A 57545-nucleotide genomic window follows, 5' to 3' on the forward strand; every position below is an offset into this window, starting at 1 on the left:
GTGGATGCGCACAGCGGGACTCGTTTCTCGGATGATTCTGGACCTTCGGAGGAAGGGACGGCCATGCGGTCGAATGAAACGGGGCATGCTCCAAATCGCCCGGTCGTCGGACGCAAGGAGTTGAAAGTTCACGAGGAGAAGCGCGTCGCTCATGTACGTGAACTTCGACGGGCTGCCGCGCGTCGTCGTGCCATCATCGCGACCGGTCTGCTTATCGTCTCGATTGCAGTGCTTGCCATTGCGTTTCCGTTGCATTTCAGCCCTTTGTTTGCCTTGATACCTGCCGCTCTGCTCGCCGTGGTGCTGGTTGCTGGTGCACGTGCCTCGAAGCACGCGCGTGAATGGGAACGTAATCTCAAAGCTCGCAATGCTGCAAAAAGCCAGCAGGTTAAGCCTGCCTCACGGACTCATCGGGTGGATCGACGCCCCGGTCACGTCGTAGCGGATGCCGACGCGAACAGGCAAGTTGATCGTGCGCGTGGCGGACATGGAAAGACCGTTGTTTCGACTGCGGACGACCAGCCTACGGGTGTGCTGGAAACCTCTGAGATTCGTTCCATCGTCGAGCAATCCAAACGTAAAGATGCTGGTGACAGGGCTCGCACAGCCCAAGAGATTGAGGCTCCCAAGGCAAATGCGGCAGATGAATCCGAAGCTAGGATTTCGGGTTCGGCCAATCGTGTCCGGACCAAAGCCGGTGCCGTTTCGGAGATTCGGGTCGAAGCCGAGGATGCAGCTGGGTCTTCCAAGCCGGCGTCAGCCGGAAACGCCTCTTCTGACAAGCCCCGTCCTGGTGAAGAAAGCAAGACTGCTGTCAGTAAGACGGATAAGCCAAACGCTTCTCGCTCCGTGGTCACCATGACCGCGGCCGCCAAAGCCGCGTTGCATGCGGAAAGCTCGCAGATTGACGCAGTTCCGGACGCCACCAACGAGCTTCAGCGCGTACACCCGGCTGGTGCGTTGAACGTCGTTGACATGGCACCGACCAATCAGGATTTGATTTCCTTCTCTCTGGGGGCCCCCCGTAACCCACAGACCGCCACTCAGGAGCCGCAGAGCCTTGAGATCAAGTCCACTCGGCAGGTCGCCAAGGCCGTGCCGTCAAGGGTCGAAGAGGCGGCTGCCGATGCAAACGCAACCAAGGCTTCGGCGACGGACAAGGGAAAGAATCCGGTCGGCAAATCCTTGTCTGAGGATAAAAGCGGTGCGAGGGTGGACGAGTCCTCCCGTGCACGGGGTGGTCGTGCCGCTGAAAGTGGCGAACCGGCAAACGCCTGCACTTTCCACGATGCCGAACTTGCGGCTAAGGTTGAAGCTCCCGCCGTCTCCTCGGATTCTCTGGGCACTGGTCTCGAATCCATCCTTGCGCGCCGTGGTGCCTGATTCTACGGCAGGGTGACTAGCCGTAGATAAGATGTGTTTCTTGTTTCTTCTCGCGAGCGTAAATACGCTGATTGTCGGTATTTTCACTCTCAGCGTTAGCACTCAGGTTGGCAGAGTGCTAATTTTCGCGCTATGATGGAGCCGTAAGCGCAAAGGGACGTGCCTAAAGTGTCGTCAGCCCTTGAAAGCGGTGTCCTCGCGCCCGAAGTATTGATGATACTCACAGAAGGAGGTTCCACAGTGTCGATTGCACTTACACCGTTGGAAGACAAGATCATTGTGAAGCAGGCTGAAGCTGAGACCCAAACGGCTTCCGGGCTCATTATCCCGGATACCGCCAAGGAGAAGCCGCAGCAGGGTGAAGTTCTCGCCATCGGCCCCGGTCGTCGCGACGACAACGGCAATCGCGTCCCGATGGATGTCAAGGTCGGCGACAAGGTGCTGTACTCCAAGTACGGCGGCACCGAGATTCACTACAAGGGTGAGGATTACCTGATTGTCGGCGCGCGTGACGTGCTGGCCATCCTGAACTGATCTTCGTTCGTAAGCTTTGTAGCGCCCTGCACCGATGGTGTGGGGCGCTTTTCTATGCGTATCGGACGAACGATTCCGGTGAATAGGTATTTACCCGCCCGATTCTCCCGCGACATGCCCAAGCGGATGGTGACGGCTCCGCGGACGAGCAGTTTTATCCTCTGATCCGCCCTGATCGCCATTGCCCGGGCGTCTTCGCTATATGAATGGGGAATTGATTTTCAAAACGGCGACGTTTCGCGCTTTTATCAGCGCCGGTTTCGAAATCGGCGCAAAAGTGCCGACGGAACAACAATCCGGGCAGAATGAATCGCGTAGCGGCCTGATGCCGTTTTTGCCTGTGGCGTAGCTTACAATGTGCGGTATGACTTGCAGACATCGTGCGATTATCGACACCATCCCCTCCTATAAGCAAGGCAAGACCGCCCCTGTTGCGCCGGGACTTACTTCCTACAAGATTTCAAGCAATGAAAACCCGTATCCGCCATTGCCCAGCGTACAGAAGGCCATTGCCGACAACGCCTTGGGGTCGATCAACCGGTACCCGGACATGCGAGGGTGGGCCGTTGTGGAACGCCTCGCCCAAGAGTATGGCGTTAAGCCGGAAAACGTGATTCTCGGATGCGGCTCGACCGAGGTCATCACTCAGCTGGTGAGCTTCGTTTCCGGTCCCGGCGATGAGGTCGTCTACCCGTGGCGCAGCTTTGAGGCATATCCCATCATTGTTGCGGGCGCCGGGGCTACCAGCGTGCAGGTCGCCAACCGTTCGGATGGCGGTCACGACATCGACGGTGTGATTGCGGCGTTGAACGACAGAACACGTCTGGTGATTGTCAACAACCCCAACAACCCGACCTCCGCTTCGTTGCGGGACGACGAGGCCAGACGGTTGATGCGCGCGGTTCCCGATGACGTGACCGTGCTGTTCGATGAGGCCTACTTCCAATTCAACGACGACCCTGACGCCAGCGTCGCTATGAGACTGTTCGACGAATACCCGAACATCGTGGTGGCCCACACCTTCTCGAAGGCCTACGGCCTGGCGGGTTTGCGTATAGGCTACGCCATCGCGCAGCCGGAGGTCATCGAAGGCATGATCAAGGTGGCTTTGCCTTTCGGCGTGACCCATGCGGCGCAGACGGCCGCGTTGGCCTCGCTTGACGCCAAGGACGAGCTTATGGGACGTGTTGGCGCCATCAAGGCCGAGCGTGAGCGTGTGGTTGCGGCGCTCACTGAGCAGGGTTGGAATCTGGGCAAACCGTACGCCAATTTCTTCTGGCTGCCGCTCGGTGAACGCACGGACGGGGCCGCGGACCGCTTTGCGTCTCAAGGCCTTTCCGTACGGGCGTTCGGTGGTGATGGCATACGTGTTTCGATAGGGGAGCCTGAGGCGAATGACCGAGTGATTGAGGTGTGCGCGGAGCTTATGCATGACGGCTTCGCCAAGTGACGTTGGTACTGTAAAGGCTTGAATGTAGGGGGCGGATCTAATGACGGTTCTGCCGTCGGTGCGACCCGCCGATTTTTATTTGCCTAATCATTGATAATTAGCCTTTTTAAGCACTTCGCTGAACGCGCAAGGCGTGTCGTGACTTGCGCAGGTCCGTGGTTCATGGCATTATAGTCAAGTTGCTTAGCGGAGGTTCACTTAGTGAGCCTGCGTTATGTAATGGCGGATTTCCCAAGCGGTCAAAGGGAGCTGACTGTAAATCAGCCGCTTATAGCTTCAGTGGTTCGAATCCACTATCCGCCACGCCTCGATAGCTCAGTGGTAGAGCACTTCCTTGGTAAGGAAGAGGTCGTGAGTCCGATTCTCACCCGAGGCTCTCTGGCGGGATAGCTCAGCTGGCTAGAGCGTACGACTCATAATCGTAAGGTCAAGAGTTCGAGTCTCTTTCCCGCTACAAATTACCGGCACCAGCCGGTAAAGTAACGCAAACGCAGAAGGTGAACTATGGCAAGCAAAAGCGCCGCGGTCCGTCCGGGCATCACGCTGGCATGCACGGAGTGCAAGGAGCGTAACTACATCACGACCAAGAATCGTCGTAACACCCCGGATCGTCTTGAGCTCAAGAAGTTCTGCCCCCGTTGCGGCAAGCAGACCGTGCATCGTGAGACTCGTTGATATTCAATTCTTTGAAGGAAGCCTGACTTCGGTCGGGCTTTTTTCGTATCTGTCGGATTTTCCGATTCGGAAATGAACTTTGAGCGAAAGGCAGCCATGAACGATTTGAATGCTGGGCGTGGTCGTATCGGATCATCGGACCGCCTTGCCGAACCATTGCGTCTGGCGGATCTGACGACGGTCGGCGTGGGTGGGGCCATGAAGCGTTTTGTCGAACCGCGCACCAGGCAGGAGTTCATCGACGCGGTGCGTGACGCCGATGATGCGGGTCTGCCGCTGTTGGTCATCGGTGGCGGGTCGAATTTGCTGGTTGCCGACGAGCCCTTCGACGGAGTGGTGGTGCGCGACGCGCGGCGTGAGGTCCATAGGCTCGGTGAAGGTGCCGATGCCGCCGATGGCGCGAATACCCAGACGGCGCAGGAAGTGTTGCTCCGTGCGGATGCAGGGGTGAACTGGGACGATTTCGTAACTTCCTGCGTCAACGGTGGATTTTCCGGAATAGAAGGGCTTTCGGGCGTTCCCGGCACGGTTGGCGCGTCGGTGGTGCAGAACATCGGTGCCTACGGGCAGGAGGTGGCGCAGTGCGTGCACAGTGTCGAGGCTTGGGATCGACAGACATCGCGGATGGTGACGTTGACGCATGACGATATGCATTTCGGATACCGCACCTCCGCCCTCAAGTCCAGCATGTATGAGGCTGCCGGGGTACCGGCGAAGCGTTTCTTCCCGACTCCTCGATACGTTGTTGTTTCGGTCACTTTCGTCCTGTGTCGCAGTGTCAATGGGGTTGTGGCGATGGGGCAACTGGCCAAGGCGCTGGGCGTCGAAGTGGGATGCACGATGCCGCTTGACGCCATCCGCGAGGCGGTTCTGCAGGTAAGGGCCGGTAAAGGCATGCTCGAAGATCCGTTGCGGTACGGCACTCCCGCGATGCGGGGTGTCAGGCGGCCACAGAACGTGGCCGAGGCCATGAAGCAACGTGCGGTGCAGGCCTCGCGAAGCGTTGCGCTCAATCAGGGAGCCGGGACTCGTATCAATGAGCGGACCGAGGCGGCTCATGTCGCTCGGGCTCGGGCCGATGGCGGTAACGCGAACCGTGCCGAAATGGATCAGCCTGACATGAACCGTCATAGTTGCGGCAGCTTCTTCATGAACCCCGTGCTTTCAACGACCACGGCGGCAGCTCTTCCGGCCGACGCGCCACGGTTCGACGTCACGTTGCCGGACGGTACGGCGGGCGTCAAGACCTCGGCCGCGTGGCTCATCGACCATGCCGGTTTCCATAAAGGCTTTGCCGTCCGCCCCGGCGCCGCCGCCGGATTGTCTACGCTGCATACCCTCGCATTGACCAATCGCGGCGGGGCGAAGGCGAGCGATATCGCGGAACTCGCACGCACGATCGCGGACGGTGTCGCTGCGGCTTTCGGCGTCAGACTGGTGCCGGAACCGGTGGTTGTCGGTATGGACCTGATGACGCCGGACCGCGCCCAATAGGAGGATCCAACCGGAATGCGCGCGGCGCCGGTGCCGGAATCGCGCGGCAGGCACCTTCCGTCTCTTGGACACGGTCTGTACGGTTTAGATGGTCTGCATGGTCCGCATGGTCTGTACGGTCTGTATGCGCGACAATGGACGTGTCGGCGTGAAGGCCTTCCGTTCGTAGTGTTTCGTCGCCTGAACGCCCGGTTCCGTCGTTGCGTTCACGTAACCTGAATGCGGATATATGGTTGTAAGGAGGCCGTGATGGCGTACGTGATTGCTCAACCCTGCGTGGATGTCAAGGACAAGGCATGCGTGGATGAGTGCCCCGTCGATTGCATTTACGAGGGCGACCGCACGCTCTACATCAATCCGAACGAGTGCGTGGACTGCGGCGCATGCGAGCCCGTGTGCCCCACCGAGGCGATTTTCTACGAAGACGATGTTCCTGATGAGTGGGCATGGTACAAGGATGCCGCGGTCACGTATTTCAATGATCTTGGCGATTTGGGCGGAGCCCAGGCCGCTGGGCCTTCCGGTAAGGACGAGGAGCGAATCGCCGCTCTGCCGCCGCAGAATCAGGACTAGCCATCGTCGCTGGCCGATTATTTCCTTAAGGGTCTCGGCAGAAGATTGATCGGTTCAAACCCGCACCGCTCCGGTATAGGCGGTGCGGGTTTACTTCAGGGATCATCGGGGTGATGCGGCCCTGCCGGCCGTTTTGGAGCCGTTGCATTTGAAACTGTGGGTGTCAAACCGTTTTATGGCAGTGCCGACATTATGGTTCTCCGTCGGAACGCGACGTCTCATCGCGGCTCCGGCCGTGAAACCATGCACTGTGATTTCATTATCATAATGAGGCCGTCCGGTCTGCTTCGAGCCCGGTTGCGGGTAGTGTATAGGGTTATTGGCAGAAAAAGGCCGGCGAGGTCCGGCGCGAGTCAATCAAACGAAGGCGGTACCATGGGCTTCCACACATTCGCGAACACCTACGATTGGGGACGCGTCGCGCCGTATAGAAAAACCGCGCAGGCCGCGCCTGGCGGAATGATCGACCTCTCCGTCGGTTCTCCGGTGGATGCCACGCCCGCGACGGTGCGGCGGGCGCTCGCCGACTCCGCGGACGCTCCGGATGCCCACGGCTACCCGAAGGCTGAGGGGTCGGCGCGGTTGCGTCGGGCCATTGTCGACTGGTTCCGCAATGTGCGCGGCGTCGACTGTGAACGCATGGGGGCCGATTTCGTGCCCACGGTCGGTTCGAAGGAAGCCGTCGCGCTCATGGCCTCGCTGCTGCATCTGGAACCGGGCGACGTGGTGGTGCAGCCGCGGATCTCCTATCCGACCTACGAAATCGGCACGCAACTGGCCGGTGCCGCAGTGTGCAAGGTCGCGAACGTGGCCGACGTCGATTCATGGCGGAGCATTCCGGGCGTCAAGGCGATTTGGGTCAATTCGCCAAGCAATCCGACTGGGCAGGTGCTGTCCGCCGGGCAGTTGCGCGGGATCGTCGAGGCCGCCCGGTCGATAGGCGCCGTGGTGCTTTCCGATGAATGCTATGCCCTGTTGACGTGGTCTGAAGACGCCGAAGGCGGCGATGGTGCTGTGCCGGCCAGCTGCATACTTGAGCCGGCGGTCTGTGGGGGTACCGCCCGAGGCGTTCTGGCGCTCTACTCGCTGAGCAAGCAATCGAATATGGCCGGGTATCGCACCGCATTCATCGCTGGCGATCCGGAGCTTATCGGGCCGATGAAGCTCTACCGTAAGCAGATCGGACAGATTATTCCGGGCCCGGTGCAGGCCGCGATGGCCGTCGCGTTGGAAGACGGGCGGTCGGTTGGGATTCAGCGTGGGCTTTACCGTCGCCGCTTCGAAACGTTGGTGAACGGTTTGCGCGCGGCCGGTTATGACGCCCGCGTGCCGCAGGGTGCCCTGTATGTGTGGGTGCGTGCGAAGTCCGGCGACTGCTGGCAGGACATGGCCGAGCTTGCCCGCATCGGCATCGTGTCCAGTCCGGGCGAGTTCTACGGGGACCCCACTCGCCTGCGGTTCTCGGTCACCGCCGATGATGCCACGCTTGCAGAAGCGGCCCGACGTCTGGAGGCCTAGTCGCCCGCAGACAACGGTTGGTGGTTTCCGGGCGATGCTTCACGAGCGTGCAATAGGCGTCATCGATTGTCTTGAACTTTCGGCCTGAACCTTCGGCACCTGATCCGATCGGACAGTGATGGAAGCTCCGTCGGCCGCGCATCGCGTTTATCGCGTGTGCCTGTTTTATAATGCTCATATGGAGCAATCAACACGTACGCGTTTCTCCGATGACCTGCTGACCGAAGACCACCCGCTACGGCGTTTGGTGCGGGCCGATGGCGGGCGCGAGCCGGCAAGGCTGAACATCGTCTTGCGTGGCTTGGTCTTTTTCGGGACGTTTTTCGGTGTGCTTGTCGTGTTGGGAATCATCGGGGGCATCGTTTATGGGATGGCTGCAATTGATGCCGGCTCGACGGCTCCCGGCATGGGTTTCGATGTCGATGATCCGCAGGTAATGCTTGGAGCCATGCTTTTGGAGACCGTCGCCGCCGTTACGGGGTACGTCGTGGTCGTTTTCTGCATGGAGCGGCGGCGCCACCCCCTGGAGTTTCGTTTCTCACGTTGCGGCGGCCTGCTCGTCGGTTTTGTCATCGGGTTTGGCGCCATTGCGTCGAGTCTGGGCGTGCTGGCATTGACCGGCGGTTATCGAATTGCCGGTTTCAATGTGCATTACAACCCGTTGGTGGATTTGGTGGCGTTGGGCATGTGCGCCGGGGTGTCCGAGGAGATCATGATGCGCGGCATGCTGTTGCGCCTGATTGAGGAATGGCTCGGCTCCTGGGGCGGGGTGGCGGTTTCCGCGCTGGTGTTCGGACTGCTTCATGTGAGCAATCCCGACGGCACGTTGTGGGGTGGGCTCGCCATCGCGATTGAGGACGGCATTCTCGCCGCGGCGCTTTACGTCATCACGCGTTCGTTGTGGGTTGTGATAGGCGAACATATGATGTGGAATTTTGCCGAAGGACCGATTTTCGGTTCGATCGTGTCCGGTACGGGCAAGCAGGACTCATGGCTGGTGGCGCAGTGGCGTGGACCGGATTGGCTCACCGGTGGCTCGTTCGGCCTTGAGGCGAGTGTCGTGCCGGTGATTCTGATGGGAGTCGCGGGGGTCGCCCTGCTGGTCTACGCGCAGCGCAAGGGCATGATGGTCAAGCCGTCCTGGCTGCGGCGCCGCGCCATCGCCTCCCGCGCTGATGACTCTCCCTCGGTGGATGAGTGACCCTATGCGTCGGTGTGAGCATGTCCGCTTCGGGATGTGCTTGTGTCGAGGGTCGAGGGTGAAGGCGCTCAATCGTGCGCAGCGTCGTGAGGTGGCATGGTTATCGGCGAGGGTCCAGGTGGGAGTTGCCGGCGACCTGGCGCGCCTTCCATTGGTCGTGTTCGATGCCCAGTCCGGCCGCGTGCTTGCCGAACTTGCCGTGCACCGCGTCGAGGGCGGATTCGGCCTTGCGCAAGGCGTCCTGCGGTGACCTTGCTGCATCCGGTTGCGAAACGTCTGGTGCGGAATCGCGTTTTTGCCGTTGAGGCTGGCGCTCGCTTTGGCCGATCGGTGTCGAAAAGACGGACTTCCTCTGGCTGTCGCTGATTCGCTTGCTCGGGTGGTTGCCGGATTGACTGCCGGTGTTAGTGCCAGCGCCGGTGTCGGCGTGGTCGTCATGTCGAGTGCCGGCTCCGGTGCTGTCGGTGTGGTTGCCGGACTGTTGGCGGGCGTCGCTGCGATTGCCAGGATGACCGTCGGGCTGGCCCCGCCGGCTGTTGCCCGATTTGTGTTTATCGACTCCGTCGCCGCCTGTGAACATGTCGTCAAACGACAGTTGCACCGGTGTTGCCGCGCGATCGCTTAAGGAACTGGCGCTGACTCCGGCCAGCCTGATTTCGCGCGGCAAGGGCGTGCTGTCAGAAGCGTTTGCCGGTATTTTGAGCATCGACCTGAGCAGTGAAACAGATTCGGGGTACATTACCGTCGTCGTGTCCATGGGCTGTTCAAGCGTATGTGATTTGGTCGAGTAGCTCAGATCCGCGAACCGTAGTTTCACCGTCACCGTGCGTGCCACGAGGCTTTTGGCCCGAAGCGTGCTGCTCACCTCGTTGCAGCAGTGGTGCAGTAGCTCGCGAACCTGCGTCATGTCGCGTGTGTCCTGTTCGAACGTCACCTCGGCGCCAATCGACTTTTCGGGCGCATGCGGCTCTACTGGCCGTGGATCAAGCCCGCGAGAGGCAAGAAACAGATGGTGAGCCGTAATGTGCGAGCGGGTGGCCTGAAACAGCGCCGTTTCGTCCATCTGCGCCAGATCGGCCACGGTCTTGATGCCCCACGCGTCGAGTCGCTTGCCCAGTGACGGTCCGATGCCCGGAATCGCCCGTAAGGGCATCATCTGCACGAATTGCGCCTGCCGGGCTTCGGGAATCATCAACATGCCATCCGGTTTGGCGTTGGTGGAGGCCAGTTTCGCCACCAGCTTGTTGGAGGCCACGCCCACCGAGCAGGTGATGCCGTAGCGCCGCGCGACCTGTTGTCGCACCCAAGCGCCGATCGCCCGTGGTGATTTCCATAGCAGTAGCGCGCCGGACACGTCCATATAGCCCTCGTCCACGGAGACCTGTTCGATCTGGTCCGTGACCTGTTGGAACACTTCGGTGAAAATGCGCTTGGACATGGTTCGGTAATAGGTCATGTCCACCGGCACAAAGGCGCCTCCGGGGCACAGCTGCTTCGCACGTGCCATCGGCATCGCGGAGTTGACCCCGTATTTTCGAGCCTCGTAGTTGGCGGCCGAGACAACGCTGCGTGATCCGAGCCATCCGATGATGACCGGCCGTCCCCGAAGTTCGGGGTGCCGCGCGGTTTCGAGCGAGGCGTAGAAAGCGTCCATGTCGATATGAAGCACGGTGCAGTTGGTTTCGTCATCTCCCCAGTCGCGTTTCGCGGCTTCAAGTCTCGGCGCTGTGCTCATATCTCGATTGTACTTGCTCGGCGCCACTTAACGTCGTGGGTTAGGTGTGTGGGTTGAGGACGCGGTTTAGACTGGAATCAGGCAAGTTGGTGGCGGCATGGCTTCGATGGGGTATGAATGGTGAACGATAACGTGAAAAGGTTACGAGAGGACGATTTGGTGACGGCGGGTGCATCCGCGGCTTCGGACGGGCGAATCGAGGATGACGGTCGGGCCGACGCGGTCCTGCGCAGGGTGGACGAACTTCTTGCCCGTGCCGACGACGGAAGCGGGACCGGCTTCGACGATCGCGGCGCGGCCGACGACCTGCGCCCGTTCCGTGCACTGTTGGTTGCCGGGGTTCCTGCCGGAGGCAAGACGGAGTTCGCGCTGGCGGCCACGCTCAAGGGCATTGGGAGATTCGGCGACGAGGCCGTGGCGATGGCCGTGGGCAATCGCCAGACGGCGGATGCGCTGGGTGACCGTGCGATTCGCGCGGTTGGCGCGGTTTCCGTGGCGCGTCCGGTCACCACGCTGGCGGCCATCGCGTTCCGACTGCTCACTGATTGGCGTCGGTCGCAGGGGGCGCCGTTGCCAAAACTCATCAATGGCGCCGAGCAGGATGCCTTGTTGCGGCGGGTGGTCGAAGTGCACGTACGTCATGCCCGGGCCGGTGAATTGTGCGGCACGTGCGAGCTGATGCGGCGGTACTTCGCTGCGCAGGACTGGGTGGAATCCATCTATAGCGATCCGGCTGACGACACGCTCGCCGCGCAAGGGCGTCCGGAAACCGTCGTGCGCTTGGGGCGGGGCGCGAACGGTGCGTCAGCCTCCGGTGCAGCGGCGCCTGAGGGGAATGCCCGCCAGACCTCTCGCGGAATCGGCTCGAGCGATGTACTGTTTGAGCGTGGTGTCAACGACGCATTTGTGATGCAGTTGCGGGACATGATCGCGCGCATGGACGAGCTGGGGCTTTCGGATGACCGGGAGGGCGAGGTCCTGGAGGCGCTCGGGCCTGCAGAGGGTCGGGACGACCTGGGGCAACGCCTTGCGGTTCAGTGGCGTCTGGCGTTCACCTTGCGTCGGGAATACGTGCAGACGGTGCAGGAGGTTTATCCGGAGCAGTTCCGCATCGATTCCTCGAAACTGCTGGTCGAGGGGGCGGCTGCGGTGAGACGGTTGTCTGCCGACGTGCTGCCCCGCATGGTGGTCGTGGACGATTTTCAGGATCTGACGCTCGCCGGCCTGGCTTTTCTTGAGGAGCTGGCCGGGCGCGGCGTGCTGCTGGTCCTCGTCGGCAACCCCGATGAGGCGGTGCAGACCTTCCGCGGCTCGTACCCCGAATATCTGTTCGACCGTGCTCGCCTTGGGCCGATCGGGGCGGAGCCGGTGAGCATCGGGGAGGATGTGGCCCGTTCGGATCGTCATGCCGATTCGGAACCATCCGTTTCGACCAAGGCCGATGCCCTCCATGCGGTGGATGGTTCCGACGGGTTCGATGCCTCCGAGGGGCGTGAAGCCCCGATCTACCGCGACCTTGTCGCCTCGCGAGTCTCCCTGTCCATAACCAGTGACGAACCTACCGACGTGGCCCTGCCCTCCCGCCCCGGCAAACTGGAATGGTTCAAAGGGGCGCTGCCCATCAAGCCCCTTCCGCACGGCAATGTCCTGCCTGCCGACGGCACGGTGTCTTCGGCGCTTTACCGCAGCTCCCGCGAGCAGTTGGACGATGTCGTCTGGCGCATCAAACAAGAGCACCTGGCAAAAGGCCGGCAATGGAACGACATGGCCCTGATAGCCCACGACAACGATACGGTGCGTGCGTTCGGCGAGCGTCTCCGGCGAGACGGCGTGCCGGTGCGCTACTCCGCGGTCACCGCACCGTTCAAGGACGACCCCAGCGTGCAGGGACTGTTCGCGCTCATCGAGCTTGCGCAGCTCAGGCGCGAGGGTATTCAAGGCACGTCGATGGATGTGGCCGGTGCAGCCCGGTTCGTGCGCTCGCGGGTCCGCACCTTGTTGGAAAGCCCGTTGATGGAGGGTGCCGATGGCGCGTCGGGGCGCGGCGACGCCGAACGGCGTGGTGCGCGGCGTTCGTTACGGTCGATGTCCGTTGTCGGCCCTTCCGCGGCTCCGGCGAGTCTGGCCTCGGTCGAATCCGTGATGCGGGCCGTCGATGAGCTCGACAAGGTCTGCCGTCAGGACAACGCCGGAGCGGTGGGACCTTCGCCCGGTTCGGCGCGGAATGACGTGTCGGTGCCATGCGAGGCGAATGGTCTCAAGGCGTTGCGTCGGCGTTGGGACGGGTTGAGACAACAGTTCGCGAGGCGCGGGGGATCCGGCGGCGTCGTGGTTGATGACAGCCTTCTTGACGGTCCGATGGGTGAGCAGGACGCGGCGCAGGCCTCGGCCGGTTCCGAGGCCGGGGCGGATGTCGCCTTCGGAGTGGACGCGATGTATGTCATGCTTGCATTCGGTGATTCCGCAAGTGATGGTGCGCCAGGAACCACGAACGAATCCGACGGTCCGGTGAATGGAATTGCGGTTCCTGCCGAAGGACGGGCTGCTGATGGCTCCGATGTCGTCAATGGCCCTGATTCAAGGGGAGCCAAAAGCGCGGAGGATGGGCGCAAGGATGTCCGGCCCGATTTGCCTGACGATGATGGCGATTCCTGCGACGTCGTCGCTGACGGCGTCGTGGCCGAGGTCCTGTCCTTGCTCACGGCCGTCGGCGGCGGACGCGACCGGCATATCCGCGCGTTCGTGCGGTTGTGGGATGTGGTCGATCGCGTCGCATCGGGAATGGGTTCCTTGCAGGTTCCGGAGCCGCAATATGTGTTGGGGCTGGCTTGGGACTGCTGTGGCGTCGCGCTTGACTGGCAGCGACAGGCCCTTGTCGCAGACGCGGACGGGCGGGCGGCCAACGACCGGCTCGACGTGATGATGCGACTGTTCTCCTACGCGGCCGGTTCCGGCGCGCGGCAGAGCATGGAGGACTTCATCTCTTCGGTGCGTTCGATGCGCGTGGCGGCGGATTCGTTGGCCAAGGTGGCTCCCATCGACCAGGCCGTGACGCTGACCACCCCTGCGGGCGCGGCGGGTCGCCACTGGCCGCTGGTGTGGATCGTGCAGGTCACCGAGGGCACATGGCCCAATCTGGCGGCACGCAACACGATGTTCGGCGGTGAGGATCTGGCCGACGTCGTGCTGCATGGGGGCCTGCACGTCGAAACCGGCTCCGAGCCGGGGGCGGAACTGATGCGGGTGCTCGGCGCCGAGCAGCGTGGGTTCCTCGTCGCGCTGACTCGCGCGGAGTCGAAGGTTTTCGTTGGATCGGTGCTCAGTGATGCCGACGTGCCTTCGGATTTTCTTTACGTGTATCTTCCGGAGCTGTTCGACCGCGACCGCGATGCCGATCCACCTGCCCGCGAGTACGCCAAAGTGGCCGGGGCAAGCCGTTTCGCAGGTCTCGATACCGACCCACGCGGGCTACTTACGGCCGCACGCGTGGAGCTTGCGCGGCAATCGGCCGAAGGTTTGAACGATGGCGGGTTCGACGCGCAGGACGACGGGGCGGCCGGGCCCCGCCCCGGCAATGATGTGTTGCGTGAAGCGCGGGTGGATGACGCCGTCGAGACGTTGAGCGCGCTCGCCGGCGCGGGTCTTGAGGCGGCGGACCCGCGCAACTGGTCGTTCGTCGACTGGAATGAGCCGGGTGAGGATAATAATATGTCCGCAAACGGGCCTAAGGGCGGCCGGCAGAAAGCGTCGGGTGATGCTTCCCGTGTTGTTGCGGACGGCGTTTCCGATGTCGCTTCCATTGATGGAACTGGTGGCGCCTCCGAAGGCCTTGTCGTACGCCTGTCGCCTTCGCAGGTCGATGCCATCTGGGGCTGCCCCGTCTGTTGGATGCTGGAAAACCAGTTCGCCGGTCCGCGTCCCTCGTCCGCAGCCACCAATTTCGGCTCGCTGATTCACCAAGTGGCCGACGAAGCCTGCAAGGCCGGACTCGATGACCCCGAATATCTCGCGGATTTGCCGGAATCCGAACGTGTCGCGCAGATAACTGATCGCATGATGGGCATCTATCGGGGCATCGCTGGCGACTATTCCATGATCGCCGACCCGGCGGAGCGTTACCGGGCGGAGCGCAAGGACGACGGCGCGCGGCAGGCGCTGCAAAACATCGCCACGTATTTCGTCGTTTCGAACGCCTCTTCGTACCTGAACGGCAACATCGGCTACTTTGAGGTCGGTCGCCTTGTCCGGGCCGAAAGCGAGCAGCCGTTCGCCGGCCTGTTCGGACTTGACGACATCCTGACCGCCTATAATGCGATCGACGGAGTCAATCCCATCGGGCGCCGGGAGCTGGCCGCGATCATGGGTTCGCTGGTCGGCGGCTGGCCCGACGGGATGCAGGAGGATATGCGCGTGCGGCTGACCGGCCGCATCGATCGCGTGGAATGGCGTGACCCCGGGGACGGGACGCGATATATGCGCGTGATCGATTGGAAGACAGGCCGGAGCAGGCACACGGCACGGCAGATGTTCAACGACCTGCAACTGGTCTGTTATCAGCTTGGGTTCGCCTTCCCCCAGCCGCAGACGCAATCGGATTCGCAGGACCGCATCGGTCGGGCCGTCGTGGCGGCCTCCGACGTGTCCGATGCATCCACCTTCCGTCGCGCATCCGGGCCCGTGCCGGATATGCCCGACATCCGCCAAAGCGAGTTGTTCGATGTGGAATTGGACGATGCCCCCGCCAAGGCGCGGAGATCCCCGGAGACGAACTTCCAGCCGCCGCTGTTCCGCGTCGGGGCGCTCAACGCGGAACCGTTCACGCCCCGTTACTATGTAAAAAAGCCCGACGGTCTTTTCGATCTGCCCGATCTGCCTGCCGGGCCGCCGCAGGGTGTCGGCGACCGGGCATGGGCTGACTTCACCGGCTTACGCGGCACGCAGGCGGCGTGGGCGCTGACCATGATCTCGCGTGTTTTCTACGCGGCCGCCGCCTCGCGTTCGAATGTGCTGACGGCGCATCCGCAGTCGGACCATGTGGTTTGGTGCCAAAAACACCATGCTTCGTACGTGGTGTGTCCGGCGTGCGCCGGTCAGGTGGACACCGTTTTCGAGACGAGGAGGGCCGGAAATTGACTGACGAGCTGAAACGCATGGCCGTGTTCGGCGCCCATGATGAGGCGGAAGCCGACGGCGTTCCCGATTCCGGAGCCGCTCCGGTCCGGCTTGACAGTGATGAACAGGCCGCGGTGATCGACGCTCCGACCAATGACGATGTCCTGGTGGTGGCGGGCGCGGGGTCCGGCAAGACATACACTATGACCCGACGCATCGTCACGCTGATCCGCCGGGGCGTGCCCGCCGAGAAGATACTGGGCCTCACCTTCACCAACAAGGCCGCCTCCGAGCTTTCGGGCCGGGTGTCCGCGGCCGTGGCCGATTCCGGGAACGGTTCGCGCAATCCGTTCCTCAAGCCGCAGGTGCTCACCTATGACGCCTTCTTCCAGTCCATCGTGCGCCAATACGGCCTGCTTGTCGGCTTCGACCAGAACACGCAGCCCTTGAGCGAGGCCGGTTCGAGGCAACTGGCCGTAAGCGTGATCGATGAGAACATGGATCTGGTGCGCGGGCAGGGCCTGGGCGACTTCGACACGGTGGTCGACGACGTGCTTGCTCTCGCCGGAGCAATCGGGGGCTCGGTGATCGGCGCCGGCTGCCTGTCCGTCAAGGACGGAATCGAACGTGTGCGTCGCTGGGATGCCGCATTCCTGGAACGTCTCGATGCGCTCATCGGTGACGAACAGATACCGGTCGAAGAGTCGGACATGCCCAAATGTCCCAAGCGTCGTAAAAAGGACAGCGACAAGGTCTTTGAACAACGGCTCGAAGATTATCGGGCCGAGTCCGACAGGGCCGCACACGACGTCGCCTTGTTCCGGAGCGATGCGCTGCGCACCGTGGTTCGGCGGCGCGAGGTGCTTCTTGATCTGGTCGAAGCATATGACGAGCGCAAAAAAAGCCTCGACATGGCCGAATTCAACGACTTCACCATCGCCGCGCACGCGTTGGTGACCCGTTTCCCCTCCATCGGGGAACGCTTCCGGCGGCGTTACACGCACGTCCTGCTTGACGAATACCAGGATACCTCCACCACGCAGGCCGCACTGATCGCCGCCCTGTTCCATCCGAAGGAAGGCAGGGGCAGCGCGGTTACGGCCGTGGGCGACCCCTTCCAGTCCATCTATGCATGGCGCGGCGCCAGCCCCGGGGCATTCCGCATGTTCCAGCGCGATTTCGGTGCGGAGGGCCGTCCGCCGTATGCGTTGCGCACCACCCGACGCAACAGCCGCCTCGTGCTTGAGGCCGCGAACGACCTGACCGAGCCGTTGCGCCGGGCGTCCATGCCGCGTTCCAGTTCGTTGATGACGGAGGTTGACGTGCCCAAGCTCGACGCTCTGCCCGAGGCCAGCGAGGGAACGCTCGGCGTGCTCGGCTTCGACACTCGCGGCCAGGAGATCGATGCCGTGATCCGCTTCGCCAAGGCCGTGATCGCCCGGCACACGCCTTCCGACCCCGACGCCAAGGACTCCCGCCCGCATGTGGCCGTGCTGTTCCGTGGCAAGGCGCAGATGGAACAGTTTGCACAGGGGCTGCGCGATGCCGGCCTGAGCACCGTGGTCGTGGGCTATTCCGCATTGCTGGATCGCCCTGAGATCCGGGACGTGATGGCCGTGTTGCATGTGGCGGCGGATCACACCGATGCCGCCAGCCTCATGCGATTGCTGGCGACGCCGCGTTTCGGGCTGGGTCGTTCGGACCTGGCTGCGTTGGCGGGGCTTGCGAGCCGCCGTAACGACGAATACCGTTATCGTGCATTGGCCGCCGCCGGGGTGGTGTCGCCCGATGCCAAGCCCGACGCCCGTGCGGCACTGGTGGCCAAACACCGTGACCAAGTGCCCAATATGGTCTTTCTGCCGGACCTTGTCGTGGATGGGGAGCTGGACCTTTTGCTCAATGCCCCGGGCACGAAAAGGCGTTTCACGGCCAAGGGGCTTACGGCGATCGAACAGGTCTCGGACGTGTTGCGCCAGGTCAACCGTGTGCTCAACCGACCGTTGTCGCAGATCGTCGCCACCGCCGTCGAGGCTCTTGGCCTCGACATCGACACCGTGGTGGCGCAGGCCTTGAACGACCACACGGGGGCCGCCGGCCTCGACCCGACCCAGGCGCGTTCGCCCATGGAGGCGCTCGCTGACCTCGTCGACACGTTCACGCGCGAGATCGCCCAGGATCAGGCCCCCACATTGCGGGGATTCGTCAGTTGGGTCGATTCGCTCGATACGGTCAACGACACGGCCGCACCGGGGGTGGATGAGCCGGCGGATGTGGTGCTGATGACCGTTCACCAGTCCAAGGGGCTCGAATGGGATGCCGTTGCGATGGTGGGATTGGCCAGATCCCGGTTTCCCAGCAATCAGGGCGACCATCTGGCCATAGAGGAGGATCCGGATCATCCGGGCAAGGTGCGGGAAGACGGTTCGTGGCAACCGCCGCTTTACACCGAGACCGCGCGGACCTGGCTCGACGCCCCGGCCGCGGTGCCGGTTCCGGTGCGTGCCGATGCCGGCATCCTGCCGCGCTTCCCTCACGATCTGGCGCCGGGCGGGGACCCGATCGACGCGTTGGGCGCATTCGATTCGGTCGAGGCCGTGGTGCGTGAAGCCGAAGGTCTTGGGAGCGTGACGACCGGTGTCGCGAACGAATCGACGGACGAGCCGGGTGCGCAAGGCTCGGGCGACGCCTCGCAGTGGCTTGACCAGCGTGCTGAATTCGGCCGCCGTCTGCATGCCGATGAGCGTCGTCTGGCCTATGTGGCCTTGACGCGGGCCCGCTATGAGGCGTTGCTGACCTACAGCCGTTCGACGGACGAGGGACGTATGCCTGATGAGTCAGGCAAAGTCGTCAAAGCCAAGCCGTCGAACTTCTGGCAGGAAGTGGATGACGCCTTGTGCACGCATGTCGGCGTCGTGGCGGCCGATGCGGATCCTGCTCCTCCGGCTGCCGATTCCCGGCAGGAGGGTCCACAGACGCTTGACGCTCTGGGAATGGAGCGTCCCGACGGCTTCTTCGTGGGGGATGACGCCGCCGCGTTCAAGCGGGCCGTGGTCGATTGCGCCTGGACCGAACCCTTGGAGCACAAGGCGCAGTCGGGCCCTCTGCCTTGGCCCGTCAAGCTCAGCTCCGGGTTGGCCAGCCAGTTGGACTGGTCGGCCCGGGTGGCGTCCCAAGGGGCCGAGTCTGTTCGGAAACCTTCGAATCAGAAGTGTCGTACGGCTGCCGATGGCGGGGAACGCGTTCCAAACGGAGTCGGGAGGGAACCTGCGGCGGTGCTTCCTGAGGGGGAATCGCTGCTCGCCCGCACCCGGATGCTCCTTGACGATGAGTATCTGTGCCCGACCGATCCGCTCAACGGTTCTGTCTTGTCCGTCGCTTCCGGTTCCGCCGGTGAACCCGATGCGTCCGACCGTCACCTGCCTGTGGCGGCCCATCGGACGCCCGAAGGCGGGGCGGAAGCGGCTTTTGATGCGGAGATTCGACGTCGCGGTGAGCACGTGCTCGCGGCTCGTCGTCGGAACGTCACTTCGCTGCAGGCCGGCGTTTCCCGGACCGGGGGCGTGCGGGACCGTGCATATTGGCGTGGCATCGTGCGTCCGATTCCGCAGGTGTCGTCCCCTACGGCCGAGGCCGGCACGCGCTTCCATGCCTGGGCCGAGCTTTTCGTCAACGCGTTCGATGATGCCGATATCGTAGGTGCCGAGGAATCGGATTCCGGTCAGTTGACTGCGGGTGACGCTCGCCGGACGAGGGCCGCGCTTGTGGCTGATCTTGCACAAGATTTGTCTGGTGCAGGCGGCGGTTCGGCCTTGCCGTCCAAAGCGGACCACACGATGATTGAATGGTGTCGCCGCCTGGCCGACAGCCGGTGGGCGCGGCGTAGGCCGTATGCGGCCGAAATGCAGATTGTCGTCGCCGTTCCTGAGTTGGGCGATGCGATCGTCAACGGCAAGTTGGACGCCGTGTTCTACGGTGGTCTTGACGAAAACGACAAGACGACACGGTTCACCATCGTCGATTGGAAGACCGGTAAAAAGCCCGTCGGATCTCAGGAAATCAACGAAAAGCTGCTTCAGCTCGACCTGTATCGTCTCCTGTTTTCGCAGATCGCCGGGTGCCCTATGGAGTTCATAGACGCAACACTCTATTACATTGATCGCGCCAATGAGTCGGACCGTGAGATTCATGCCCAACCGAAAAGTCGGGAGGAGATCATCGAGGAGTTCAAAAATGGCATACCCGAAACGTCCGATAACGATTGACGTTCGCTTTCAGCGTTGGTTCGCCGGTTCAAGACTGTTGATGACACCGAGTTTCGACGGTTTGTGAGGCGTGATGATTTGTGCCCCTCGTTCGACGGGTGCTATTGTGGCTTGTTGGTGCCTTTGATTGGCCGGATGGGGACTGTACGTGACCGCGAATGTGGAATGACGTTGTGTCATTTTGGGGATGGGAGTTGGCATGCCAAGCAAGGCATGGACGCGATATGAGCGAAAGTTGGGGATATGATGAAGCATGCATTGGTTCAAAGGCATGAGATGGGAGTGCTCTACGCTCCGATGATCCAGGCTGATTTGGACGATATCGTTCGTCAGTTCGATGTGCAATGGGGGTATGGCAAGGATCATGACATGTCCATGCTTGTTTCCCGACGTTGCGTGTTGCGGTATCTCAAGGCGACCACTTCGGCGACGGTGGCGCGTCTGAATGGCCGGTTCCTCGGTGTCACGTTCATTCGGGTTCCCGGCCAGCCCGTGATTTTCCCGGAGGCTTCCAAGGAACTCGCCGAAGTGGATGAACTGTTGAACTCGACAACCGTCGGCCGAGACGTACTTGCCGAAGCGGTTCGTGATCGTGACATAGAGACCGACATGGAACGTCGCTGTCGCATCGATGAGCAGTCCGATCCGGAACTTGAGCTTTTCCTGGTTTCATCGGATGCGCGCGGCAAAGGTGTCGGCGGGCAGTTGTGGAGTCGCGCCATGGCTTTGTTCCGGCGTTTCGGGGCGCATGAGTTCTTCCTGCATACCGACACCGATTGCGACATGGGCTTCTACGAGGGCCATGGTCTGGAGCGCGTGGCTCAATGGTTGCGCGCCGAGCATCCTGACACTGGCAGTTCGTTTGGTTTCGGAACGGCCGACATGTACATATTCGCGGGCGATCCGGCGAAGGTGATCGATACGGTCAAGCGCTAGGGACGTTTTCGCGATGCACCGTACGTCGCTGTCTTCGGTGCTTCGGGGGATCGGATTCTGTTTGTCGTGGTGATTCGGGTCGCCGTGGATGCGGGTTTCCCGTGTGTTCCGATGGAGGGCATTGGTTCTCGATGAGAATTATGCCGTTGGCTATGTCGGTCTGAGATCGGCGGATAGACTGGTTGCAGATGCCAGGAATCTGCAACCTGTGCCGAAAAGCGCGTTTTGATTCCGGGGGCTCTGTTCACGCGTCGATTGTTGTTGCGTTCAATCGACGCCGAATCGTCGGGGAAGGATTGATGGTGGTGCGCAGGACGGAACGTTCTATGGAAAGCAGGTCTCATCGTTCGCCTTACGCGCGGCTTTTTGCGATACCGGGCGCCAAGGCTTTCTGCGTTTCGGGCGCGGTGGCGCGACTTCCGATTTCCATGATGAGCCTGGGGATCGTCCTCGCGCTGAACCACATGTACGACAACTGGACGATCGCCGGTACGATGAGCGCGGCCTACATCCTCGCCGTTGCCGCCGTCACGCCCTTCTATGCCAGGCTTTTCGATCGGTTCGGGCAGCATAAGGTCGGTTGGGTGGCGTTGACGATGTCCGTGGCGTCGATGCTTGTCTTCGCTTTTGCCGCGTGGGCCCGCGTTTCGATTCCGGTTCTGTTCATACTGGTGATAGTGACGGGATGCACCCAGTTTTCATTCGGGGCTCTCGTCCGCACCCGCTGGGCGTATGCGTTGCGCAAGTCGGAGGATGCCGATCTGCTCGACGCCGCCTACGCTCTGGAGGCCGGCATCGACGAAATGGTCTTCATTCTCGGCCCCATCCTTGCCGCCTTCCTCGCCACCTCGGTCAGTCCCGTCTCCCAGCTGTTCGTGCCGACGTTCGCCTGCGCCATCGGGGGAGCGGCGTTCTTTGCCTTGAAGGACACCCAGCCGCTGGTGATCGAGAACGTGCCGGTTGCCCCTGCGTCGTCGGCCGATCGGGATGTGCGCGCCGCCTCGGACAATCTTGCCGGTGCCGGGGCTGCGGACGGTGACGGGGAAGGGGACGGCCTGAGCCTGCGCCAGTTGCATACCCGCGCGTCAAAGCCAAGAAGTGTTCTGCTGTGTGCGGGTGTCATCCCGCTGCTGGTCGTGTTCGTCGTGTTCAACATGAGCTTCAACGAGTTCGATGTCTCCGTCACGGCGATGATGAAGGCCATCGGGCGTGAACAACTGCTCGGCTTGCAGCTCGCGATGTTCGCCCTCGGTTCGTGCGTGGGCGCATTTATCTTCGGATCCAAGAAGCCGAAGGGCTCGAACTGGCAGCATATGGTCGTCTACCTGATCCTGATGGGCTGCGGGTATGTCTGCTGCAGGCTGGCGATGGACAACCTCATACTGCTCGGCATATTCTCTGTGATCTCCGGACTGTTCTGCTCCCCGCTCTTCGCCACGGGCAACCTCATCATCAAGGACATCGTCCCGGCCGGCCGCCTGACTGAAGGACTTTCCTGGGTGACCACGGCCGGCACGGTCGGCACGTCGTTCGGTTCGTCCTTGGCGGGCATGGTGCTTGACGTCTCCAATCCCCACGTCGGCCTCCTGATGCCAATCGCCACGACCTTTGCGGCCGTGCCTTTGGCCGTCTTGGGCTGGCTGCTCGCCCGGAAGCACGGTGAATAGTCCACACCTTGTCAATTGTGCTGGATCTTCCTGCTCCGATGAGTGTTTTTGCGCTATTGTGTGCTGATGGGCGATGTGGACGAATATCAAAAGTCATGAAAGCGAGGTCATTATGATTCGAGTTTCAGTGGTCGGTGCGCAAGGGCGCATGGGGGCCAGCGTGGTCGAGGCGGTCGAGGCCGCCGACGATATGGAGTTATCGGCCAAGGTCGGCGAACAGGACGATATCGCGTCGATCACACCCGAGAACACCGACGTGGCCGTCGAATTCACCGTGCCTTCGGCAAGCCTGAACAATGTGCTCGCGCTCGTGGCCCAAGGTGTCGACGTGGTGGTGGGAACCACCGGCTGGACCGACGCGAAACTCGCTCAGGTCACGCAGGCGCTCGACAACGGGCCGCGGGCCGGTCAGGCGGTCTTCATCGCGCCGAATTTCGCGATCTCCGCCGTACTGGCCGATTATTTCGCCGCTAAGGCGGCACCGTACTTCACTTCCGCGGAGGTCATCGAGCTTCATCATCCCGACAAGGTGGACGCGCCCTCCGGCACCGCCATCCACACGGCGCAGGCCATAGCTGCCGCCCGTGCAGCGGCGGGCGGGGAGCCCATGCCGGATGGCACGCAAGGCGAAGCCGCGTCCCGAGGGCAGGTGATCGACGGGGTGCATGTGCACGCGGTTCGGCTCCAGGGGCTGAACGCCCACGAGGAGGTCCTTCTTGGCAACACCGGCGAGCAGCTGGTCATCCGTGCCGACAGTTTCGAACGGTCGTCATTCATGCCGGGCGTCCTTCTGGCCGTGCGTACGCTGGCCGGCGGCGGGCATGCCGGCCTGACCGTCGGCCTCGACGCCTTCCTCGACCTCTGATCGTCTCCGAAAACTTCAAGGGTCATCCCGCAGGATGGCGTTGCCGCTTGGCGGTGCTACGGGGGCGGTCATGCCGGTCATGAAGCGATTCTTGCAAATCCGGCCTCATATCCACAGAACGCTTACCGTTCGGTCGAACCTGCCGTTGGAGGCGAGACTGGCCTCATGCCGGAGGTCTTCGACCGATTGCCTCATTGCCCGGTCCTGCCCGCGTCCCACCCGCGAAGTAGCCTTATGACTATGAGTGACTCCTCCATGCACCTTCTCGATCCCGCGCCGTTCGGTCGTGTGCTGCCTGCAATGGTCACCCCCATGCGTCGGGATGGCTCCGTTGATTTCAAGGCGGCGCAGGCCTTGGCCGTACATCTGGTCGAGTCCGGCGCAGACGGACTGGTGGTCAACGGCACCACCGGTGAATCGCCGGTGACGCATATCGAGGAGAAAGTGGAGCTTGTCAAAGCCGTCAAACAGGTCGTCAGCGTGCCTGTCGTCTCCGGAGCCGGTTCCAACGACACGGCCCATACGGTCCGTATGGTCGAGCAGACGCAGGATGCAGGCGCCGACGCAGTACTGGTCGTCGCGCCTTACTACTCCCGGCCTTCGCAGGAGGGCATCTTCCGTCATTATCAGGCTGTGGACGAGTCCGCCGAAAAACCGATCATCATCTATGACGTACCGGGGCGTACCGGGGTTCATCTTGAATTGGAGACGTATCGTAGACTGGCCGGACTGAACCATATCACAGCCGTCAAAGACGCCACAGGAGACATCGCCGGCGCGGTGCGCAAGCGCATGGAGACTGGTCTTACTTGGTATTCCGGCGATGACGGCCTGTTTCTCCCGTTCCTTTCGGTCGGTGCGGTCGGCATTATTTCGGTGGTCGCACATGTGGCCAGTGGTCCGATGATCGAACTCGCGCAGGCGTTTGACCGGGGCGACATCCATCGTGCACAGGAGTTGGCCGTGCGTTTGGCACCACTGGTCACGGCCCTTAACGGCAACGGATACCAGGCCGTCATGGCCAAGGCGGCGTTGCATGAGCGCGGTTGGCTTGAAGAGACGTTCATGCGGTTGCCGAACGTGGGTCCCGGCCCTGCGGAGTTTGAGCGTGCACGCGAAGGCATGCAAGTGGCTCAGGTTTAATTTATCTCGCGTCCGCGATACGAATACGGACGCCAATATCAAAGAAATACAGTAAATATGACAGATCAAGAAGCATCATCTAAAGCCACGGTCCATCGTCGTGGCAGTCAATCGGCAAGAGTCCAGCGGGATCAGGCCGAAACCGGCAAATCCACGCGCAGGCGCGGCAGCTTGAAGCGTTCGGCGGGAGAGGGTCGGACGTCGCGTCACTCCACTCGACGTAAGCCATCCCAGAGCTCCACGGACAGGGCCGAAGGTTCTCAACGCAGAAACAGGGAAGACAGGCGTTCGGGCGGTTCGGGTTCGTCCCGCGCCCGGTCCGGCGGTTCGGGTTCGTCGCGCCCCCGTTCCGGTGCGCCCCGTCGTGATTCCGGTCGTGGCCGTGGCCCGGCCACCGCTCCCCAGCAGGACGCAGTGCTGATCGAGCCGCCGAAGTATCGCAAGGGCTCCATGCGCATCGTGCCGCTTGGTGGCTTGGGTGAAATCGGCCGCAACATGAACGTCATCGAATACAACGGCCATCTGCTGCTGATCGACTGCGGCGTGCTTTTCCCTGATGAGGAGCAGCCCGGCGTCGACCTCATCCTGCCCGACTTCAGCTATATTAAGGACCGACTGGACGACGTCGAGGCGCTCGTGCTGACCCACGGTCACGAGGACCACATCGGCGGCGTGCCATACCTGCTCAAATTACGCCCGGACATCCCGCTCATCGGCTCCAAGCTCACGCTCGCCTTCGTCAAGGCCAAGTGCGAGGAGCATCACCAGAACCCGACCACGGTCGAGGTGACGGGTCGTGACAAGATCAAGGCCGGCCCGTTCAACCTTGAGTTCGTCACCGTGACGCATTCGATTCCGGACGCGTTGGCCGTGTGCGTCAAGACGCCGGCCGGAACGATCATCGACACCGGCGATTTCAAGCTTGACCAGCTGCCCATCGACCATCGCATCACCGATCTGGTCGAGTTCGGCAAGCTGGGCGAGCAGGGCGTGGACCTGTTGATGGTGGATTCCACCAATGCCGAGGTGCCCGGATTCGTCCGTCCCGAAAGCACGATCGGCCCGGAGCTCGAACGCGCCTTCAAGGAGGCCACGCGCAAGATCATCGTCGCATCGTTCTCGAGTCACGTCCATCGCGTGCAGCAGGTCGTGGATGCCGCGCACAAGGTCGGCCGCAAGGTCGTATTCGTGGGCCGATCCATGGTGCGGAACATGTCCATCGCGGCCGATCTCGGCTATCTGCACATCCCCGAAGGCACGGTCATCGACCTCAAGGAGGCCAAGGACGTGCAGGACGACAAGCTCGTCTACATGTGCACCGGTTCGCAGGGCGAGCCGATGGCGGCTCTGGGCCGCATCGCCGACGGCACGCACCGTGACATCACCATCAATGAGTTCGACACCGTCGTGATGGCCAGCTCACTGATCCCCGGCAACGAAAGCGCCGTCTACGGGCTGATCAACAAGCTCATCCAGAAAGGCGCCCGCGTGGTCAACCGCGACAACGCGAAGATCCACGTCTCCGGCCACTCCAACGAGGGCGAGCTGCTCTACTTCTACAACATCGTCAAGCCCAAGTGCGCCATGCCGATCCACGGCGAGAACCGTCACCTTGTCGCCAATGGGCTGATTGCGGTCAAGACCGGCGTCGATCCCAACAACGTGGTTCTCGCGGAGGACGGCGACGTCGTTGATCTCTATCATGGACAGGCCGCGGTGGTGGGTTCCGTGCCGTGCGCGTACGTCTACGTGGACGGCGATTCGATCGGTGAGCTCACCGACGAGGAGCTCGAGAAGCGCAAGATTCTTGGCACCGAGGGCTTCGTCTCCTGCTTCGCGGTGGTCGACACCGACAAGTGCAACGTGGTCACCGAGCCGAAAATCTATCTGAACGCCATGGCGGAGGACGCCAGCGACTTCAATGACGTGCGTGGCCAGATCGTCCGCCAGCTCGAGGACGAGATGCTCCACGGCACCAGAGATACCTACAAGCTGCAACAGCTCATGCGCCGCACGCTTGGCGGATGGGTCTCGCGCAAGCTTCACCGCAAGCCGATGATCGTGCCGGTGGTTGCCGACGTCGCCCACGATGTGGTCGAAGGCCTGCCTCAGGGTCGCTAAGCCGTGCAAAGTCGCCAGACCCAGGTCAGCGCAATCGTAAAGAACCCCCGTCACGTCAAAAACGCGGCCGGGGTTCTCGCGTAGATCTTGTCGAGGCGTGCGAAAGCGCCGGCCTTCATTGATTGCGCGCATATGTTTCATATCCCCGTTAGCGTCGGTTCCGGTCTTTGCGGACCTTGCCGTGATGCTGCACGTTTAATGCGAGCGACCGGCGAGCCGGTCGGCCGGTCGAGGATGACAGACGGTTGATGGGTTGCTTCAATGCCTCGGAAGGTCTCACACCCAGAAGATTTGAACTCATATGAACACGTACGAACCTTGTGCTGCCTGCCGTCAAAATCCTCAGTCTGTGTAATTCGCGAGGGTTGGAGTTCTCCCTAGCCTACGGTAGTGCGTCTGCGTCTGGCTGAGCGGTTGAGGAGCATGCCGCTTGCAAGGGCCAGCCCCGTCGCCGTGGCGATCGCGCCGGTGATGGCGGCGAGGCGTCGCCAAGGCAGTCCGCCGGTGTGCGGCAGGGCGGGGACCGGCTCGTAGAGCGGCGGGAAGGGGTTCGGCTGTCCGTCGAGTATGTAGGTGTCTGCCGGACCGGCTCCCGAGGCTCGAGCGGCAAGAGCCGTGGTGTTGCCGGTCCAGGTGGGGTTCGTCATTCCGCTTCTGTCCGTCCAGGTGCCCGGAGCCGGAGGGACGACGTCGAACGCCCCGCTGATGAGCCTCGTCTTCGGTCCCTAACGCAGCGCGTTGAGGTTCGGCGGCAGCATTTCTGTCATGTCAGTGACGTTGCCGGTGTCCCAACCATGCAAATCGATGGTTTTGAGGTTGGGGAGTTGTAGAACAACCGGATCATGTTGGTGACTTTACTGGTGTTCCGGTTGGACAGGTCGAGGCTGGTGAGCCCGGTGGTGTGGAACATGGCTGGCATGTTCTTGGCGTTGCTGGTGTCCCAGTGGTCGAGGTCGTCGATTCGGGTGAGGTTGGGGCTGTTCCGGAACATGTCAAAAACGTCCTCGGCGTCCTTGGTGTGAGGTTGGTGACGGCGGCTCTGGTGACGCTGGAATTGCCGGTTCACGGGACGCCGGTGGCGTCGTCCGTGCCCCCGTAGTCGGGCACGGTGCCTGTGGTGAGGGTGAGCACGCAGTCGTTGCCTACGGATTCCTCCTTCCAGTGGAGGGGGTCGGTGCCGCCGGTCTCCGGCCACAAGTGTTCGCCGGGCTGTGAACAGGTTATCAGTTGTGGGCTGATTGCAGTGGGCTCGGTGCTTTTGGCGGGTTGTTCCGGCTGAGCTGTGTCGGGTGCCGGGTTTTCGTGGGGTTGCGTTTCACCCGTGTTCGGAGTTGCTCCAGCCTTGTGAGTTTTGTCATGGCGGGGCGGGGATGCGATGAAGGTCACGGAAACGGGCCGAAACCGTGAGTTTGGTAGTAGGGATAGGTTCGAGGAGGGGGAGGCGGTGGTTGGCGGGCCGCGCGCGGTCCGTTGCGTTTTTCCTTCGGCGAGTGCCTGACATGGCCGGCTGGCATAATGGAAACAATACTTTAGATTCTGCGGCGCCAGCCGTCAGCATCGTATGTGCCAACGTAAAAACTCAAAAGGAGTCAAATGCCAGGAGCGAATCTCACACGTGTGGAAGCCGAGGAACGCAAGTCCATCATCACGGGGCCGGTCGGCTATCATGTCGATCTTGATTTGACGAAGGGGCCGAAGAGCTTCCCGTCGGTTTCCGTTATCACATTCGGCGCGAAGGCGGGCGCATCCGCCTTCGTCGACCTCATCGCCGACGAGGTCAGCGCCATCGAACTCAACGGCGAGGCGCTCGACCCGGCCAAGTATTTCAACGACAACCGCGTCGAACTGTCGAACCTCAAGGAACGCAATACGCTCACGGTCGCCGCGTCGTGCCAGTATTCCACCACCGGCGAGGGTCTGCACCGCTCGGTCGATCCGTCCGACGGCAACGTCTATCTTTACTCGCAGTTCGAGGTGCCGGACGCACGCCGCGTCTACGCCGTGTTCGACCAGCCCGACATCAAGGCTACCTTCGATTTCGAGGTCACCGCGCCGCAATCCTGGCTGGTCACGTCCAATATGCCGGTCAAGTCCACTGAGGACCTTGACGCCATGACCGCCGAGGGCACGCTGGGCACGCACCCGGCCGAGACCACGAGGCGCTGGGTCTTCGAGACCACGCCGAAGATGAGCTCCTACCTGACCGCCATCTGCGCCGGGCCGTACGCCGAATGGCACACCGACTACGCCAACGAGGACGGCCGGACGGTCACGATGGCCCAGTACTGCCGCCAGTCGCTCAAGGACGACTTCGCCAAGGACGTGGACTACCTCTTCGACATCACCAAGAAGGGCTTCGCCTTCTACGCCAGGACCTGGGGCGTGCCCTATCCGTATGCCAAGTACGACCAGATCTACGTGCCTGAATACAACGCGGGCGCGATGGAGAACATCGGCATGGTCACCATCCGCGACTCCTACGTCTTCGGCTCCAAGGTCACCGACGCTCTGGCCGAGCGCCGCGTCGTCACCGTGCTCCACGAGCTGGCCCACATGTGGTTCGGCGACCTGGTGACGATGAAATGGTGGAACGACCTGTGGCTCAACGAGTCCTTCGCCGAGTTCATGTCCACCCTATGCACCGCCGAAGCCACCGAATGGAAGGATTCCTGGGCCACGTTCACCTCCGGCGAGAAGAGCTGGGCCCTGACGCAGGACCAGCTGCCGACCACGCACCCCATCGCGGCGCCGATCAACGACCTGCACGACACCGAAGTCAACTTCGACGGCATCACCTACGCCAAGGGCGCCTCCGTGTTGAAGCAGCTCGTGGCCTACGTCGGACGTGACGAGTTCTTCAAGGGCATCAACAGCTACCTCAACAAGCATCAGTACGACAACGCCACGCTGAACGACCTGCTGGTCGAGCTCGAAGCGGCGAGCGGCCGCGACCTGAAGACCTGGAGCAGCCAGTGGCTCGAGGAATCGGGCATCAACACGATCGCCGCCGACGTCAAGGAAAACGCCGACGGCACCATCCGGTCGCTGACGCTGACGCAGACCGCACCGTCCGATCACCCCGTGCTGCGCGCGCACCGCATGGGCATCGGCTTCTACAACTTCGATGCGGCCACCGGCAAGGTCGTGCGCACCGACCGTATCGAGCTGGACGTTGACGGCGAAACCACCATCGCCGCCGCTGCCGAAGGCAGGAAGCGCCCCGACTTCATCCTGCCCAACGACGACGATCTGACCTACACCAAGCTGCGCTTCGACGACAAGTCGCGCGAATTCGCCGCCGAGCACCTGTTCGAGTTCGGCGACGCCCTGGCGCGCGCCGTGGTGTGGCTGGCGTTCTGGGACATGACCCGTGACGGCGAATTCCCCGCCGAACGCTTCATCGACCTGAGCCTGAAGATGCTTTCGACCGAGCACGAGTCCACCACGTTCCGCTACGCGCTGAGCTGTCTGAAAGCGACCGCCACGCACTACGTTGATCCCGCGCGCCGTGAGGCCGTGGACAGGCACGTGGCCGAAGGGCTGTGGACCTTGGCCAATAAGGCCGAGGCCGGCAGCGACGAGCAGTTCCAGCTGGTCACCGCCTACCTGAGCTACGGCACCGAAGGCGACGCCCCGTTCGTTTCGAACGTGCGCGCGCTTATGGACGGGTCGCTCAGGCTCCGCGGCCTCGAAATCGACAACAACCTGCGTTGGGCGCTGGTCAAGGCGCTCGCCGCTGTGGGGGAGATGGACGACGAGGCGATCGATGCCGAGCTCAGGCGCCGGGACACCACCGAGAACCGCGAGTTCGCGTACGGCGCCCGCGCCGCCCGCCCCACTTCGGAAGCGAAGGCCTGGGCTTGGGACGCCGCGATCCGCGACACGAGCCTGACCAACTCCCAGCTTGAGGCCGCGGCCCTCGGATTCTCCGGCAATCTCACGGGCAGGCTGGCCGAGCCTTATGCCGCCAAGTATTTCGAGACGGTCGATTGGATCTGGGACAACCGCACCTTCCATATGGCCGAGTCCCTTCTCAACGACCTGTACCCGGCCTACGGCGACTCCGCAGAACTGGTGCGGTTGGGCGACGAATGGCTCGCCGGCCACGCCGATGCGCCCCGCGCGTTGCGCGCCCTGGTTATCGGCAACGTCGAGTCCTCGCGCCGTAGCGTGAAGGTGGCGGCCTACAACGCCACGCTCCGGTAAGCTCGCTTCATGCCGCCGACCGTCGTCGGCTTGACCGAACGGCAGCGGTGTAGTGGTGTCAAGCTCGGCAAGCTCGGTAAACGCGGCGAACGATTGGGAGACGTGAACTGATCTGGCCGGCCCTATCGCAACCCTGTGTTGCGGTAGGGTCTTTTCGTATACGACGGTCGAATTTGTACGACGGAACCGGGTGTGCGCGCCCGCTCCGTCGTCCGTCTGATCGACCCGGTCGTGCCTTCGCGTTCGGTTCGTCTTGTTCGCCGGTGCGCCGGGCGCACCGCGAGATTTGAAATGCGTGAATCAATATGAGTCAGGAGATTTCAGACCCACGCCGGCAGTCTGTATTGCTCAAACTTGTATAGTAACTATACAAGAAATACTAAAATCTTGTATAGTAACTATACAAGATTGATAGAATTCTTGTATAGTAAGGATATAAGCAGGTAATCCGACGACATGAGATGGTGGCAAATTTGCCGAACATTGCGTTGTATGGAGTTAGCGGAGTTAGCTTTGCCTTGGACAATACGGTGAAAGGATTGAATGCAGATGAAGGGTGGCCGAGCATGAATGAATTAATCCTATCGATTATCAGAGAACAGCAGTCCGCAGGGATTCCCGACCTGTTCGAAAGGGACTTGCAACTTGGTGACATCCAAAAGCCCGCTCGCGGCAATTTGGTACGAGTTATCGTCGGTGTGAGGAGATGCGGCAAGACTTACCGCCTCTACCAGGAGATGAAGCGTGTGATTGAAGCGGGCTATCCGGAGCGTAATTTGTTGTACTTTAATTTCGAGGACGAGCGGCTCAAACCCTACTCGAAGAATCTGCTTGACGCTGTACTCGAAGGTTTTTACACACTCAACCCCAACGCTCGCGAAGAAGGGGCCTTCTTTTTCTTTGACGAGATCCAGGAGGTGCCGGAATGGGGCACATTCCTCCGGCGTGTTGTGGACACGCAAAAAGCAACGATATACGTATCTGGTTCGTCTTCGAAAATGCTATCGGGAGAGGTGGCCTCGGCATTTCGCGGCCGTGGGCTATCTCGTGAATTGTTCCCTATGAGTTTTTCGGAGTTTTTGCGGTTCCAAGGTGTTCAGATCCCATCCCCGTCTCCATCTCCATTGACTGCGATGTCTGGGAGTTCTGAGAACGAAAATAGTGTAGAGAGTCGGGCAAACGCAAGGCATAAAGGGAGGTTGGACGCTTTTACGGTGGAAGAGCGTGCCCAGCTGTTACACTGGTTGCCCCGCTATCTTGAGCGTGGCGGCTTCATCGCGGTACAAAGTCTTGAGACACCCGACGCCGTGGAACTACTGCAAAGTTACGCCAACCGCACGGTCAACAGCGATGTGATCGAACGGTACGACGTGCGCAGTCCTTCGGTGGCTTTACGGTTCGTTTCGCGTTGTTTGGCGAGTTCCGGGCGCGAATTGTCGATCAACAAGATTCGGAATGATTTCGAGAGCCGTGGAGTGCGAACGTCACGGGTTACGCTGACTTCGTTGTTTGGGTATTATCAGGAAGCGTACCTGATATTCGCCGTGAACGAGTTTTCTCGAGCCATAGCGGATAATTCACGGTCGACACCCAAGGTATATGCCATCGATCAGGGCATGCTTTCTGCCTTTTCCAAGGCGTCGACACGAGAGGAAGGACAGCGCCTCGAAACTGCCGTCTTCCTGAAACTGCGCCGAACTCGGCGATTGGTTCGGGATGGCAACATTTCGCGTCTTTTGTTGAGGGAAAACGGACATAGGCACGAGGTGGACTTCATCGTAGGCGACGCCTTGAGCGGTGAGGCCTATCAGCTGATTCAGGCCTGCTGGTCGCTGACGGACGAGAAAATCCAGAGGCGCGAGGTATCGGCGCTACAGGCTGCCATGCGGAAATATCATCTTGAACAGGGCACGATCGTCACATATGCCCAGCGCAGCGTGATAACCGTGCCTGAAGGCACGATTCGGGTGGAGCCAGCATGGAGTTGGCTGCTTGACTGACGCAGTGCGGCCCGGCTTTCGAAGCCGGGAAAGGCCAAGGGAGACGTCCTCCGTCCCATGCTTCGGCTCTCTGAAAGGCATGTTGGCTCGACCTGAATGTTGGTGCGGTGCGAATCGGCAGTCTGATTTCCCGCGGATGGCTGAAATGATCGTTCAGAGTGTTTCAAAAGCGAAGAAATCGGGCGGGCTTGCGTGATGGAGGACATGTGCCGCATCGCCAGCGTAGAATCGAACGTAAGATAGTGGTAATTGCGCCGCTTGGCGAGTTGTAAGAACGGGAGAGACTATGCCCACAATGTTTGGAACCGATGGCGTCCGCGGATTGGCGAACAGGGATTTGACCGCGCAGCTCGCGCTGGATCTAGGCGACGCCGCAGTGCGTGTGCTGGGTGATTCTTCGGGCACCGAGAACGGACATGAGGAGGGCCGCCGTCGTGCGCTGATCGGCCGTGACACGCGCGTCTCGGGCGACTTTCTCGCTTCGGCGCTCGCGGCGGGCATGAGCGCCGGCGGTTTTGACGTCATCGACGCGGGCATCATCCCCACGCCCGGCATCGCCTATCTGACCGGCGAACTCAACGTCGAGATGGGGGCGGTGATTTCCGCCTCGCACAACCCCATGCCGGACAATGGCATCAAGTTCTTCGCCCGTGGGGGCTTCAAGCTGCCCGACATCAAGGAGGACGAGATCGAAGCGGTGCTCGGCAAGGACTGGGAACGTCCGATCGGAGCCGGGGTGGGCAGAGTGAGCCACGATTCGACCACTGCGACCAACATGTATATCGACCATTTGGTCTCCACCATCGCTCCGATCGCCCCGGACAAGACCCAGCCGAAACCGTTGAAAGGCCTCAAAATCGTGATGGACTGCGCCAACGGCGCCACTTCGGTCGTTGCGCCCGAGGCGTTGCGCCGTGCCGGTGCCGAAGTGCTGGTCATCAACGCCAGTCCTGATGGCTACAACATCAATCAAAAGGCCGGGTCGACACATCCTGAGCAGCTTCAGGCCATGGTCAAGGCCACCGACGCGGTTATGGGAGTGGCGTTCGACGGTGACGCCGACCGTTGCCTGGCGGTGGACGAGGAAGGCAACATGGTCAACGGCGACCAGGTGATGGGCATTCTCGCACGCGCCAAGAAGCGCGAGGGCAAGCTCAACCACGACACGCTCGTGGTCACTGTGATGAGCAACCTCGGACTCAAGCTGGCGTTGAAGGACATGGGTATCGCCACGGTCGAGACCGGCGTGGGCGACCGCTATGTGCTCGAGGAGATGCTGCGCGGCGACTATTCGCTCGGCGGCGAGCAGTCCGGTCACGTCATCAACCGCGAGTTCGCCACCACGGGCGACGGCACGCTTACGGCACTGACGTTGTGCCTTGAGGTCGTCAGGTCCGGCAAATCGTTGAAAGAGCTGGCGGCGGACTTCCCGCAACTGCCTCAGCAATTGATTAACGTGCCGAACGTGGACAAGAAGGCGGCCTCGACCAACAGCGCCGTGCAAGCCGCCGTCGAGCGAGAGGAAAAGGCCTTGGGGGATTCCGGTCGCGTGCTGCTGCGTCCTTCCGGCACTGAGCCGCTGGTGCGAGTGATGGTCGAGGCCGAGACGCAGGAGCGTGCCGACGAGGTGTGTGAGCGTCTGGCTGCCGTCGTATCCGAGGAGTTGGCGATCTGATGTTTTCAAAGAACGCGAAAGTCGATACCGAACTCAACCGCGCCGTTGAGCGTTTGATGAAAGCCAGCGGCAAGGGGCAGATTCTCCCGATCGTCCAGCTTGGCGAACCGGTACTGCGTCAGCGGGCCGTCGAATATGACGGTCAGTTGAGCCGCCGTACGTTGCACAAGCTAATCGAAGCCATGCGGGCTACGATGCTTGCAGCGCCTGGGGTCGGCCTGGCTGCACCGCAGATTGGACTGGGTCTGGCCTTTGCCGTGGTTGAGGATCACGTGCGTGATGTGTTCGACGAGGACGACGATGGGACGGACGATGACGGAACGGACGATAAGGGAGATAAAGGTGGTGAGACGGACCCGGATGCATCCGTGGATTCCGATGATGATTTCGATGACCCCCGCGAAATAGCCGAATTTCCGTTCCATGTCATTATCAATCCCTCCTATGAGCCCATTGGCGAGCAAACGCGCAGCTTTTTCGAGGGCTGCCTGAGTTTCGAAGGATATCAGGCGGTGCGCCGCCGTTGGCTGGATATCGTCGCGCGCTGGCAGGATGAGGACGGCAATCGCCACGAGGAGCGGCTGCATGGCTGGCCCGCGCGCATCTTCCAGCATGAGACGGATCATCTCAGCGGCGAGGTCTACATCGACAAAGCGGAGATTCGATCGCTGTCCAGCGACGAGAATCTGGTGGAATACTGGGCCGAGGATCCCGTGCCTATCGCCGCCGCCCATGAACTCGGTTTCCCCGTCGACTGAGGTTGCGGTCACGCGAGGTCTTTGGTGTTGTGTTTTTTGTCATGGCGGATTCGTCCAAATTGGTACGCCTTGCACCTCACAGAGTCGTACCGCCGTTGTGGCGCTACTGTAGTGTCGCTGTCGCATTAGCATTCGATTCGTCGGCAACCCGCCCAGCTTGCACCTCCTGTACGTCAGTTGCATCGTTGTCGTATTCGCGTGCGTTTGCCGGATACTTGTCCAGCCGCTATTGCTCCGTGCCATTGAGCAGTTCGAAATAGGTTTGAACGGCATCGTCCCACGAATCTACGTGCAGCTTATTTCGGATGGCGTATCGGTGCGAGTAGACGGTACTCTGGGTGATGGTCAGATGTTCTGGCGACTTGCCTTGGGGTCATCTCCAAACTAAGCGTGAGCACTTGCTGTTCCATGGGAGTCAGCGGCACTGCCGGTAAAGAATGCAGGGTGTGGGTCGTCTGCGAGGTGTTCGCGTTCGAGGATTGATCATCATCGGTCGGTTCCTGCAATCGCGGATCGTGAGGCGAACAGGAATGGTGATTGCCTGGCTTTGGATCGTTGCGCACCGTTTTCGATGTGGCGCGTGCGTCGTAGTTGACGTCGTTCGGTGGCGCGTTTGTTCCATTCGCTTGTATCGCGGCCAAGTGCGCCGGGGGAGTGTTCTCCGAGAATGGATGTCCTGCGTCCTGTACCACGGACGCCCGGTATTTTCTGCGCATCTTTTTCCGATATAAAGCTTCGATCATCGCGGGTAATGTCCTGTCGAGCGAGGCTTTGTCACAGATGACGTTAAGTGCTGTGCCGTATTGTGACTGCCTATGTTCTTCGATGTGTGACGTAATGCCGATGATTATGGTGTTGGGAGTCGCGGCTTTGACCGGACGCAGGATTTTTCCGTTCGAACGGCTTTCGGTGTCCAAATCGACAATGAAAATGTCTGTGGGCACGGTTGCGAAAAGGCAGTTATGAACTGCGAGTTCGGGATTTGTCGTCGTCCAAAGATTCAGATGACAGCCATTGAGATTCTGCATTCGTTTGACTAGCCCTGTCTCGTGTGCGAGAGCGCATGGGTCGTCATCCAGGATGCCGATGCGCAGGTCGTTGCCTTTATGGGATACGTATTTCTGCTCCATAGCAACAGTTTATTCAGTGTTTTGGGATTTGATGGGAAATGTGAATGTAATTCAAGATTGGAAAACAAGAATCTTGAATTTGGCTGATTTGGTTTGACTTTTGGTTTCTAAAGTGGCAATCAAGAGATTGTGCCGACCGTTTATTGTGCGGCAATCGACGGAGCGTGTTCATGGCGTGTTCGTTGTTCAAACGTTTTAAAGGTTGTATGTCTCCTGTAAACTAAGCTTCTTCTTGGTTTGTGTGCATCGTTTCATTTGTTGCTGCATTGAATCTGCCAAGTGGGTTGATGGGCTTTAGGGGGGTGTGGCGATCGGGGGTTGAATCGTTGGGGTGGAATTATATAAAGATAGCAATTTTATCTAGTGATTTTTGTAATTCTATATTCCAATATTTGGAAGCGTGTTTCAAGAGTTTGCGACCATCTGTGATATTTTTGGCTTTTACCCTGTGTCGTATAGCCCGGTCACCACTCGCAGTGAAAATTTATTGACGTATCAAAAACCACGGTCGGCCATGGCGTGTCGTGCAGAGGGTTGGCTGCTGCACGATTCTTGGTCGGAAAGTTCGGGATGGGTTGGATGTATAAGGATTACTCTTTTTGGTTTTGGGCGGGATTCATCGGATGTCGTTGCCTGCCGCGACCTCTTGGAAACTCTTTGCGGTACGTTTTTGATGGCCTCATTTGTGCCTTAGCACAGCCGACACGCTCAGGGCTGGCCTTGAGGCTTGCTGTGCGTCCGCCGAAGATGGTATAGTCTATACTTGTTGTGCATGGTATTCGTTGTGTGCAATGTGGAGCTGTGCCTGAGTGGCCGATAGGGGCACCCTGCTAAGGTGTTAACTGCGCAAGCGGTTCGAGGGTTCGAATCCCTCCGGCTCCGCCGATAGGGTTTCCGTGGTTTTTCACGGAAGCCCTTTTTCATGCCGTTTTCCTTGTGTTTGCAAGGGTTTCGGTGGTTCTTTCTTCCGGTGGTTGTCGTCTCGAATTGGCTCATGATGAGTCGGATTAGCGTGTAGTTGTGGTACGTTTTATGGTACGTACGTACCTGTTTATAGTCCAAAACGGGGGTTCGGGATTTGTTTTGGCCTGTTGACCAAATCACTGGGCATGATTACAAGTCAGGGCCAGCTTTCATCAAATTCGGTTTATATGTCAAAATCATCACGGACGTTCAAACGTGTCAACTTCTCTGGTCGACGAGACAACGTCCTGGCAAACTCTCGTAATCGGAAGGCTGAGGGCATCTTGGTACTCAGCGTTCTGTGGTCTAACGGGATGCCTTATCGCCGTTCCCACTGCTCCTTGGTGATTGCAAGAATGATGTAGTCGTAGTGGCGGTCAATCAGAGGGAAGTAGGCGTTATCTTTGCGACAGATGGGTCGCATGCCCCAGTGTTGCATCACCTTACCGGATGCGGGATTCTCGACGTAGTGCCCACCCCACACGGTCTGGGCGCCAAGTACATCGAATGACCGCGCAAGCATCGCCTCAAGCGCCTCCGACATCAAACCCTGTCCCCAGAACGGCCGGCCGATCCAATATCCCAGAGTCCGGTCACCGCCGTATCCAGCCAACGCACGCTCCATGTCATCGGCATCGACTCCGGGCATCAACCGCCTTCCGTCAATCGCCTCACGCACGTATTGACCCCCATGGCTGCCTTCCGTCTTTTTCAGTTCGATGCAGCCGATCGGCATATCTTGGCCGCGCAAAGTGATGGCGTAATTCTCGTCCCCGGTGAGAACCTTCTCGATGGCCTCAGAACTTCTTTCTACTGATTGGTGCGGCATCCACCCGCAGCGAATGCCGATGTCGGGGTCGGAGGCGTATCGGTATAGCGCCTGTGCTTCGGTGGCGTCACCTTTGCGCCAGTGCCGAAGGGTTAGGCGTTCCGTGGTTATCGTGTTGGTTATTGGTGCGGTATTCACAGTAGCGTCTGTCATGAGTCTAGGCTAGCGAGATGGTCAGTGCAGTTTTGTGTCCTGTTCACAATGTGAAAACCCTTGAAAGAGCCAGAAATCGAGGTTTGGGTGGGGAGCCAGGAAAACGCCGTTGTCTCCTGTCTCCTTACCTGACAGATTATAGTGCAGGAGTCGAGGCTGTGATATTCGTTCTGATTTGCCAGATGGCGGAAAGCGGATTCAAAACGGAACTTGCCCTAGTTGACGGTGGCTGTTCAACGGCGTAACGGCTGGCCTTTGCATCTCCTTAGGTAACGAAACAGTGCAGTGCACAAATACAGTTCATTGGACAATGCGTCATTTCGTAGGTGTGTCGTGAAACGGGGGTACGCCGTATCGAATGCCTGAGAGCGTGGCGACGCCCTTGTTGCTACGCAGGTCTGGTCGCTACAATGGCAAAGGTAAAGATTCGGAACCAAACGATAGGGAAGGCGTCGGTATGGCGGACTCCGCAGCGCATCAACGGTTCGCTGAGGGGTTTTCCACGCTCGGAAACCGCTCGGATGCGCCTGCACGCGATTCGTTGGTCGAGAAAAAGTCCGAGTTCATCGGATCCGCGTGTCATGTCGGCACCTTGGATGAGGCGCTCGCCTTCGTGGACACGGTTCGTCGGGAACACCCCAAGGCGCGGCATGTGGCCTACGCGGCCATCGTTGGTGCGGCGTCCGGATCGGCCCGTGAGCGGATGAGCGATGACGGCGAACCTTCCGGCACTGCAGGCAAACCGATTCTTGAAGTCATTCGCGCCGGGCATCTGACCGATTGCGTGGTCACGGTCACGCGGTATTTCGGCGGGATTCTGCTGGGTTCAGGCGGTTTGATTCGTGCATATTCTACGGCCGCGTCGCTGGCGATAAAGGCGGCGAAAGTGCAGGTCATCGTGCCTATGCGCCGGTACCGCACCACCTTGGAATATGCCTGGCTCGATCATTTTGAGCGTGTGCTCACTCAAGCCGGGGGAATGGTGAAAAATCGATCTTTCACCGATCGAGTTGCTCTCGATTGCGTGGTGCCGGCAGCTGTTGCGTCGACGTTCGAAACCACTGTTCGTGAGGCGTTCAGCGCTCAGGTTCGGTTGGAACGCTTGTAGAGGCATGCGAGAGGGTGCGCGGGGCTTACCGCTGTCAAGTAGGTCGAGTTCGCTATGCTGGCGTTATGAGCGATACGAGCGATTTCGATGACCAAACTGCCCAAAGCGGTGCCGCCGAAGGGGTTGAGGCGGATGCGAATGTTGATTCGACCATGGGTGGCGAAGTGTCCGGCGAGCCGTTAGACGCTGCGACGCAAGACGGAGACGGCGATACCTTCGAGTCGCTTTCGGCCACGTACGAGCGTCTGCGTCACTCCACGGACTCGGCCGAGCTCAGCCATGCCGCGCATGAGCCCTTGCCAGACCGCACCGATCAGGCCGCCTTCTCGCGTGAGACCGCACTGCTTGAGGCCGTCGCGGGCAACGAACACACCCCGCTTGAGGACCGTGTGTTTCTGGCTTCCACCATGCCGTTCCCGAACATCCTGGTCAAGCTTTCGGAGGACGCGGATGCCACGGTTCGCAAGGCCGTCGCGGAAAACGCGGATGACAAGAACTGGCTGGTTGGCCGGCTCGCCAAGGACGAGGACGTAAGTGTGCGCGAGGCCGCCCTGCGCAACCCGCAGGCCTCGTGGAGGGTTCGTCTCGAAGGCGCCGAGGACCCGCGCACCAGCGCCGAAACGTTGGACTTTCTAGGAAAGATGGGTGTCGAGAGCGACCAGAAGGCTCCGGCGGTTCTGGCCGCGATGGTGCGTCGGGCGGTGGCGCTCAATCCCGGCACTGCCCAAGCCACACTCACCCGACTTGCCTCCGATCCCGCCACCGACGTGACCCACGCCGTCGCCCAGCGCTCGTGACGACCCGCCATGCTCTCCAGTTTCAAACTCGAACCGTTAATAATGGAAATCGATTCGACTAATCCATGTAAATCAGCTCCATTGCGCCGGAAACAGGTCAAAGATGGCAGAAAACGTACATTTTGAGTTCCGATAACATGCGCTTTCTGCCATCTTTGACCTGTTCCTGCCATGAGGCTGATTCATTCTCAAGGTTTTGGCTGATTTGTCCGCCGATGATGGGGCCGTCCCTGCTTTTCGACACTGTGTGAGTCGTCGTCTTGCGGTTGGGCATGGGTGTCGATACAATATCTACTTGTTGTGTTTCCCTACGGGGTCCTTCAAAGCGCTATCCCACTCGCACGAGGACTTTCAGGGAGCCCACGGATAATGAGGCTGTTTCGGCGCGTCTTACCAGCGAGTCGGCATGGCCCGGAACACAATATAAGGAAAAGGCACACTCGTGAAGACTTTCACACCGAAGCCAGCTGATTTGACTCACGACTGGTACATTATCGACGCCACCGATGTGGTGCTGGGCAAGCTTGCCACCAAGACGGCCGAGCTCTTGCGTGGCAAGAACAAGCCGACCTTCGCGCCTCATGCCGATCTTGGCGATCACGTCATCATCATCAACGCCGAGAAGATCGCGTTGAGCGGCAAGAAGATGGACAAGGTGCTTTACTCGCACTCCGGTCGCCCCGGCGGTCTGCGCGAGGATAGCTACGCCGACCTTCTGAAGCATAACCCTGAACGCATCATCATCAACGCCGTCAAGGGCATGCTGCCGAAGAACCGTCTTGCGAAGGTTGAACTCAACCGTTTGCATGTCTTCGCTGGGCCGGATCATCCGCACACGCCGCAGAAGCCGACGCCGATTACGGTTGACGCTGTTGCGCAGCAGGCCAAGTGAACCGAGAGGAGAGAATTATCATGGCTGAAAACACCGAGAACTCCGCGGTTCAAGAGACCGAGGAAGAAATCACTTCATACACCACCGAGACCAACGCAGGTGCCGGTACCGGCACTTCGCAGATTGCTCCGGGCTACGGCACCGGTCGCCGTAAGGAGTCCGTCGCCCGCGTGCGTCTGACCCCGGGCACCGGCAAGTGGACCATCAACGGGCATACGTTGGAGGAGTATTTCCCCTCCCGTCTGCACCAGCGTGAGGTCAACTCGCCGATCGTGCTGCTCAAGCTCGAAGGCAAGTTCGACATCAACGTTCTGGTTGAAGGCGGCGGCACCACCGGTCAGTCCGGCGCCATTCGTCTGGGCGTGGCTCGCGCACTGAATGCCATCGACCGCGATGCCAACCGCGCTGCGCTGAAGAAGGCCGGGTTCCTCACTCGTGACGCCCGCGCCGTGGAACGCAAGAAGGCTGGTCTGCACAAGGCCCGTCGCGCCCCGCAGTTCTCCAAGCGTTGATTTCTACGCCTATCGAAGCCCCGAGCTTTATGGCTCGGGGCTTTTGTTTTTCTTGATGTCACCCCGGACGCACGCAGGCGTGCAAATCGCTCTGATGGTTTCGAAGGGAAGCGCCAATCCGAGTGTTCGTTCGGGATGCAGACGGTTTGAAGTCTGGACGGTTTGGGGTCCGACCGGTCTGGGGTCCGGCTGGCTCCGCATTTCGCCAGAGCAAAAACTTCTGACGATTTGATTTGCAATAGTTTTTTAAAAAAATGCGGTATAACCAATGTCGCGGAAGTACTGAAGGCTCGATGTGGAGCCGTTAATCAGTCATGGACTCCCCTTTGAAAAGGTGCAGGACTTTCTTGACGGCAAAGTTGCGGGCATCTCGAAGGCCATGGTCAAGGTGGGATGCTGATTTTCGACGGAAGAATCATCGGGAAGTGGAGGCCAGATGTCGAAAACGCTCTCGTGATGTTCGGTCCGTTCGTAGGTGCCGTCGTTGTGACGTTTCCTCGTCGGTGATCGATCCGGTGATCCAATTGTCCGATTTGCACTATTATATTTGGTGGCGGTAAGTCAAAGCGGCGTCGATGCGCATGATGTTTCAGAACATAATCAAAACAATAAACAGCTGCAATAAGGAGTAGCCATGAAACCAATGTCAGATTTCACCACGGATTTCCAGCATTCCGGCATGCCCGCCAAAGATCTCGATGAGACCATCGAGTTTTATACCAAGAAACTCGGTTTTGACCTGGTGGGAGTGTTCCCCAATGGCGAGAACCGCTGTGCTTTCCTGCGCTATGGTCATCTGACGATTGAGACTTGGGAAGGCGACCCGGCGACGCTGAGGGATGGTGCAATCAACCACTGGGCTCTTGATACGCCTGATATCGATGCTGCGTTCGAAAACGCGAAAACGCTGGGATTCGATTTCAAGGACGACAAGATCCAGTCCATCCCGACGTTCTGGGATCGCGGCATTCGTTATTTCAACATTTACGGTCCGAACCATGAGACCATAGAGTTCTGCCAGATCGTCTGAATGATGTCGATTTGGCATGCTGAAGTGCAATGCACCAAGCCACCCGGTGCTTCGTGCATTTTTATTGGCGCCGGGCGCCTGGTGCAGACGGAGCCACGGCTGAGGGCGCGCGGCCCCAGGAAAACGGTTCGTCGTCTGGCAGCGGTGTTGGCTGGTTGCTGTGTTTCGAGGTGTGTCCGTCGAGAGACTTCGGTTGACGTTCGGCTCCCGTCTCGACGCCGATGGCACATCTGCTGTATGCGACGAATTCGTAGGCCTGCGAGCGCCTTCCTCTGGTCGAATCGAGCGTTGAAGAGGGGGCGACGAGCCCTGGTTCCTGAGAAGGATGTTCAGTTTTTTATCGACCGTGGGCAGACTTGGTTCGAGATTCTGTTCCGGGTCACGTTTGGTGACGTGCTGGCTGCGATGGATGTAGTTGATTATGGCCGTCGGCGCCGGTGTCGTAGGGTCCTCTCTGTAGTGCGCCATAGTTTGGTTCATAGGTAGAAAAAGAGATTCGCAAAAGATGGCCTACGAATCTGCTATTAGGAAGGGGCATGGCGTCAGGCGCTGAATGGTCCGGCGTCGTAACGCCTATTCGCGGTGACTGAATTGCTTCGTTCTCAGGATGATGAAGGCACAGGAGAGATCGTTTGTGAACGCTAACAATTTTACTAGTCATGACACGTTTGCTGTGCGCTTATGTTCACATAAGCCAGAAAAGCTGTATTATGTACCATAATACCTTACAAATACGGTTTGATTAAAAACAAAATATGACTCAAACTACCATAATCTTACATTCCTTTTCCTGGATTCAGCCACTGTTATGCATGTTGGTTATATTGGCCTTGAACTCCTTTTGTCGGATATCAATCAAATCGGTAGTCCGACGCAACCAACGGATTCGGAGCAAATATGACAACGACACGACAGCAAGACTCGACCGGTGAGATTGAATCCGCCCAAGTCGATGCGCTCACTCAGGCGGAGCAGGAAGTAAACGAACTGGTGGACAAAGGCGTTGAGGCTCTTTCGCAATTCGAAGAGCTTAACCAGACCCAGGTCGATCGCATTGTGGCCAAGGCTTCGGTGGCGGCACTCAACAAGCACTTGGTGCTGGCGAAAATGGCGGTGGATGAGACCGGACGTGGATTGGTGGAGGACAAAGCCACCAAGAACATCTTCGCCTGCGAACATGTCACGCATTATCTGGCGTGTCAAAAAACCGTCGGTTTGATTCGTGAGGACGATGTGCTCGGCATCGATGAAATCGCGGAGCCTGTTGGCGTGGTTGCCGGTGTCACTCCAGTGACGAACCCCACCTCTACGGCGATCTTCAAGTCTTTGCTTGCCTTGAAGACACGTTGCCCAATCATTTTCGGCTTCCATCCGGGTGCCCAACGTTGCTCGGTGGAGGCGGCCCGTATCGTGCGTGACGCCGCGGTCGCCGCCGGGGCACCCAAAAACTGCATCCAGTGGATCGAGCACCCGTCCGTCGAAGCCACCGGCGCACTGATGAGGCACCCCGATGTGGCCACGATTTTGGCCACGGGCGGTCCTGGCATGGTCAAGGCCGCGTATTCCTCCGGCAAACCGGCGCTGGGCGTGGGTGCGGGCAACGCTCCGGCGTACGTCGACGTGAACGTCGACATCAAGCGTGTGGCTAACGACCTGGTGCTTTCCAAACATTTCGACTATGGCATGATCTGCGCGACTGAACAGGCTATTATCGCCCGTGCCGAAAGTTACAAACCGCTTAAGGCCGAGCTCAAGCGTCGTAAAGCATATTTCGTCAACGACGCTGAAAAGGCCAAGTTGGAACGATACATGTTCGGCTGTACCGCCTATTCCGGTGGTACGCCGAAACTTAACTCCGTGGTGCCTGGGAAGTCGCCCCAGTTCATCGCAAGAGAGGCCGGTTTCGAGATTCCGGCGGATGCCACCATCATTGTGGCCGAATGCAAGGAAGTCGGTCCGAGCGAACCGCTCACCCTCGAAAAGCTTGGCCCTGTGCATGCCATGCTGCGCGCGGACAGCAAAGAACAGGGATTTGAGATGTGCGAGGAGATGCTGAAATTCGGCGCCGGACACACCGCGGCGATTCATTCGGACGATCAGGATCTTGTGCGTGAGTATGGCCTGAGGATGCACGCGTGCCGTATCGTATGGAATCAGCCTTCGTCGTTGGGCGGCATAGGCGACATCTACAACGCCATCGCTCCTTCGCTCACCCTTGGCTGCGGCTCGTACGGCGGCAATTCGGTTTCCGGCAACGTCCAGGCCGTCAACCTCGTCAACATCAAGCGTATAGCGCGGAGGAACAGTAATATGCAGTGGTTCAAGGTGCCGCCGAAGACCTATTTCGAACCCAATGCCATACGATATCTGCACGATATGTATTGCATTCGTCGTGCCGTAATCGTCTGTGACAAGGTGATGGAGCAGCTGGGTGTGATCGACAAGGTCATCGATCAGCTCCGTGCCCGCCCCGAAAAGGTGACTTTCCGCATTATCGACTACATCGAGCCCGAACCTTCGGTCGACACCGTCGAACGGGGCGCTGAAATGATGCGTGATGAGTTCCAGCCCGACACCATCATCGCCATTGGCGGCGGTTCTCCCATGGACGCTGCCAAAATCATGTGGCTGCTGTACGAGCACCCCGAAATCTCCTTCGATGACGTGCGTGAGAAATTCTTCGACATCCGCAAACGTGCCTTCCGTATTCCGCCTCTGGGCAAGAAAGCGAAACTGGTGTGCATCCCCACCTCTTCGGGCACCGGTTCCGAAGTCACTCCGTTCGCCGTGATTACCGACCACAAGACCGGCTACAAGTATCCGATCACCGACTACGCGCTGACCCCGTCGGTGGCCATCGTCGATCCCGTGCTGGCGCGAACCCAGCCACGGACACTGGCCTGCAACACCGGTTTCGATGCGCTGACGCACTGCATGGAATCCTATGTTTCGGTCTACTCCAACGATTTCACCGATGGTATGGCCCTGCACGCCGCCAAGCTCATATGGGATAATCTCGAGACTTCCGTCAACGCCGAACCAGGTGAGACCAAGAAAATGGCACAGGAGAAAATGCACAATGCCGCCACTATGGCGGGCATGGCGTTCGGCTCGGCGTTCCTCGGTATGTGCCACGGCATGGCCCACACCATAGGAGCATTATGCGAGGTCGAACACGGCCGCAACAATGCGATTTTGCTGCCGTACGTCATCCGTTACAACGGATCGGTGCCCGAAGAACCGACCAGCTGGCCCAAGTACGACCACTATGTGGCTCCCGAACGCTATCAGGAATTCGCACGAGTCATCGGAGTGAACCCCGGGTCGACTCCCGCACAGGGCGTGGAAAATCTTGCGCTTGCCGTTGAGGATTACCGAGACAACAAGCTTGGCATGTCCTCGAGTTTCAAGGAATGTGGCGTTGACGAGGAGTATTTCTGGAACATTCTTGATCAGATCGGCATGCGTGCCTATGAAGATCAGTGCACACCCGCCAACCCTCGTATCCCGCTGATTGAGGATATGAAGGATATCGCCATCGCCGCCTACTATGGCGTGCCTCAAGCAGAGGGTCACGCCATGCGCATCAAGCGCGAGGGGCGGCTTTCGGTGGCGGAGGCCTCTGAAATCTAAGGTCTTCGGAACTGCATGTCGGCCGGTCGGTTGGAAACCATCCACGGCGCACCCATCGTCTTTGTTCGACGGGTGCGCCGTTTTATGCAAAGTCGGGGTAGGGCTGAAATCCCTTGAAATAGGCGACACGCCCGATTTCGGCAAGTACTGACCCGATGGTTTAATAGAACAGTTGCCTGTTATAGGCTCGCAAATTGTTATCAAAAGAGCGAGTGCGGCCCGGCATCCTCCCTCTCGAAGATGTTGTTGCGCCACACACTGATGCGGATCGACCATAGAACCGTGAGGTTCTGGGGTCGTGCGCGCCGGTGTCCTTGAAGCAGGCTGGTAATGTAAATCGAATCGCTAGAAAGGGCGGACGGCATGGCGGGACAGAAAATCCGTATCAGGCTTAAGTCCTATGACCACGAGGTCATTGACCAATCGGCGAAGAAAATCGTCGAAACGGTCACGAACGCGGGTGCCACTGTTGTGGGCCCGGTTCCTCTGCCTACTGAGAAGAACGTATTTGTCGTAATTCGCTCTCCTCATAAATACAAGGATTCTCGCGAGCACTTCGAGATGCGCACTCATAAGCGCCTCATTGACATCGTCGACCCGACCCCCAAGGCCGTGGATTCTCTGATGCATATCGATCTGCCTGCAGATGTAAACATCGAGATCAAGCTGTAGGGAGGGGGAGAAACATGACGTTGCAGAGTACTAATCGCACTGCGTTGCTGGGTCGTAAGCTTGGCATGTCGCAGGTTTGGGACGACAAGGGTTTCTTCGTCCCCGTCACCTTGGTCGACGTGTCCACGAACGTGGTCACGGGTGTAAAGACCGAAGAGACTGACGGCTACAAGGCTGTTCAGCTCGGCTATGGCCAGATCGATCCGACGAAGGTCACCAAGCCTTTGGCTGGTCACTTCGCGAAGGCGGGTGTTACCCCGCGTCGCCATCTGGTAGAAATCCGTACCGACAATGCCGAGGACTTCACGCCGGGTCAGGAGCTTTCGGCGGATGTGTTCGCCGATGGTGCTCAGGTGGATGTCACCGGCACCACCAAGGGCAAGGGCTTCGCCGGCACCATCAAGCGCTGGGGCTTCAAGTCCTATCGCCGCACTCACGGTTCTCACAAGAACGAACGTCGCCCCGGCTCAGTCGGTGCGTGCGCGACTCCGAGCCGTATTCTGAAGGGCAAGCGCATGGCCGGTCGTATGGGTCATGTCACCTCTACCGTGCAGAACCTCACTGTCGTCTCGGTCGATCAGGCCAGCGGCGTAATCGCCATCAAGGGCGCCCTGCCGGGGCCCAAGGGCGGCATCGTCGTGCTTCGCTCGGCTGTGAAGGGAGCCTGAAATCATGGCAAACGTTACGTTGAAGGTCACTGACGCCAGCGGCAAGTCCGCAGGAACCGTCGAGGCCCCCGAAGATATCTTCGGCATCTCCAACGAAGAAGTCCAGGCTCATGTGCCGCTGATCCATCAGGTCGTCGTCGCGCAGCTTGCGGCAGCCCGTCAGGGCACCCACGCCGTCAAGTCCCGTGGTGATGTCTCCGGTGGCGGCAAGAAGCCTTGGAAGCAGAAGGGTACCGGCCGCGCCCGCCAGGGTTCGACCCGTGCTCCTCAGTGGGTCCACGGTGGCGTCGTGCACGGACCGGTTCCGCGCGACTACAGCCAGCGCACACCCAAGAAGATGAAGGCCAGCGCGTTGCGTTACGTGCTGTCCAACCGCGCGAGCGCGGGTCGTGTAGCTGTGGTCGACTTCGGCATCAAGGACACTCCATCCACGAAGGCTGCCGTCGCCGCGCTCAACCCGATTTCGGGCGACCAGTTCACCACCGTCGTGCTTTCACGCGACAACGTGAACGAACTGCTGTCCGTGCGCAACATCCCCACGGTGCATGTGCTGTTCGCAGATCAGCTCAACACCTACGATGTGGTGACCGCTCAGTATGTCGTCTTCAGCAAGGACGGCTTCGAGGCCTTCGTCGCCGCGAAGACCGAGCCTAAGAAGGAGGCCTGATTCACATGGTCGCAATTCACAAGCCAGCCCACGATATCATTCTCAAGCCCGTCGTCTCCGAGAAGAGCTACGCCGCCGGTGACCGTGGACAGTACACCTTCGTGGTCGCACCGACTGCCAACAAAGTGCAGATCAAGAACGCCATCGAAGAGATCTTCAAAGTGAAGGTGACGAACGTCAACACCCTCAACCGTGCAGGCAAGCGACAGCGCACCCGCACCGGCTTCGGCCGCCGCGCCAGTCAGAAGCGCGCAACGGTTACCGTGGCCGAGGGTCAGTCAATCGACATCTTCGGTAACTGAAGGTTAGCCGAGAAAGTCAAAGGAAGAACTACATTATGGCTATCCGTATTTACAAGCCGACGACTCCCGGTCGTCGTGGCGCATCGGTTTCGGATTTCTCCGACCTTACGCGCTCGACTCCTGAGAAATCGCTCGTGCGTAAACTCAATAAGACCGGCGGTCGCAATTCCTATGGCCGCGTGACTTCACGTCATCGCGGTGGCGGTCACAAGCGTCAGTACCGCTTGATTGATTTCAAGCGTTGGGACAAGGATGGCGTGCCCGCCAAGGTTGCGGAAATCGAGTATGATCCGAACCGTTCGGCTCGAATCGCACTTCTGCACTACGCCGATGGCGAGAAGCGCTACATCGTGGCGCCTAACGGCATCAAGCAGGGCGACGTCATCGAGACCGGCGAACAGGCCGACATCAAGCCAGGCAATAATTTGCCTCTGCGCAACATCCCGACCGGTACCATCGTTCACGCCATTGAGCTGCGTCCTTTGGGCGGAGCGAAGATTGCGCGTTCGGCAGGTGCGGGCGTTCAGCTCGTCGCCAAGGACGGTGCCTACGCTCAGTTGCGTATGCCCTCCGGTGAGATTCGCAATGTGGATGCCCGTTGCCGTGCAACGGTCGGTGAGGTCGGCAATTCCGATCATGCCAACCTGCAGATCGGTAAGGCGGGTCGTGCACGTTGGATGGGCAAGCGCCCGATCACGCGTGGCGAGTCCATGAACGCCGTCGACCATCCGCATGGTGGCACTACCCGCGGCGGCAAGCCGCCAGTGTCTCCTTGGGGCAAGGGCGAGGTTCGTACTCGTCATCCGAAGAAGGCTTCGAACAAGATGATTGTTCGTCGTCGTCCTAATGGCAAGAACCGCAAGTAAGGAGCGCCGATAGATGGCACGTAGCATCAAGAAGGGTCCCTTCGTCGACGCCCATTTGCAGAAAAAGGTTGACGAACAGAACGAGAAGGGCACGAAGAATGTCATCAAGACGTGGTCGCGCCGTTCGATGATCACCCCGGATTTCATCGGTCACACGTTCGCCGTGCACGATGGTCGCAAACATGTCCCGGTCTTCGTGACCGAGGCGATGGTCGGCCACAAGCTCGGTGAATTCGCACCGACGAAGACCTTCCGTGGTCACGTTCATGACGACAAAAAAGCCCGCCGCTAAAGGAAGAGAAAGATTATGGAAGCTAAAGCAATCGCACGTCACGTCCGTGTGACGCCGCGCAAGGCTCGCCGCATGGTCGACCTCATCCGTGGCAAGAAAGTGGACGAGGCCGTCACCATCCTCAAATTCGCCCCTCAGGACGCTTCGACCCCAGTGTTGAAGTGCCTTCAGAGCGCGATTGCGAACGCTCGCGTAAAGGCTGAAAAGGCCGGCGAGCCGTTCCGTGAGGCTGATATGTATGTGAGCCAGACTTATGTGGATGAGGGCGTGACGCTCAAGCGTTTCCGTGCTCGTGCGCAGGGTCGCGCTGGTCGCATCAACAAGCGCACCAGCCACATCACCGTTGTGGTCGCTAGCAAGGAAGGAGCCCGGTAAAGATGGGTCAAAAGATCAATCCCCTAGGTTACCGCCTGGGCATCACCGAAGACCATCGTTCCAAGTGGTTCTCCGATTCCAACAAGGTTGGCGAGCGTTACAGCGACTTCGTGCTTGAGGATGACAAGATCCGCAAGGAAATGAACCGCGACCTCGAGCGTGCGGGTATTTCCCGTATCACCATCGAGCGTACCCGCGATCGAGTGCAGGTCAATCTGCATGCAGCTCGTCCGGGTATCGTCATCGGTCGCCGCGGTGCGGAGGCCGAACGCGTGCGCGCCAAGCTTGAGAAGATTACGGGCAAGCAGGTTCAGCTCAACATCTTCGAAGTGAAGAACGCCGCGATCGACGCACAGCTGGTTGCTCAGGGTATTGCCGAGCAGCTGACCAACCGTGTCACGTTCCGTCGCGCCATGCGCAAGGCACAGCAGGACGCCATGCGCGCCGGTGCCAAGGGCATCAGGATCAAGCTGTCCGGCCGCCTTGGAGGCGCCGAGATGAGCCGTTCCGAGTTCTACCGTGAAGGTCGCGTGCCGCTTCAGACACTGCGCGCCCTGATTGATTATGGCTTCTTTGAAGCCAAGACCACTTACGGCCGTATCGGCGTAAAGGTTTGGATCTACAAGGGTGACATGACCGAACGTGAGTTCGAAGAGCAGCAGGCACAGGGTGCCAACAACCGTGGCCGTCGTGGAGCGGACCGTCGTCCGCGCCGTGGCGCTCGTCCTTCTTCCAACGCCTCCAAGGCCGATTCCCAGGGTTCTCGCTCTGAGTCGCCGGCCCCGGCCGCGGATCAGCAGGCCGAGCCCGTCGTGGAAACGAAGGAGTGAGCGAATATGCTTATCCCAAAGAGGACTAAGTACCGTAAGCAGCAGCGTCCCACGCGTAGGGGTATGTCCAAGGGCGGTAATGAGATTTCGTTCGGTGACTTTGGCATTCAGGCCTTGGCTCCGGCTTACATCACCAACCGTCAGATTGAGGCGGCTCGTATCGCCATGACCCGTTACATCAAGCGTGGCGGTCGTGTGTGGATCACGATCTTCCCTGATCGCCCGTTGACCAAGCATGCACTCGGAAGCCGAATGGGTTCAGGTAAGGGTACTCCTGAGTTCTGGGTTGCAAATGTGCGTCCTGGCCGCGTGATGTTCGAGATTGGTGGCGTTGACGAGACCACGGCGAGGGAAGCCCTTCGCCGCGCTATCGACAAGCTGCCCATGAAGTGCCGTATTATCGCACGTGAAGGCGGTGACATCTGATGGCAGTCGAATCTGCATACACTATCAACAATCTCAACGAGAAGACCAACGCGGAGATCGAGGGCTTCCTCAAGAAGTCCAAGGAAGAGCTGTTCAATCTGCGCTTCCAGAACGCCACAGGTCAGCTCGAGAATCCCTCGCGCTTGAAGACCGTCAAGCACGACATCGCCAGGATGTACACCGTCCTGCGCGAGCGTGAGCTCGGCATTACAGTCGAGCCGGCCGCTGCCGAGGTCAAGGATGAGTCTGAATCCAAGGCGAAGAAAGCTAAGGCCACGAAGACGCAGTCCGACGAGACCAAGACTGAGGAGAAGTAAGCATGGCTGAAGAGCAAGAGCGCAACTTCCGCAAGACCCGAATCGGTTATGTCGTGTCCGATGCCATGGACAAGACGATTACCGTCGAGCTTGAGCAGCGTTCGACCCACCCGCTGTATGGCAAGGTCGTCCGCTCCACGCGCAAGGTCAAGGTCCACGATGAACACAACGACGCCCACATTGGCGATCGCGTGAGTATCATGGAGACTCGGCCCCTGAGCAAGACCAAGCGTTGGCGTCTCGACTCCATCGTCGAGCGCGCCAAGTAATAAGTTCGGCAAGGCTCTGCCGCTTACCTTTACGGGTGGCGGCGGAGAACCAGCTCGGCTAAGGAGAATCAATGATTCAGCAGGAAACGCGGCTTCATGTCGCCGACAACACGGGTGCCAAGGAGATTTTGGCCATCCGAGTGCTCGGCGGATCGAAGCGACGCTATGCCGGCATCGGCGACGTGATCGTCGCCACCGTCAAGGATGCAATCCCCGGCGGGTCGGTTAAGAAGGGCGATGTGGTCAAGGCCGTCGTCGTCCGCACAGTCAAGGAGCATCGTCGTAATGACGGCTCATACATCAAGTTCGATGAGAATGCCGCTGTGATTCTTGGCTCCGGCCATGAACCCAAAGGCACTCGTATCTTCGGACCGGTCGGTCGTGAGTTGCGTGACAAGCACTTCATGAAGATCGTGTCGCTCGCCCCGGAGGTGATCTGAATGGTAGCAAAGATCAAGACCGGAGATGAGGTCAAGGTCATCCGTGGCAAAGACCGCGGCAAAGAGGGCAAGGTCACTCGCGTACTTCCCAACGATCGGCTGATTGTCGAAGGTGTGCAAATCGTCAAGAAGCATGTCCGCGCCACCCAGCAGGGTCAGCAGGCAGGTATTGTCTCGGTCGAGGCTCCGATTCATCGCTCCAACGTGATGGTTATCGATCCTGAGACCAAAGAGCCCACTCGTGTCGGTGTGAAGATCACGACCGACGAGCGCGACGGGAAGGTCAAGACCGTGCGTACGCGCGTCGCCAAGAAGTCCGGAAAGGAGCTGGCATGACCGATGCAACAGTTGAAGCGCCGGCAACCCCGCGTCTGAAGCAGCAGTATATCGACAAGATCGTGCCTGAGCTGGAGAAGGAGTTCAAATACTCCAACCCCATGCAGGTGGCGAAGGTCACGAAGGTCGTTGTGTCCATGGGTGTCGGTGCCGCGGCTCGTGACTCCAAGCTCATTGAAGGCGCCGTCAAGGATCTCACCGCCATAACCGGTCAGAAGCCGAAGATCACCAAGGCCAAGAAGTCCGTAGCGCAGTTCCATTTGCGTGAAGGCCAGGCAATCGGTGCATTCGTCACGCTTCGCGGCGATCGCATGTGGGAGTTTCTTGATAGGTTGCTGACACTGGCTCTGCCGCGTATTCGTGATTTCCGCGGTATCAGCGACCAACAGTTCGACGGCCAAGGTAACTATAACTTCGGCCTCACCGAGCAGTCCATGTTCCATGAGATTGATCCTGATGCGATTGATCACCAGCGTGGTATGGATATCACCGTGGTCACCAGCACGAAGGACGATCAGGAAGCCCGCGTTCTCTTGAAGCATCTCGGCTTCCCGTTCAAGGAGAACAAATAATGGCAAAAACCGCTTTGAAGGCTAAGGCGAGCGCCAAGCCGAAGTTCAAGGTGCGTGGCTACACGCGCTGCCAGGTTTGCGGTCGTCCGCACTCCGTATATCGTAAGTTCGGCCTGTGCCGCATCTGCCTTCGCGAGAAGGCTCATGCCGGTCAGCTGCCCGGAGTGACGAAATCCAGTTGGTAAACATCGACGCTGAAGGTCCCTTGCTTGGTCTGTGCCTTTAAGGTGCGGGCCAAGCGGAGGAAACCACGGCGAGAAAGGGCGGCAAGCCCAACATGACAATGACAGATCCAATCGCAGACATGCTTACGCGTCTGCGCAATGCGAGCACGGCGAAGCACGACACTGTCGTTATGCCGTACTCCAAGTTCAAGGCGGCGATCGCCGAGATTCTCAAGCGCGAAGGCTACATCAAGGACTTCGTCGCGAAGGATGCTCGCGTCGGTCAGGATCTTGAAATTACGCTTAAGTACGGAGCCCATGGCGAGTCCGCCATTCAGGGTATCAAGCGTATTTCCAAGCCGGGCCTGCGTCGCTACACGAAGTCGGATTCGCTGCCTATGCCTCTTGGTGGCATGGGTGTCGCAATTATTTCGACAAGTGCAGGATTGTTGACCCAGAAGGAATGCCTCGACCGGGGCATTGGCGGCGAAATTGTCGCCTTCGTTTGGTGAGAAAGGAGAGCCGAAAATGACTTCACATATTGGTAAGCTCCCCGTCACCATTCCGGCTGGCGTAGAGGTCAATATCGACGGACAGGCGTTCAGCGCCAAGGGACCTCAGGGTTCCGATTCCTACATGATTCCGGAGGGCATTACCGCTCGTGTCGACGGCGATCAGATCGTCCTCGAAACCGCGGATGACAGCCGTCAGACCAGCGCCTACCACGGTCTGGCCCGTGCGATGGTCGCATCGAAGGTCAAGGGTGTGCATGAAGGATATACCAAGACGCTTGATATCGTCGGAACTGGTTATCGTGCGCAGATGAAGGGCAAGAGCATTGAGTTCTCGCTCGGTTACTCTCACACCATCACCATGGATCCGCCCGAAGGCATCACCTTCGAGTTGCCCAATGCCAACCAGGTGGTCGTCAAGGGCATGGATAAGCAGTCGGTCGGTCAGACCGCGGCCAACATCCGTGCGCTGCGCAAGCCGGAACCCTATAAGGGCAAGGGCATCAAGTACAGCGATGAGCACATCCTGCGCAAGGCTGGAAAGGCTGGTAAGTGATATGACAGTCAAGATTCTCGGTAAGGGTAAGAAGGTAGCTCGGCTTAGGCGTCATGCGCGTCTGCGCAAACGCATTTCCGGCACTCCTGAACTCCCTCGTCTGGTGGTGACTCGTTCGAACCGTCACATGGTTGCTCAGATTGTTGATGACACCAAAGGGGTAACTCTGGTGTCCGAGTCCACGCTCGCCCATGACTTTGATGGTTTTGATGGCACGAAGACCGAAGCCGCCCAGAAGGTTGGCGAGCTGATTGCCAAGAAGGCCAAGGATGCCGGCATCAATGCCGTTGTCTTTGACCGTGGCGGCAACAAATATCATGGTCGCGTCGCAGCTGTGGCTGAAGGCGCCCGTCAGGGAGGTCTGGCACTGTGAGCGACAACGAGAAGGAAACCCAAGTGACTGAAGACACTCAGAGCACCCAGGCGTCCGACCAGGAACAGCAGAACCAAGGCCGTGAAGATCGTCGTGGTGGTCGTCGTTCCGGTGGCCGCGGCGAGGGTCGCGGTGAAGGCCGTCGTGGTGAGCGTCGTGGCCGTCGTGACGATCGTCACGATGACGATATGCTCGACCGCGTGGTGGCCATCAACCGTGTGTCCAAGACCCGTAAGGGTGGTCGAAGCATGAGCTTCGCCGCTCTCGTGGTCGTTGGCGACGGCAATGGCACCGTTGGTGTTGGTTACGGCAAGTCCCGTGAGGTTCCTGCGGCAATCGCCAAGGGACAGCTCGACGCCAAGAAGCACATGTTCAGCGTGCCGCGTGTACGTGGCACGGTCACGCACCCGGTGATCGGGCACGATGCAGCTGGCACCGTGCTCCTGCGCCCGGCGGCTCCCGGTACCGGCGTTATCGCCGGCGGTGCGGTTCGCGCCGTCATGGAGTGCGCTGGCATCACCGATATTCTGACCAAGTCGATGGGCTCGGCAACGGCGGTCAACGTCGTGCGCGCTACTGTCGATGCGTTGAAGAATCTCGAGGAACCTGAAGAGATCGCGGCCCGTCGTGGACTGTCGGTTGAAGAGGTCGCCCCCGATACGATGCTCCGTGCGCGTGCCGAAGGTATCGCCGAGGCTCGCAAGGCTCGTGAGGATGCCAAGGCATCCGAAGAGTCAGCAGCGAAGGATGGTGAGTGATGGCAGATCTGAAGATCACACTGGTTAAGGGTTTGGTTAACCGCAAGCCGGCTCAGCGCGACACCGTTCGTACTCTGGGTCTGAGGAAGATCGGCCAGTCGGTCGTCCGTCCGGACACTCCGTCTACGCGCGGTCTGGTTCAGGCGGTTCGCCACCTGGTCACCGTCGAGGAGGTCTGATAGACATGGCAAAGCAAGAGGAAAACACCATTCTGCAGATGCATGACCTGCGTCCTGCTCCCGGTGCCAAGAAGGATCGTATCCGTGTGGGTCGTGGTGAAGGATCCAAGGGTAAGACCTCCGGTCGTGGCGACAAGGGCACGCTGAAGCGTTATCAGGTTCGTCCTGGTTTCGAAGGCGGCCAGTTGCCGCTGTACATGCGTTTGCCCAAGTTGCGTGGTTTCAAGAGTCCGTTCAAGAAGGAATATCAGGTCGTCAATATCGCGACTCTCGATAAGCTTTTCCCGAAGGGCGGCAAGTTGACCGCCGAGGATCTGGCTCGTGCAGGCGCTGTGCGTTCCGGAGAACCGGTGAAGGTCCTTGGTGATGGCGAAACGAAGTCTGCTTTCACTCTTACGGGTGTTAAGGCTTCCGCTTCAGCCCGTGCGAAGATCGAAGCCGCTGGCGGCTCGGTTTCCGAGGACTGAGCAATGAATTATTGAGGCCGGGTGGCATGGCTACCCGGCCTCTTCATATTTCGACCTACGAATGCGAGCACTGTTGTGCGCGTTGCGTTACGTTGTGATTTGGTAGATGCTGTACGCTAAACTCGCTTATAGTGTGTTTTCATCGGTGCATCGGTTGCATCCGATGCGTCGAAATTGGAAGGGGAAACCCAGGTGAGGACGTTAATCCAGGCCTTTAAGGCGAAGGAACTTCGCAATAAGATTCTTTTTGTAATCGGCATGATTATCATATATCGAATCGGTTCGTTCATCCCCACCCCAGGGGTCGATTTCAAGGTTGTGCAGCAGTGTGTGGGCACTATGAAAACGACTCAAGAGAATTTCGTGGGCTTGGTTAATCTTTTCTCCGGCGGTGCCATGTTGCAGCTGTCGATTTTTGCGCTAGGCGTGATGCCTTATATCACCGCATCGATTGTCGTTCAGTTGCTGCGTGTGGTTATTCCTCGGTTTGAGGCACTGCACAAGGAAGGGCAGTCCGGAGAGGCGAAGCTTACTCAGTACACCCGTTATCTCACCATCGGTCTGGCGATTTTGCAATCGACCACGATTCTTGTTACGGCACGTTCAGGTGCCTTGTTCAATTATCAATGCGGACAGGTTATTCCGGATAGCTCAGTGTGGAACCTTACCGTGATGGTCCTGGTGATGACCGGTGCCACCGGCCTGATCATGTGGATGGCGGAGTTGATCACCGATAAGGGAATCGGTCAGGGCATGTCCATCCTAATCTTCATGTCCATTTGCTCCGGCTTCCTTCCGCAGCTGTGGGAGATCGGTTGGGGCACCAACGGCAAGAACGGCGATTGGGTGAAGTTCGGCATAGTCACGGCCGTGCTTCTGGTGATTCTCGCCTTCGTCGATTATGTTGAATTGGCGCAACGCCGCATCCCAGTCCAGTACACCCGTCGCATGATTGGCCGTAAAATGTACGGCGGCTCGTCAACGTATTTGCCGCTGAAAATTAACATGAGCGGCGTCATTCCACCGATCTTCGCTTCGTCTATCCTCGCGATTCCAACCCTTATCGCCCAGTTCGGCAAGGCGGATAAGCCCTGGGTCAAGTGGATCAATGCGAATCTTGCGAACACCACATCGGTGTGGTACATAGGC

49 protein-coding genes, 4 tRNA genes and 5 pseudogenes (2 of these 58 running past the window's edge) are annotated in these 57545 nt (G+C 59.7%); 51 read left to right on the forward strand and 7 right to left on the reverse strand.

Annotated elements, in window-relative coordinates; genetic code table 11:
* The 11 genes from BBOH_RS07650 to BBOH_RS07700 form a co-directional block, all read left to right on the forward strand.
* Nucleotides 1-1383 carry the 3' portion of a hypothetical protein gene (locus BBOH_RS07650; protein ID WP_143242380.1) on the forward strand. It extends 54 nt beyond the left edge of the window, so only the last 1383 of its 1437 coding nucleotides appear in the window; its start codon lies beyond the left edge, outside the window; the stop codon is at nt 1381-1383.
* Between the two features lie 240 nt (nt 1384-1623).
* Nucleotides 1624-1917, forward strand: coding sequence for a co-chaperone GroES (gene groES / locus BBOH_RS07655; RefSeq protein ID WP_033520909.1), 294 nt, complete (start codon nt 1624-1626; stop codon nt 1915-1917).
* 364 nt (nt 1918-2281) lie between these two features.
* Nucleotides 2282-3367, forward strand: coding sequence for a histidinol-phosphate transaminase (locus tag BBOH_RS07660; protein WP_033520908.1), 1086 nt, complete (start codon nt 2282-2284; stop codon nt 3365-3367).
* A 221-nt stretch (nt 3368-3588) separates the two neighbouring features.
* Nucleotides 3589-3670, forward strand: a tRNA-Tyr gene (locus BBOH_RS07665).
* 1 nt (nt 3671) lies between these two features.
* A tRNA-Thr gene (locus BBOH_RS07670) sits at nt 3672-3743 on the forward strand.
* A 4-nt stretch (nt 3744-3747) separates the two neighbouring features.
* Nucleotides 3748-3821: transfer RNA gene (locus BBOH_RS07675), tRNA-Met, on the forward strand.
* A gap of 50 nt (nt 3822-3871) precedes the next feature.
* Nucleotides 3872-4042, forward strand: a complete 171-nt coding sequence (gene rpmG, locus BBOH_RS07680; protein WP_033520907.1) for a 50S ribosomal protein L33 — start codon at nt 3872-3874, stop codon at nt 4040-4042.
* A 198-nt stretch (nt 4043-4240) separates the two neighbouring features.
* Nucleotides 4241-5536, forward strand: coding sequence for an FAD-binding protein (locus BBOH_RS07685; protein ID WP_044098332.1), 1296 nt, complete (start codon nt 4241-4243; stop codon nt 5534-5536).
* A 249-nt stretch (nt 5537-5785) separates the two neighbouring features.
* Nucleotides 5786-6109: a ferredoxin gene (fdxA, locus tag BBOH_RS07690; protein ID WP_033520905.1), complete on the forward strand. Its 324-nt coding sequence runs from the start codon at nt 5786-5788 to the stop codon at nt 6107-6109.
* A 375-nt stretch (nt 6110-6484) separates the two neighbouring features.
* Nucleotides 6485-7627: a succinyldiaminopimelate transaminase gene (gene dapC, locus BBOH_RS07695; protein ID WP_033520904.1), complete on the forward strand. Its 1143-nt coding sequence runs from the start codon at nt 6485-6487 to the stop codon at nt 7625-7627.
* A gap of 178 nt (nt 7628-7805) precedes the next feature.
* Nucleotides 7806-8828 carry a CPBP family intramembrane glutamic endopeptidase gene (locus tag BBOH_RS07700; protein WP_161786396.1) on the forward strand — a complete coding sequence of 341 codons (1023 nt, stop codon included), beginning with the start codon at nt 7806-7808 and terminating at the stop codon, nt 8826-8828.
* Nucleotides 8829-9390: 562 nt separating this feature from the next.
* Here the strand turns inward: BBOH_RS07700 and dinB are convergent.
* Nucleotides 9391-10563, reverse strand: a pseudogene (dinB, locus tag BBOH_RS07705) (DNA polymerase IV); the annotation flags it as partial.
* Nucleotides 10564-10680: 117 nt separating this feature from the next.
* Between dinB and BBOH_RS07715 the strand changes: the two are divergent.
* The 7 genes from BBOH_RS07715 (at nt 10681) to BBOH_RS07745 (ending at nt 26669) form a co-directional block, all read left to right on the forward strand.
* On the forward strand, nt 10681-15696 hold the full coding sequence (locus tag BBOH_RS07715; protein WP_052118138.1) for a PD-(D/E)XK nuclease family protein: 5016 nt from the start codon (nt 10681-10683) through the stop codon (nt 15694-15696).
* Nucleotides 15697-15713: 17 nt separating this feature from the next.
* Nucleotides 15714-19937 (forward strand): ATP-dependent DNA helicase, encoded by a 4224-nt coding sequence (locus BBOH_RS07720; RefSeq protein WP_033520986.1) that lies wholly within the window; start codon nt 15714-15716, stop codon nt 19935-19937.
* A gap of 243 nt (nt 19938-20180) precedes the next feature.
* Complete coding sequence (locus tag BBOH_RS07725) at nt 20181-20873, forward strand: GNAT family N-acetyltransferase (RefSeq protein ID WP_052118137.1); 693 nt, start codon at nt 20181-20183, stop codon at nt 20871-20873.
* Between the two features lie 326 nt (nt 20874-21199).
* A complete protein-coding gene (locus BBOH_RS07730) occupies nt 21200-22540 on the forward strand; it encodes an MFS transporter (protein ID WP_143242382.1) in 1341 nt (446 codons plus the stop codon).
* Nucleotides 22541-22652: 112 nt separating this feature from the next.
* On the forward strand, nt 22653-23405 hold the full coding sequence (dapB, locus tag BBOH_RS07735; RefSeq protein ID WP_033520982.1) for a 4-hydroxy-tetrahydrodipicolinate reductase: 753 nt from the start codon (nt 22653-22655) through the stop codon (nt 23403-23405).
* Nucleotides 23406-23645: 240 nt separating this feature from the next.
* Nucleotides 23646-24548, forward strand: a complete 903-nt coding sequence (gene dapA, locus BBOH_RS07740; protein WP_033520902.1) for a 4-hydroxy-tetrahydrodipicolinate synthase — start codon at nt 23646-23648, stop codon at nt 24546-24548.
* A gap of 57 nt (nt 24549-24605) precedes the next feature.
* On the forward strand, nt 24606-26669 hold the full coding sequence (locus BBOH_RS07745; protein ID WP_033520901.1) for a ribonuclease J: 2064 nt from the start codon (nt 24606-24608) through the stop codon (nt 26667-26669).
* A 377-nt stretch (nt 26670-27046) separates the two neighbouring features.
* Here BBOH_RS07745 and BBOH_RS07750 read toward each other — a convergent pair whose 3' ends face one another.
* From BBOH_RS07750 to BBOH_RS07760, 4 genes and pseudogenes are all read right to left on the reverse strand, one after another.
* The gene (locus BBOH_RS07750) at nt 27047-27316 is read right to left on the reverse strand and encodes a hypothetical protein (protein WP_033520899.1); all 270 of its coding nucleotides are present in this window, start codon (nt 27314-27316) and stop codon (nt 27047-27049) included.
* Between the two features lie 78 nt (nt 27317-27394).
* On the reverse strand, nt 27395-27469 hold the full coding sequence (locus BBOH_RS09625; RefSeq protein ID WP_420305287.1) for a hypothetical protein: 75 nt from the start codon (nt 27467-27469) through the stop codon (nt 27395-27397).
* Nucleotides 27470-27501: 32 nt separating this feature from the next.
* Nucleotides 27502-27735: pseudogene (locus BBOH_RS07755) on the reverse strand (BspA family leucine-rich repeat surface protein); the annotation flags it as partial.
* Nucleotides 27732-28055 carry a hypothetical protein gene (locus BBOH_RS07760; protein WP_033520896.1) on the reverse strand — a complete coding sequence of 108 codons (324 nt, stop codon included), beginning with the start codon at nt 28053-28055 and terminating at the stop codon, nt 27732-27734. The gene BBOH_RS07760 and the pseudogene BBOH_RS07755, both read right to left, overlap by 4 nt.
* 207 nt (nt 28056-28262) lie before the next feature.
* On the opposite strand from BBOH_RS07760, the gene pepN reads away from it, so the two are divergent.
* From pepN to BBOH_RS07780, 4 genes and pseudogenes are all read left to right on the forward strand, one after another.
* Nucleotides 28263-30875: an aminopeptidase N gene (gene pepN, locus BBOH_RS07765; protein ID WP_033520894.1), complete on the forward strand. Its 2613-nt coding sequence runs from the start codon at nt 28263-28265 to the stop codon at nt 30873-30875.
* Nucleotides 30876-31441: 566 nt separating this feature from the next.
* Entirely contained in the window at nt 31442-32875 is a 1434-nt protein-coding gene (locus BBOH_RS07770) for an ATP-binding protein (protein ID WP_033520980.1), read from the forward strand.
* Between the two features lie 286 nt (nt 32876-33161).
* A complete protein-coding gene (gene glmM / locus BBOH_RS07775; RefSeq protein ID WP_033520892.1) occupies nt 33162-34550 on the forward strand; it encodes a phosphoglucosamine mutase in 1389 nt (462 codons plus the stop codon).
* Nucleotides 34541-35308: pseudogene (locus tag BBOH_RS07780) on the forward strand (peptide deformylase); the annotation flags it as partial. The gene glmM and the pseudogene BBOH_RS07780, both read left to right, overlap by 10 nt.
* Before the next feature lie 296 nt (nt 35309-35604).
* On the opposite strand, the gene BBOH_RS07785 reads toward BBOH_RS07780, so the two are convergent.
* A complete protein-coding gene (locus BBOH_RS07785) occupies nt 35605-36438 on the reverse strand; it encodes a response regulator (RefSeq protein WP_044098300.1) in 834 nt (277 codons plus the stop codon).
* 795 nt (nt 36439-37233) lie between these two features.
* Between BBOH_RS07785 and BBOH_RS07790 the strand changes: the two genes are divergently transcribed.
* Nucleotides 37234-37320: transfer RNA gene (locus BBOH_RS07790), tRNA-Ser, on the forward strand.
* 400 nt (nt 37321-37720) lie between these two features.
* Here BBOH_RS07790 and BBOH_RS07795 read toward each other — a convergent pair.
* On the reverse strand, nt 37721-38383 hold the full coding sequence (locus BBOH_RS07795) for a GNAT family N-acetyltransferase (protein WP_044098302.1): 663 nt from the start codon (nt 38381-38383) through the stop codon (nt 37721-37723).
* Nucleotides 38384-38840: 457 nt separating this feature from the next.
* On the opposite strand from BBOH_RS07795, the gene BBOH_RS07800 reads away from it, so the two are divergent.
* From BBOH_RS07800 to secY, 28 genes and pseudogenes are all read left to right on the forward strand, one after another.
* Nucleotides 38841-39491 carry an IMPACT family protein gene (locus BBOH_RS07800; protein WP_044098304.1) on the forward strand — a complete coding sequence of 217 codons (651 nt, stop codon included), beginning with the start codon at nt 38841-38843 and terminating at the stop codon, nt 39489-39491.
* 65 nt (nt 39492-39556) lie between these two features.
* Nucleotides 39557-40288 carry an AbrB family transcriptional regulator gene (locus BBOH_RS07805; RefSeq protein ID WP_237743185.1) on the forward strand — a complete coding sequence of 244 codons (732 nt, stop codon included), beginning with the start codon at nt 39557-39559 and terminating at the stop codon, nt 40286-40288.
* Between the two features lie 442 nt (nt 40289-40730).
* Nucleotides 40731-41180, forward strand: coding sequence for a 50S ribosomal protein L13 (gene rplM / locus BBOH_RS07810; protein WP_033520887.1), 450 nt, complete (start codon nt 40731-40733; stop codon nt 41178-41180).
* Nucleotides 41181-41200: 20 nt separating this feature from the next.
* Nucleotides 41201-41692, forward strand: coding sequence for a 30S ribosomal protein S9 (gene rpsI / locus BBOH_RS07815; protein WP_033520885.1), 492 nt, complete (start codon nt 41201-41203; stop codon nt 41690-41692).
* Nucleotides 41693-42326: 634 nt separating this feature from the next.
* On the forward strand, nt 42327-42722 hold the full coding sequence (locus tag BBOH_RS07820) for a VOC family protein (protein WP_420305244.1): 396 nt from the start codon (nt 42327-42329) through the stop codon (nt 42720-42722).
* Between the two features lie 897 nt (nt 42723-43619).
* Nucleotides 43620-46355 (forward strand): bifunctional acetaldehyde-CoA/alcohol dehydrogenase, encoded by a 2736-nt coding sequence (gene adhE, locus BBOH_RS07825; RefSeq protein WP_033520883.1) that lies wholly within the window; start codon nt 43620-43622, stop codon nt 46353-46355.
* 363 nt (nt 46356-46718) lie between these two features.
* Nucleotides 46719-47027, forward strand: a complete 309-nt coding sequence (gene rpsJ / locus BBOH_RS07830) for a 30S ribosomal protein S10 (protein WP_003808013.1) — start codon at nt 46719-46721, stop codon at nt 47025-47027.
* 14 nt (nt 47028-47041) lie between these two features.
* Nucleotides 47042-47695, forward strand: a complete 654-nt coding sequence (gene rplC / locus BBOH_RS07835) for a 50S ribosomal protein L3 (RefSeq protein WP_033520881.1) — start codon at nt 47042-47044, stop codon at nt 47693-47695.
* 4 nt (nt 47696-47699) lie between these two features.
* Entirely contained in the window at nt 47700-48362 is a 663-nt protein-coding gene (gene rplD / locus BBOH_RS07840; RefSeq protein WP_033520879.1) for a 50S ribosomal protein L4, read from the forward strand.
* A 5-nt stretch (nt 48363-48367) separates the two neighbouring features.
* Nucleotides 48368-48664, forward strand: a complete 297-nt coding sequence (gene rplW, locus BBOH_RS07845) for a 50S ribosomal protein L23 (RefSeq protein WP_033520877.1) — start codon at nt 48368-48370, stop codon at nt 48662-48664.
* 35 nt (nt 48665-48699) lie between these two features.
* On the forward strand, nt 48700-49530 hold the full coding sequence (gene rplB / locus BBOH_RS07850) for a 50S ribosomal protein L2 (protein ID WP_033520875.1): 831 nt from the start codon (nt 48700-48702) through the stop codon (nt 49528-49530).
* Nucleotides 49531-49543: 13 nt separating this feature from the next.
* Nucleotides 49544-49822 (forward strand): 30S ribosomal protein S19, encoded by a 279-nt coding sequence (rpsS, locus tag BBOH_RS07855; protein WP_033520874.1) that lies wholly within the window; start codon nt 49544-49546, stop codon nt 49820-49822.
* Nucleotides 49823-49837: 15 nt separating this feature from the next.
* Nucleotides 49838-50197, forward strand: a complete 360-nt coding sequence (rplV, locus tag BBOH_RS07860) for a 50S ribosomal protein L22 (protein ID WP_033520872.1) — start codon at nt 49838-49840, stop codon at nt 50195-50197.
* A 2-nt stretch (nt 50198-50199) separates the two neighbouring features.
* The gene (gene rpsC, locus BBOH_RS07865; protein WP_033520871.1) at nt 50200-51027 is read left to right on the forward strand and encodes a 30S ribosomal protein S3; all 828 of its coding nucleotides are present in this window, start codon (nt 50200-50202) and stop codon (nt 51025-51027) included.
* A gap of 6 nt (nt 51028-51033) precedes the next feature.
* Nucleotides 51034-51453 carry a 50S ribosomal protein L16 gene (gene rplP / locus BBOH_RS07870; RefSeq protein WP_033520869.1) on the forward strand — a complete coding sequence of 140 codons (420 nt, stop codon included), beginning with the start codon at nt 51034-51036 and terminating at the stop codon, nt 51451-51453.
* A pseudogene (rpmC, locus tag BBOH_RS07875) lies at nt 51453-51698 on the forward strand (50S ribosomal protein L29); the annotation flags it as partial. The gene rplP and the pseudogene rpmC, both read left to right, overlap by 1 nt.
* A gap of 74 nt (nt 51699-51772) precedes the next feature.
* Nucleotides 51773-52039 carry a 30S ribosomal protein S17 gene (gene rpsQ, locus BBOH_RS07880; protein ID WP_033520868.1) on the forward strand — a complete coding sequence of 89 codons (267 nt, stop codon included), beginning with the start codon at nt 51773-51775 and terminating at the stop codon, nt 52037-52039.
* A 71-nt stretch (nt 52040-52110) separates the two neighbouring features.
* Nucleotides 52111-52479, forward strand: a complete 369-nt coding sequence (rplN, locus tag BBOH_RS07885; RefSeq protein WP_033520867.1) for a 50S ribosomal protein L14 — start codon at nt 52111-52113, stop codon at nt 52477-52479.
* Entirely contained in the window at nt 52480-52815 is a 336-nt protein-coding gene (gene rplX / locus BBOH_RS07890) for a 50S ribosomal protein L24 (protein ID WP_033520866.1), read from the forward strand. It begins immediately after the preceding gene.
* Nucleotides 52812-53387: a 50S ribosomal protein L5 gene (gene rplE / locus BBOH_RS07895; protein ID WP_033520864.1), complete on the forward strand. Its 576-nt coding sequence runs from the start codon at nt 52812-52814 to the stop codon at nt 53385-53387. The genes rplX and rplE overlap by 4 nt, the downstream gene beginning before the upstream one ends.
* Nucleotides 53387-53572, forward strand: coding sequence for a type Z 30S ribosomal protein S14 (locus BBOH_RS07900; protein ID WP_033520862.1), 186 nt, complete (start codon nt 53387-53389; stop codon nt 53570-53572). The genes rplE and BBOH_RS07900 overlap by 1 nt, the downstream gene beginning before the upstream one ends.
* Before the next feature lie 92 nt (nt 53573-53664).
* The gene (gene rpsH / locus BBOH_RS07905) at nt 53665-54063 is read left to right on the forward strand and encodes a 30S ribosomal protein S8 (RefSeq protein ID WP_033520860.1); all 399 of its coding nucleotides are present in this window, start codon (nt 53665-53667) and stop codon (nt 54061-54063) included.
* Between the two features lie 16 nt (nt 54064-54079).
* Nucleotides 54080-54619: a 50S ribosomal protein L6 gene (gene rplF / locus BBOH_RS07910; RefSeq protein WP_033520858.1), complete on the forward strand. Its 540-nt coding sequence runs from the start codon at nt 54080-54082 to the stop codon at nt 54617-54619.
* Nucleotide 54620: 1 nt separating this feature from the next.
* Entirely contained in the window at nt 54621-54992 is a 372-nt protein-coding gene (rplR, locus tag BBOH_RS07915) for a 50S ribosomal protein L18 (protein ID WP_033520857.1), read from the forward strand.
* Nucleotides 54989-55750 carry a 30S ribosomal protein S5 gene (rpsE, locus tag BBOH_RS07920; protein ID WP_033520854.1) on the forward strand — a complete coding sequence of 254 codons (762 nt, stop codon included), beginning with the start codon at nt 54989-54991 and terminating at the stop codon, nt 55748-55750. The genes rplR and rpsE overlap by 4 nt, the downstream gene beginning before the upstream one ends.
* Nucleotides 55750-55929, forward strand: coding sequence for a 50S ribosomal protein L30 (rpmD, locus tag BBOH_RS07925; protein WP_033520853.1), 180 nt, complete (start codon nt 55750-55752; stop codon nt 55927-55929). The genes rpsE and rpmD overlap by 1 nt, the downstream gene beginning before the upstream one ends.
* A 5-nt stretch (nt 55930-55934) precedes the next feature.
* Nucleotides 55935-56396 (forward strand): 50S ribosomal protein L15, encoded by a 462-nt coding sequence (gene rplO / locus BBOH_RS07930; RefSeq protein ID WP_033520851.1) that lies wholly within the window; start codon nt 55935-55937, stop codon nt 56394-56396.
* 192 nt (nt 56397-56588) lie between these two features.
* Nucleotides 56589-57545 (forward strand): annotated as a pseudogene (gene secY, locus BBOH_RS07935) (preprotein translocase subunit SecY) (its annotated part continues 363 nt past the right edge of the window); the annotation flags it as partial.

This window comes from Bifidobacterium bohemicum DSM 22767, assembly GCF_000741525.1.
Lineage (GTDB): Bacteria > Actinomycetota > Actinomycetes > Actinomycetales > Bifidobacteriaceae > Bifidobacterium > Bifidobacterium bohemicum.

Excerpts from the sequence above, each read along its gene's own strand:
- BBOH_RS07660 (WP_033520908.1), top strand. The coding sequence starts at position 2,282 with ATGACTTGCAGACATCGTGCGATTATCGACACCATCCCCTCCTATAAG.
- rpmG (WP_033520907.1), top strand. The coding sequence starts at position 3,872 with ATGGCAAGCAAAAGCGCCGCGGTCCGTCCGGGCATCACGCTGGCATGC.
- BBOH_RS07685 (WP_044098332.1), top strand. The coding sequence starts at position 4,241 with ATGAAGCGTTTTGTCGAACCGCGCACCAGGCAGGAGTTCATCGACGCG.
- fdxA (WP_033520905.1), top strand. The coding sequence starts at position 5,786 with ATGGCGTACGTGATTGCTCAACCCTGCGTGGATGTCAAGGACAAGGCA.
- dapC (WP_033520904.1), top strand. The coding sequence starts at position 6,485 with ATGGGCTTCCACACATTCGCGAACACCTACGATTGGGGACGCGTCGCG.
- BBOH_RS07700 (WP_161786396.1), top strand. The coding sequence starts at position 7,806 with ATGGAGCAATCAACACGTACGCGTTTCTCCGATGACCTGCTGACCGAA.
- BBOH_RS07715 (WP_052118138.1), top strand. The coding sequence starts at position 10,681 with ATGGTGAACGATAACGTGAAAAGGTTACGAGAGGACGATTTGGTGACG.
- BBOH_RS07720 (WP_033520986.1), top strand. The coding sequence starts at position 15,714 with ATGGCCGTGTTCGGCGCCCATGATGAGGCGGAAGCCGACGGCGTTCCC.
- BBOH_RS07725 (WP_052118137.1), top strand. The coding sequence starts at position 20,181 with ATGATGAAGCATGCATTGGTTCAAAGGCATGAGATGGGAGTGCTCTAC.
- BBOH_RS07730 (WP_143242382.1), top strand. The coding sequence starts at position 21,200 with ATGGAAAGCAGGTCTCATCGTTCGCCTTACGCGCGGCTTTTTGCGATA.
- dapB (WP_033520982.1), top strand. The coding sequence starts at position 22,653 with ATGATTCGAGTTTCAGTGGTCGGTGCGCAAGGGCGCATGGGGGCCAGC.
- dapA (WP_033520902.1), top strand. The coding sequence starts at position 23,646 with ATGAGTGACTCCTCCATGCACCTTCTCGATCCCGCGCCGTTCGGTCGT.
- BBOH_RS07745 (WP_033520901.1), top strand. The coding sequence starts at position 24,606 with ATGACAGATCAAGAAGCATCATCTAAAGCCACGGTCCATCGTCGTGGC.
- BBOH_RS07750 (WP_033520899.1), bottom strand. The coding sequence starts at position 27,316 with ATGACGAACCCCACCTGGACCGGCAACACCACGGCTCTTGCCGCTCGA.
- pepN (WP_033520894.1), top strand. The coding sequence starts at position 28,263 with ATGCCAGGAGCGAATCTCACACGTGTGGAAGCCGAGGAACGCAAGTCC.
- BBOH_RS07770 (WP_033520980.1), top strand. The coding sequence starts at position 31,442 with ATGAATGAATTAATCCTATCGATTATCAGAGAACAGCAGTCCGCAGGG.
- glmM (WP_033520892.1), top strand. The coding sequence starts at position 33,162 with ATGCCCACAATGTTTGGAACCGATGGCGTCCGCGGATTGGCGAACAGG.
- BBOH_RS07785 (WP_044098300.1), bottom strand. The coding sequence starts at position 36,438 with ATGGAGCAGAAATACGTATCCCATAAAGGCAACGACCTGCGCATCGGC.
- BBOH_RS07795 (WP_044098302.1), bottom strand. The coding sequence starts at position 38,383 with ATGACAGACGCTACTGTGAATACCGCACCAATAACCAACACGATAACC.
- BBOH_RS07800 (WP_044098304.1), top strand. The coding sequence starts at position 38,841 with ATGGCGGACTCCGCAGCGCATCAACGGTTCGCTGAGGGGTTTTCCACG.
- BBOH_RS07805 (WP_237743185.1), top strand. The coding sequence starts at position 39,557 with ATGAGCGATACGAGCGATTTCGATGACCAAACTGCCCAAAGCGGTGCC.
- rpsI (WP_033520885.1), top strand. The coding sequence starts at position 41,201 with ATGGCTGAAAACACCGAGAACTCCGCGGTTCAAGAGACCGAGGAAGAA.
- BBOH_RS07820 (WP_420305244.1), top strand. The coding sequence starts at position 42,327 with ATGAAACCAATGTCAGATTTCACCACGGATTTCCAGCATTCCGGCATG.
- adhE (WP_033520883.1), top strand. The coding sequence starts at position 43,620 with ATGACAACGACACGACAGCAAGACTCGACCGGTGAGATTGAATCCGCC.
- rpsJ (WP_003808013.1), top strand. The coding sequence starts at position 46,719 with ATGGCGGGACAGAAAATCCGTATCAGGCTTAAGTCCTATGACCACGAG.
- rplC (WP_033520881.1), top strand. The coding sequence starts at position 47,042 with ATGACGTTGCAGAGTACTAATCGCACTGCGTTGCTGGGTCGTAAGCTT.
- rplD (WP_033520879.1), top strand. The coding sequence starts at position 47,700 with ATGGCAAACGTTACGTTGAAGGTCACTGACGCCAGCGGCAAGTCCGCA.
- rplW (WP_033520877.1), top strand. The coding sequence starts at position 48,368 with ATGGTCGCAATTCACAAGCCAGCCCACGATATCATTCTCAAGCCCGTC.
- rplB (WP_033520875.1), top strand. The coding sequence starts at position 48,700 with ATGGCTATCCGTATTTACAAGCCGACGACTCCCGGTCGTCGTGGCGCA.
- rpsS (WP_033520874.1), top strand. The coding sequence starts at position 49,544 with ATGGCACGTAGCATCAAGAAGGGTCCCTTCGTCGACGCCCATTTGCAG.
- rplV (WP_033520872.1), top strand. The coding sequence starts at position 49,838 with ATGGAAGCTAAAGCAATCGCACGTCACGTCCGTGTGACGCCGCGCAAG.
- rpsC (WP_033520871.1), top strand. The coding sequence starts at position 50,200 with ATGGGTCAAAAGATCAATCCCCTAGGTTACCGCCTGGGCATCACCGAA.
- rplP (WP_033520869.1), top strand. The coding sequence starts at position 51,034 with ATGCTTATCCCAAAGAGGACTAAGTACCGTAAGCAGCAGCGTCCCACG.
- rpsQ (WP_033520868.1), top strand. The coding sequence starts at position 51,773 with ATGGCTGAAGAGCAAGAGCGCAACTTCCGCAAGACCCGAATCGGTTAT.
- rplN (WP_033520867.1), top strand. The coding sequence starts at position 52,111 with ATGATTCAGCAGGAAACGCGGCTTCATGTCGCCGACAACACGGGTGCC.
- rplX (WP_033520866.1), top strand. The coding sequence starts at position 52,480 with ATGGTAGCAAAGATCAAGACCGGAGATGAGGTCAAGGTCATCCGTGGC.
- rplE (WP_033520864.1), top strand. The coding sequence starts at position 52,812 with ATGACCGATGCAACAGTTGAAGCGCCGGCAACCCCGCGTCTGAAGCAG.
- BBOH_RS07900 (WP_033520862.1), top strand. The coding sequence starts at position 53,387 with ATGGCAAAAACCGCTTTGAAGGCTAAGGCGAGCGCCAAGCCGAAGTTC.
- rpsH (WP_033520860.1), top strand. The coding sequence starts at position 53,665 with ATGACAATGACAGATCCAATCGCAGACATGCTTACGCGTCTGCGCAAT.
- rplF (WP_033520858.1), top strand. The coding sequence starts at position 54,080 with ATGACTTCACATATTGGTAAGCTCCCCGTCACCATTCCGGCTGGCGTA.
- rplR (WP_033520857.1), top strand. The coding sequence starts at position 54,621 with ATGACAGTCAAGATTCTCGGTAAGGGTAAGAAGGTAGCTCGGCTTAGG.
- rpmD (WP_033520853.1), top strand. The coding sequence starts at position 55,750 with ATGGCAGATCTGAAGATCACACTGGTTAAGGGTTTGGTTAACCGCAAG.
- rplO (WP_033520851.1), top strand. The coding sequence starts at position 55,935 with ATGGCAAAGCAAGAGGAAAACACCATTCTGCAGATGCATGACCTGCGT.